Source organism: Streptomyces sp. NPDC038280, from assembly GCF_055600045.1.
On sequence record NZ_JBVJYZ010000001.1, the window covers coordinates 464,812 to 522,482 of the forward strand.

43 protein-coding genes and 3 pseudogenes (2 of these 46 only partly in view) are annotated in these 57,671 nt (G+C 71.1%); 19 read left to right on the top strand and 27 right to left on the bottom strand.

What is annotated here, in order from left to right; genetic code table 11:
- The 15 genes from eboE to ACZ7J0_RS02125 all read right to left on the bottom strand — a co-directional run.
- On the bottom strand, nucleotides 1-118 hold the beginning of the coding sequence (gene eboE / locus ACZ7J0_RS02055; protein WP_470883076.1) for a metabolite traffic protein EboE. Its footprint begins 1,076 nt before the window's first position; only the first 118 of its 1,194 coding nucleotides appear in the window; its start codon is at nucleotides 116-118; its stop codon lies off the left edge, out of view.
- Nucleotides 119-131: 13 nt separating this feature from the next.
- Complete coding sequence (locus ACZ7J0_RS02060) at nucleotides 132-1,013, bottom strand: TatD family hydrolase (RefSeq protein WP_470883078.1); 882 nt, start codon at nucleotides 1,011-1,013, stop codon at nucleotides 132-134.
- The gene (locus ACZ7J0_RS02065) at nucleotides 1,013-1,594 is read right to left on the bottom strand and encodes an EboA domain-containing protein (RefSeq protein WP_470883080.1); all 582 of its coding nucleotides are present in this window, start codon (nucleotides 1,592-1,594) and stop codon (nucleotides 1,013-1,015) included. The genes ACZ7J0_RS02060 and ACZ7J0_RS02065 overlap by 1 nt, the downstream gene beginning before the upstream one ends.
- On the bottom strand, nucleotides 1,588-2,508 hold the full coding sequence (locus ACZ7J0_RS02070; protein WP_470883082.1) for a sugar phosphate isomerase/epimerase family protein: 921 nt from the start codon (nucleotides 2,506-2,508) through the stop codon (nucleotides 1,588-1,590). The genes ACZ7J0_RS02065 and ACZ7J0_RS02070 overlap by 7 nt, the downstream gene beginning before the upstream one ends.
- The gene (locus ACZ7J0_RS02075) at nucleotides 2,505-3,473 is read right to left on the bottom strand and encodes an SCO3242 family prenyltransferase (protein ID WP_470884095.1); all 969 of its coding nucleotides are present in this window, start codon (nucleotides 3,471-3,473) and stop codon (nucleotides 2,505-2,507) included. Before ACZ7J0_RS02075 ends, ACZ7J0_RS02070 begins: the two co-directional genes overlap by 4 nt.
- 257 nt (nucleotides 3,474-3,730) lie before the next feature.
- Entirely contained in the window at nucleotides 3,731-4,849 is a 1,119-nt protein-coding gene (locus ACZ7J0_RS02080; RefSeq protein ID WP_470883084.1) for an inositol-3-phosphate synthase, read from the bottom strand.
- Between the two features lie 92 nt (nucleotides 4,850-4,941).
- Complete coding sequence (locus ACZ7J0_RS02085) at nucleotides 4,942-8,625, bottom strand: ThuA domain-containing protein (RefSeq protein WP_470883086.1); 3,684 nt, start codon at nucleotides 8,623-8,625, stop codon at nucleotides 4,942-4,944.
- A 347-nt stretch (nucleotides 8,626-8,972) separates the two neighbouring features.
- Nucleotides 8,973-9,977: a sugar phosphate isomerase/epimerase family protein gene (locus tag ACZ7J0_RS02090; RefSeq protein ID WP_470883088.1), complete on the bottom strand. Its 1,005-nt coding sequence runs from the start codon at nucleotides 9,975-9,977 to the stop codon at nucleotides 8,973-8,975.
- A 10-nt stretch (nucleotides 9,978-9,987) separates the two neighbouring features.
- Nucleotides 9,988-11,229, bottom strand: a complete 1,242-nt coding sequence (locus tag ACZ7J0_RS02095; protein ID WP_470883090.1) for a Gfo/Idh/MocA family protein — start codon at nucleotides 11,227-11,229, stop codon at nucleotides 9,988-9,990.
- A gap of 81 nt (nucleotides 11,230-11,310) precedes the next feature.
- Nucleotides 11,311-12,348 (bottom strand): substrate-binding domain-containing protein, encoded by a 1,038-nt coding sequence (locus ACZ7J0_RS02100; protein WP_470883092.1) that lies wholly within the window; start codon nucleotides 12,346-12,348, stop codon nucleotides 11,311-11,313.
- Between the two features lie 55 nt (nucleotides 12,349-12,403).
- A complete protein-coding gene (locus ACZ7J0_RS02105; RefSeq protein ID WP_470883094.1) occupies nucleotides 12,404-13,435 on the bottom strand; it encodes an ABC transporter permease in 1,032 nt (343 codons plus the stop codon).
- Nucleotides 13,432-14,922: a sugar ABC transporter ATP-binding protein gene (locus tag ACZ7J0_RS02110; protein ID WP_470883096.1), complete on the bottom strand. Its 1,491-nt coding sequence runs from the start codon at nucleotides 14,920-14,922 to the stop codon at nucleotides 13,432-13,434. The genes ACZ7J0_RS02105 and ACZ7J0_RS02110 overlap by 4 nt, the downstream gene beginning before the upstream one ends.
- Before the next feature lie 219 nt (nucleotides 14,923-15,141).
- Nucleotides 15,142-16,323, bottom strand: a complete 1,182-nt coding sequence (locus ACZ7J0_RS02115) for an ROK family transcriptional regulator (protein WP_470883098.1) — start codon at nucleotides 16,321-16,323, stop codon at nucleotides 15,142-15,144.
- Between the two features lie 170 nt (nucleotides 16,324-16,493).
- Nucleotides 16,494-17,171 (bottom strand): GntR family transcriptional regulator, encoded by a 678-nt coding sequence (locus ACZ7J0_RS02120; protein ID WP_470883100.1) that lies wholly within the window; start codon nucleotides 17,169-17,171, stop codon nucleotides 16,494-16,496.
- Nucleotides 17,172-17,299: 128 nt separating this feature from the next.
- Nucleotides 17,300-18,247 carry a beta-ketoacyl-ACP synthase III gene (locus tag ACZ7J0_RS02125; RefSeq protein ID WP_470883102.1) on the bottom strand — a complete coding sequence of 316 codons (948 nt, stop codon included), beginning with the start codon at nucleotides 18,245-18,247 and terminating at the stop codon, nucleotides 17,300-17,302.
- Nucleotides 18,248-18,531: 284 nt separating this feature from the next.
- Here ACZ7J0_RS02125 and ACZ7J0_RS02130 point away from each other — a divergent pair, with 284 nt between their 5' ends.
- Genes ACZ7J0_RS02130 through fdhD form a run of 5 tightly spaced genes read left to right on the top strand, consistent with a single transcriptional unit; the run spans nucleotide 18,532 to nucleotide 25,491 of the window.
- Entirely contained in the window at nucleotides 18,532-19,518 is a 987-nt protein-coding gene (locus tag ACZ7J0_RS02130; protein ID WP_470883104.1) for a 2-dehydropantoate 2-reductase, read from the top strand.
- Nucleotides 19,515-21,485, top strand: a complete 1,971-nt coding sequence (locus tag ACZ7J0_RS02135) for a molybdopterin oxidoreductase family protein (protein WP_470883106.1) — start codon at nucleotides 19,515-19,517, stop codon at nucleotides 21,483-21,485. The genes ACZ7J0_RS02130 and ACZ7J0_RS02135 overlap by 4 nt, the downstream gene beginning before the upstream one ends.
- Before the next feature lie 6 nt (nucleotides 21,486-21,491).
- The gene (locus tag ACZ7J0_RS02140) at nucleotides 21,492-23,780 is read left to right on the top strand and encodes an NADH-ubiquinone oxidoreductase-F iron-sulfur binding region domain-containing protein (protein WP_470883107.1); all 2,289 of its coding nucleotides are present in this window, start codon (nucleotides 21,492-21,494) and stop codon (nucleotides 23,778-23,780) included.
- A complete protein-coding gene (locus ACZ7J0_RS02145) occupies nucleotides 23,777-24,637 on the top strand; it encodes a 2Fe-2S iron-sulfur cluster-binding protein (RefSeq protein ID WP_470883109.1) in 861 nt (286 codons plus the stop codon). The genes ACZ7J0_RS02140 and ACZ7J0_RS02145 overlap by 4 nt, the downstream gene beginning before the upstream one ends.
- A gap of 5 nt (nucleotides 24,638-24,642) precedes the next feature.
- Nucleotides 24,643-25,491, top strand: coding sequence for a formate dehydrogenase accessory sulfurtransferase FdhD (fdhD, locus tag ACZ7J0_RS02150; RefSeq protein ID WP_470883111.1), 849 nt, complete (start codon nucleotides 24,643-24,645; stop codon nucleotides 25,489-25,491).
- Nucleotides 25,492-25,634: 143 nt separating this feature from the next.
- Here fdhD and ACZ7J0_RS02155 read toward each other — a convergent pair whose 3' ends face one another.
- From ACZ7J0_RS02155 to ACZ7J0_RS02165, 3 genes are all read right to left on the bottom strand, one after another.
- Entirely contained in the window at nucleotides 25,635-26,021 is a 387-nt protein-coding gene (locus tag ACZ7J0_RS02155; protein WP_470883113.1) for a (2Fe-2S) ferredoxin domain-containing protein, read from the bottom strand.
- Nucleotides 26,018-26,554, bottom strand: a complete 537-nt coding sequence (locus ACZ7J0_RS02160; protein ID WP_470883114.1) for an isochorismatase family protein — start codon at nucleotides 26,552-26,554, stop codon at nucleotides 26,018-26,020. Before ACZ7J0_RS02160 ends, ACZ7J0_RS02155 begins: the two co-directional genes overlap by 4 nt.
- Nucleotides 26,555-26,682: 128 nt before the next feature.
- Nucleotides 26,683-27,786 (bottom strand): bile acid:sodium symporter family protein, encoded by a 1,104-nt coding sequence (locus ACZ7J0_RS02165; protein WP_470883116.1) that lies wholly within the window; start codon nucleotides 27,784-27,786, stop codon nucleotides 26,683-26,685.
- Between the two features lie 206 nt (nucleotides 27,787-27,992).
- Between ACZ7J0_RS02165 and ACZ7J0_RS02170 the strand changes: the two genes are divergently transcribed.
- Nucleotides 27,993-28,883 (top strand): LysR substrate-binding domain-containing protein, encoded by an 891-nt coding sequence (locus ACZ7J0_RS02170; protein WP_470883118.1) that lies wholly within the window; start codon nucleotides 27,993-27,995, stop codon nucleotides 28,881-28,883.
- 2 nt (nucleotides 28,884-28,885) lie between these two features.
- On the opposite strand, the gene ACZ7J0_RS02175 is transcribed toward ACZ7J0_RS02170, so the two are convergent.
- On the bottom strand, nucleotides 28,886-32,500 hold the full coding sequence (locus ACZ7J0_RS02175) for an NACHT domain-containing protein (RefSeq protein ID WP_470883120.1): 3,615 nt from the start codon (nucleotides 32,498-32,500) through the stop codon (nucleotides 28,886-28,888).
- 448 nt (nucleotides 32,501-32,948) lie between these two features.
- Between ACZ7J0_RS02175 and ACZ7J0_RS02180 the strand changes: the two genes are divergently transcribed.
- The 9 genes from ACZ7J0_RS02180 (at nucleotide 32,949) to ACZ7J0_RS02220 (ending at nucleotide 43,120) form a co-directional block, all read left to right on the top strand.
- On the top strand, nucleotides 32,949-34,772 hold the full coding sequence (locus ACZ7J0_RS02180; protein WP_470883121.1) for an AMP-dependent synthetase/ligase: 1,824 nt from the start codon (nucleotides 32,949-32,951) through the stop codon (nucleotides 34,770-34,772).
- A 122-nt stretch (nucleotides 34,773-34,894) separates the two neighbouring features.
- A complete protein-coding gene (locus ACZ7J0_RS02185; RefSeq protein WP_470883123.1) occupies nucleotides 34,895-36,154 on the top strand; it encodes an ABC transporter substrate-binding protein in 1,260 nt (419 codons plus the stop codon).
- Nucleotides 36,155-36,166: 12 nt separating this feature from the next.
- Complete coding sequence (locus ACZ7J0_RS02190) at nucleotides 36,167-39,148, top strand: ABC transporter permease subunit (RefSeq protein ID WP_470883124.1); 2,982 nt, start codon at nucleotides 36,167-36,169, stop codon at nucleotides 39,146-39,148.
- Nucleotides 39,145-39,912, top strand: coding sequence for an ABC transporter ATP-binding protein (locus ACZ7J0_RS02195; RefSeq protein WP_470883126.1), 768 nt, complete (start codon nucleotides 39,145-39,147; stop codon nucleotides 39,910-39,912). The genes ACZ7J0_RS02190 and ACZ7J0_RS02195 overlap by 4 nt, the downstream gene beginning before the upstream one ends.
- A 160-nt stretch (nucleotides 39,913-40,072) precedes the next feature.
- A complete protein-coding gene (locus ACZ7J0_RS02200; protein ID WP_470883128.1) occupies nucleotides 40,073-40,900 on the top strand; it encodes an aldo/keto reductase in 828 nt (275 codons plus the stop codon).
- 189 nt (nucleotides 40,901-41,089) lie between these two features.
- Nucleotides 41,090-41,473 (top strand): hypothetical protein, encoded by a 384-nt coding sequence (locus ACZ7J0_RS02205; RefSeq protein WP_470883130.1) that lies wholly within the window; start codon nucleotides 41,090-41,092, stop codon nucleotides 41,471-41,473.
- 17 nt (nucleotides 41,474-41,490) lie between these two features.
- The gene (locus ACZ7J0_RS02210) at nucleotides 41,491-42,237 is read left to right on the top strand and encodes a transcriptional regulator (RefSeq protein ID WP_470883132.1); all 747 of its coding nucleotides are present in this window, start codon (nucleotides 41,491-41,493) and stop codon (nucleotides 42,235-42,237) included.
- Nucleotides 42,238-42,275: 38 nt separating this feature from the next.
- A complete protein-coding gene (locus ACZ7J0_RS02215; RefSeq protein WP_468703735.1) occupies nucleotides 42,276-42,668 on the top strand; it encodes a roadblock/LC7 domain-containing protein in 393 nt (130 codons plus the stop codon).
- A 77-nt stretch (nucleotides 42,669-42,745) separates the two neighbouring features.
- On the top strand, nucleotides 42,746-43,120 hold the full coding sequence (locus ACZ7J0_RS02220) for a hypothetical protein (protein ID WP_469121232.1): 375 nt from the start codon (nucleotides 42,746-42,748) through the stop codon (nucleotides 43,118-43,120).
- Nucleotides 43,121-43,245: 125 nt separating this feature from the next.
- On the opposite strand, the gene ACZ7J0_RS02225 is transcribed toward ACZ7J0_RS02220, so the two are convergent.
- Nucleotides 43,246-44,214 (bottom strand): NADP-dependent oxidoreductase, encoded by a 969-nt coding sequence (locus tag ACZ7J0_RS02225; protein ID WP_470883134.1) that lies wholly within the window; start codon nucleotides 44,212-44,214, stop codon nucleotides 43,246-43,248.
- 135 nt (nucleotides 44,215-44,349) lie between these two features.
- Between ACZ7J0_RS02225 and ACZ7J0_RS02230 the strand changes: the two genes are divergently transcribed.
- On the top strand, nucleotides 44,350-45,369 hold the full coding sequence (locus ACZ7J0_RS02230; RefSeq protein WP_470883136.1) for a GlxA family transcriptional regulator: 1,020 nt from the start codon (nucleotides 44,350-44,352) through the stop codon (nucleotides 45,367-45,369).
- Between the two features lie 41 nt (nucleotides 45,370-45,410).
- Here ACZ7J0_RS02230 and ACZ7J0_RS02235 read toward each other — a convergent pair whose 3' ends face one another.
- Together ACZ7J0_RS02235 and ACZ7J0_RS02240 are read right to left on the bottom strand one after the other, a co-directional pair.
- Entirely contained in the window at nucleotides 45,411-46,340 is a 930-nt protein-coding gene (locus ACZ7J0_RS02235) for a methyltransferase domain-containing protein (protein WP_470883138.1), read from the bottom strand.
- A gap of 71 nt (nucleotides 46,341-46,411) precedes the next feature.
- Entirely contained in the window at nucleotides 46,412-47,353 is a 942-nt protein-coding gene (locus tag ACZ7J0_RS02240; protein ID WP_470883140.1) for an AraC family transcriptional regulator, read from the bottom strand.
- Between the two features lie 96 nt (nucleotides 47,354-47,449).
- On the opposite strand from ACZ7J0_RS02240, the gene ACZ7J0_RS02245 reads away from it, so the two are divergent.
- Nucleotides 47,450-48,304 carry a Rossmann-fold NAD(P)-binding domain-containing protein gene (locus tag ACZ7J0_RS02245; protein WP_470883142.1) on the top strand — a complete coding sequence of 285 codons (855 nt, stop codon included), beginning with the start codon at nucleotides 47,450-47,452 and terminating at the stop codon, nucleotides 48,302-48,304.
- A 159-nt stretch (nucleotides 48,305-48,463) separates the two neighbouring features.
- Here the strand turns inward: ACZ7J0_RS02245 and ACZ7J0_RS02250 are convergent, their stop codons facing one another.
- Entirely contained in the window at nucleotides 48,464-48,766 is a 303-nt protein-coding gene (locus ACZ7J0_RS02250) for a 4a-hydroxytetrahydrobiopterin dehydratase (protein ID WP_469121226.1), read from the bottom strand.
- Nucleotides 48,767-48,906: 140 nt separating this feature from the next.
- Between ACZ7J0_RS02250 and ACZ7J0_RS02255 the strand changes: the two genes are divergently transcribed.
- Complete coding sequence (locus ACZ7J0_RS02255; protein WP_470883145.1) at nucleotides 48,907-49,716, top strand: helix-turn-helix domain-containing protein; 810 nt, start codon at nucleotides 48,907-48,909, stop codon at nucleotides 49,714-49,716.
- Here the strand turns inward: ACZ7J0_RS02255 and ACZ7J0_RS02260 are convergent.
- Nucleotides 49,706-50,127: pseudogene (locus tag ACZ7J0_RS02260) on the bottom strand (hypothetical protein). The gene ACZ7J0_RS02255 and the pseudogene ACZ7J0_RS02260 overlap by 11 nt on opposite strands.
- A gap of 244 nt (nucleotides 50,128-50,371) precedes the next feature.
- Nucleotides 50,372-50,582 (bottom strand): annotated as a pseudogene (locus ACZ7J0_RS02265) (site-specific integrase); the annotation flags it as partial.
- Between the two features lie 56 nt (nucleotides 50,583-50,638).
- Between ACZ7J0_RS02265 and ACZ7J0_RS02270 the strand changes: the two are divergent.
- A pseudogene (locus ACZ7J0_RS02270) lies at nucleotides 50,639-51,163 on the top strand (tyrosine-type recombinase/integrase); the annotation flags it as partial.
- Between the two features lie 98 nt (nucleotides 51,164-51,261).
- Here the strand turns inward: ACZ7J0_RS02270 and ACZ7J0_RS02275 are convergent.
- Both ACZ7J0_RS02275 and ACZ7J0_RS02280 read right to left on the bottom strand, forming a co-directional pair.
- Nucleotides 51,262-52,014 (bottom strand): hypothetical protein, encoded by a 753-nt coding sequence (locus ACZ7J0_RS02275; RefSeq protein ID WP_470883147.1) that lies wholly within the window; start codon nucleotides 52,012-52,014, stop codon nucleotides 51,262-51,264.
- Nucleotides 52,015-52,094: 80 nt separating this feature from the next.
- Nucleotides 52,095-57,671, bottom strand: partial view of a polymorphic toxin-type HINT domain-containing protein gene (locus ACZ7J0_RS02280; RefSeq protein ID WP_470883149.1) — the 3' portion only. Its footprint extends 1,446 nt past the window's final position; the window shows 5,577 of its 7,023 coding nt (coding positions 1,447-7,023); its start codon lies beyond the right edge, outside the window; it ends in the stop codon at nucleotides 52,095-52,097.

Genomic DNA, 57,671 nt, shown 5'->3' on the forward strand with positions numbered 1-57,671 from the left:
GGACCGGTTCGCAGTGATCGCGGAGCTGGGCGAGTACGCCGTCGAGCGTCTCGGCCGGGTGGACGTTGGTGCAGTACGCGAGGTGGACGGTCGAGCCGTCGGGGTGGCGGAAGCGCATGGACGGCCCCGCCTCATTCCCCGCCGCGAAGGATGGAGTTGCCCTCGTGCAGGGCGGCCGGGGCGTCGGGCACGCCGCCGGGTGAGCCCATGGGAGAAGGGAGTTCGAGCTGGAGGCGGCCGCTGAGGCCGTAGAAGGCGACGGGGTTGCGCCACAGGACCTTGTCGACGTCGTCGTCGGAGAAGCCCGCGGCGAGCATGGCGTCGGCGACCTTGCGGGTCTTGAGGGGGTCGCTCCTGCCCCAGTCGGCGGCGGAGTTCACCAGCATCCGTTCGGTGCCGTGGCTCCTGAGGAGGGCGACCATGCGGTCCTCGTCCATCTTGGTGTCGGGATAGATGGAGAAGCCGAGCCAGGCGCCGCTGTCGGCGGCCTCCTTGACGGTCGTCTCGTTGAGGTGGTCGAGGAGGACCCGTTCGGGGGCGAGGTCGGACTCTCGGACGACGTCGATGGTGCGCCGCAGCCCGGCGAGCTTGTCGCGGTGGGGGGTGTGGACGAGGGCGGGCAGGCCGTGGTCGGCGGCAAGCTGGAGCTGGGCGGCGAGGGCCGTGTCCTCGGCGGGGGTCATGGAGTCGTAGCCGATCTCGCCGACGGCGACGACGTTGTCCTTCACGAGATAGCGGGGCAGGGCGTCGAGGACCGGGGTGCACCGGGGGTCGTTGGCCTCCTTGGGGTTGAGGGCGAGGGTGCAGTGGTGGGAGATGCCGTACTGGGCGGCGCGGAAGGGTTCCCAGCCGAGGAGGGAGTCGAAGTAGTCGTAGAAACTGGCGGCCGAGGTGCGGGGCTGGCCGAGCCAGAAGGAGGGTTCGACGAGGGCGCGGACACCGGCCTCGTACATCGCCTGGTAGTCGTCCGTGGTACGCGAGGTCATATGGATATGGGGGTCGAAGATGCGCATCAGGACTCCTCCGTGGGGGCGGTGAGGGTGAGGACGCGATGGAGATCGGTGGGAACGGACCGGCCGGCGGCGGTGCGTTCGGCGGCGTAGTCGCCGAGCATCCTGGCCAGTTCGGCATCGCGGTGCGCGCGCTCGGGCAGGGCGGCCACCGCGTCGACGGGCACCCCGGTGAAGAGGCACTTGAGGACGGCGTGCCGCCAGGCGTGCGGGTCGAGGTGGGCGGCGGCGTAGGGGCCGACGGCCGCGGCGACCAGCCGGGTGTCGTTGGTGCGCAGGGCGTCCTCGACCAGAGGCACTGCGTCGGGGCCCGGGACGAGGGAGGGGAGGGCGAGCAGGACGGCGCGGCGTTCGGCGGCTGAACCCTGCCGATAGAGGCGGGTGAGGATGTCCGTGTCGGCGTGGGCGGCGTGGAGGATGAGCGCACGGACGGCATCGGCGTGTTCATGGCCGCAGTGGCGGCCCGCGGTGGCGAACCGGAGCTCCCACTCCGGGGCCTGAACCTTCGCCTCAGCGAGGGCCTGGTCGAGCCAGGCACGGGCGGCACCGCCGAGGGGCGGGGGCTGCGGGGCCCGCGTCAGCATGCGGGGGCTCCCTTCGAGCGGAGGAAGTCGAGGGACGCGGCGGCCAGTTCGGGGCCGGCGTGCGAGTGACGGGGAAGTTCGACGACGGTCAGGCCCGGGTAGCCGGCGGCGGTCAGTTCGGCGAGGGCCTCCAGGACGGGCGGGAAGTCGATCTCTCCGTCACCGAAGGGGAGGTGCTCGTGGACACCTCGGCGCATGTCCTCGATCTGGATGTGCCGCACCCAGGGGGCGGCGTCCCGTACGCAGACGGCGGGCGGGGAAGCCTCCAGGCACTGGCAGTGGCCGATGTCGAGGGTGAGGCCGAGCAGTCCGGGGGCGGGGTCGCCGAAGGTGCGGCGCAGCTGGTGGAAGTCGTCGAGGGTGGCGAGGAGGTGACCCGGTTCGGGTTCTATCGCGAGGGGGACGCCGGTGGCGGTGGCCGCGTCCAGTACGGGGCTCAGGGACTCCTCCAACCGCTTCCAGGCGGTGTCGGGGGACGTGCCGGGGGGTGTGACCCCGCTGAAGCAGTGGACGGCGTGCGCGCCCAGGTCGGCGGCGACCCGGACCGCGCGTACGAGGAGCCGGGTGCGGGCGGCGCGGCCGTCGGGATCCGGGTCGAGCAGGGACGGGCCGTGTTTGCGGCGGGGGTCCAGCACATAGCGGGCGCCGGTTTCGACGGTGACCCCGAGACCCAGCGCGTCCAGACGCCGGGCGACCCGGCCGGTCCGGGCGGACAGTTCGGGGCCGAGCGGGTCGAGATGCATGTGGTCGAGGGTGAGCCCGACGCCGTCGTAGCCGAGGTCGGCGAGGAGGGCGAGGGCGTCGTCGAGACGCAGATCGGTGAGCCCGTTGGTGCCATAGCCGAAGCGGATCGGAAGGGAGCCGGGGGCGGGGTGGGAGGAGGGGGAGGGGGAGGGGGGCGGGGCCGGGGTCATGTGGGGCTCACCTTTCGTGCGAGTGCTCGGGCGAGCGGGACGAGCCCCATGACGGCGAGCCCACTCCCGAGCGCGCCGCGGCCGGCGGCCAGGGTGGCCTGGAGCGGGATCATGGCGCGGATTCCGCCACCGACGGCGCGCTGGGTGAGCGCGGGGGAAGGGTTGAGCGCGGCGTGGAGCAGGGGCCTGGCGGCGGTCGAGGCGTAGGTGGCGGCCAGGGCCGCGGTGAGCAGTCGGGCGGGACGCCGGGGTGGTGCGGCGCTCGGTGGTGCGGCGCTCGGTGGTCGCGGGGTTGGCGATGAGGGCATCGAAGCGGTCCAGGACACCGCCACGGCCGTCCCCAGTGCGGCGAGTGGCGCGAGGGAAGAGCCGCCCTGGGTTTCGTGGCGTGACACCGATGTCACCGCGTAGGTGTGGGCGCCCATCAGGGCGGCCGGGAGGAGGGAGGAGCGCAGGCCCCGCGCGGGAGCGGTGGCGGTCGCGCCGAGGAGGAGGTCGAGCGCGCGGGCCGTTGCCATGGCCGCCGGGCCTGCCGAGGTGTGCTTGAGGTGGAGGTCGTAGGCCCAGACGGTGGCCGCGAGCGTCGTGGCGACCGCCAGCGGGGCCCTGCCCGCCTTCGCGGCGAAGGCGAGGCCCGCCGCAGTCAGGGCGGCCGATGCCGCGAGGGCGGCGGCGGGGGCGATGCGGCCCGAGGGGATCGGGCGGTGTGGCCGGTCGATGGTGTCCTCCTCGTGGTCCGCCCAGTCGTTGAGGGCCATGCCGGCCTCGTAGAGGCAGAGGGAGGAGCCGAGGGCGAGGAAGGTGCCCCGTCCGGCGCGTACGCCGGTGGAGGCCGCCCCCGCCAGTGCGTCGCCGGGAACGGTGAAGAGGGCGGAGACACGCAGGAGTTCCGCCCAGGCACGGGCCGCCGGCCGAAGCCCGGCGGGCACCGCGCGTCCGGCGAAGCCGCTGGGTCCGGCCGACAGCGCGCGCTCGCCGGGCCCAGTGGATCCAGCCTGCAGCGCACGGTGGTCGGACCCGTCCGGCCCAGAGGGCACCGCACCTTCGCCGGCCCCGGCCGCTCCACCCGACAGCACCCGTTCGTCAGACCCGGACCCGTTCGGCCCAGAGGACACCGCACCTTCGCCGGACCCGGTCACCCCACCCGACAGCACCCGTTCGCCGGACCCGGGCCCGGTCGGCCCAGAGGGCACCCGCCCCGACGGCCCGGGGGTCCCCGGCCTCAACGCCCCTCCCCCAGCCGCTCCGCGAAGGCGAGGAGCTGCCGGTACTGGTGCGCCAGCGCCGGAGAGCCGTCGCCGTCCGGGTCCTTGAAGTAGAAGCCGAGCTGCGGCAGCGGGCCGGACAGTCCCGCTTCGTGGGCTCGCGCCACCAGGCGCGCCAGGTCGAGCACGAGCGGGGCCGCGAGGGCCGAGTCGCAGCCCTGCCAGATCGTCTGGAGGACCATCCGCGAGCCGAGGAAGCCGTCGAAGGCGATGTGGTCCCAGGCCGTCTTCCAGTCACCGAGCGCGGGGACGTCGTCGATGTGGACCTCGCCCTCGGGCGTGGTTCCGAGTGCGTCGGCGAGGACGCGTTCCTTCCCGGCGTTCTTGGCGGCCGCCGCGGCCGGGTCGGCCAGCGCCGCTCCGTCCCCGCCGCCGAGGAGGTTGGTGCCCGACCATGCCCGTACGGACAGGGCGCGCTGCACGAACATCGGGGCGAGGACGGAGCGGAGCAGTGTTTGGCCCGTCTTGCCGTCCCGGCCGGCGTGGGGAAGTCCGCTTGCCCGGACGGCGTCGGAGAGGGACGGGTGGTGCATGCCGGTGGAGGGGGTGAAGTTGACGTACGGGGAGCCGGCGCGGAGAGCCGCGGCCGCGTAGAGGGAGCTGGCGGGCAGTCGTGTGTCGTGCGGTCCTGGTGCCGGTTCGGTGGAGGCGACGTTCACCACCACGACGCGGGCGAGTGCGTGACGGGCGGTGAAGGAGGTGATGTCGGCGGCGAAGGCGGTGATCAGTTCCTGGTCGTCCCGGCTGTCGCCGGGTTGTGGGCCGCCGGGGGCGATCTCGGCGTCGGCGGCTGCCAGTTCGGCGTGTACGGCTCGTGCCACGCCGTGCGGCAGGACGCCGCCGGCGGTCAGTTCCTCGGCCCTCTTCGGCAGCGGGCACGCCGCCGTGTCGTGTCCGCCGAAGACCAGGGACGACAGTGGGGGCAGGTCCGCGGAGGCGAAGGGTGGCGTCTCGGTGACCATGCCGGTCGGCGGATGCAGCCCCGCGGTGACGGCCGCGCATCCCGCGACGGCCGTGGTGGCGACGGAGCCCCTCGCTCCGATGAACCAGACTCCGACTCGTGTTCCAGTGGTCACGACGCTGCCTCCTGTGTGCGGTGGAGACGGCGGGCGGGGGGTACGGCGCCTCCCCGCCCGCCGCCGGCTTTTTCCCGGCCCGGGCGCGCCTCCTACGAGGGCAGCTCCTTGAGCTGGATGTTCCGGAAGGACACCTGGTCGTCGGCGCCGTGGTTCTGGATGCCGATGTGGCCGTCCTTCAGACTGCGGGCCGGGTCGGTGTTGGTGAAGTCGTTGATCTTGACTCCGTTGAGGAAGACCTGGAGCCGTTCTCCCTGGACCCGTATCTCGTAGCTGTTCCACTGGCCGGGCGGCCGCAGGACCTGGTCGCGGGCCTTGATGTTGGCGGACTTGAAGCCGTAGACGGCTCCGGTCGTGCGGTCCGGCGCGTCGGTGGCGTCGATCTGGATCTCGTAGCCCTTGTTCACCGCCGACCAGGGGTCGTCGGACGCGGGGAAGCCCACGAAGACGCCGGAGTTGTCGTCACCGGCCGTCTTCCAGTCGAGCTTGAGGGAGTACGAGGTCAGCTCCTTGGCCTGGTGCCAGAGCATTCCCATGCCGTCCTCGGAGCGCAGTTCGCCGTCGACGACGTTGAATCCGCCCGGCCCGGCCTGCTTCCATCCCTCGAGGGTGCGGCCGTTGAAGAGAGCGCGGTAGCCGGTCTGCGGGGCGCAGTTCGCGGCCACCTGTCCTGTGGCGTAGCGCAGGCCGCCGAGCAGGTGCTGCCGGAAGGCGGGCTCGGCGTACGACTCCTTGGTGTGGCCGCCTCCGGTGTAGAAGGACCGGCCGCCCTGGTAGCTCTGGCACCAGGCGATGGGGTGGTCGCCCTTCATCGTGCCGCCCTGGTAGGTGGTTTCGTCGAGGGTGGCGAGGACGCGCGCCTGGCCGCGCGGATTGGTGCGGTAGTTGTACCACTCGTCGGTCCGCTCCCAGGCCTCGTCGAGGTGGGCGGTGGCGGGGTGGGCATGGTCCTCGGCCCGGACGGTCGCCTGCTGGATCTGGGGGTGCGAGGAGAAGTACGCGCCGACGAGTCCGCCGTAGAACTCCCAGTCGTATTCGGTGTCGGCTGCGGCGTGCACGCCCATATAGCCGCCGCCGGTGGCGACGTAGTTCTCGAAGGCGGCCTGCTGTTCGGTGTTGAGTACGTCGCCGGTCGTGGAGAGGAAGACGACGGTGTCGTACCGGGCGAGGTTGGCGGTGGTGAACTGGCGGGGTTCCTCGGTCGCGTCGACGGTGATGTCGGTGGAGGCGCCGAGTTCCTTGAGGGCGGTGATGCCGGCGGGGATGGAGTCGTGCCGGAAGCCGGCGGTCCTGGAGAAGACGAGGACGCGCTTGGCGCCGCGGTTCGCGGCGGCGGCGCTCAGCTCGAAGTCGTCGACGTCGTAGAGGGCGCCGGTTCCGCCCTTGAAGACCAGGAAGAGCTGGGTGGTCTTCCTGGGGACGGACCTGAGCGGTACGTCGATGTTCTGAAAGGTTTCCCAGCCTCCGGTGACCGGGACGGGTGCGGATCCGAGGAGGGTGCCGGTCGGCGATCCGGTCCGTACTTCGAGGAAGCCGCCCGCGCCGCCGGAGGAGATCCGGGCGGTGAGTGTGGTGGAGCCGGTCAGGTTGTAGGGCGTGAAGGAGATCCAGTCGCCGTTGTCGATGTCGCCGACGGTCTTGCCGCCGTTGGCGGCGGTCTTGTCGTAGGTACGGATGCCGGACTGGGCGGAGAAGTGCTCGGCCTGCCGGTGGCGCGGCTGGAGCTGTGCCTGGTCGTGGCTGGTCAGCGCGGCCTGTCCGCCGCCTCCGCCGTCGGTGTACTCGGCGTCGAGGACTCCGAAGATGTTGGCGTTGGGATCGTGGCCGCCGTCGGCCGAGGTGGTGATGGTGCCGGTGCAGCCGTTGGCGGAGGTGACCGGGTGGCCGTGGCTGTCGTGGCCGAGGACGTAGGTCACCTTCACCTTGGCGCAGTCGATCGTCCCGTCCTCGGGGTCGGTGACGGTCACCTTGAAGGGGATGTCGTCGCCGAAGCTGAAGAGGGCGCCTTCGGCGGGCAGGTCGAGGGTCACCTTGGGTGCGGTGTTGCCGACGACGACATGGACGCTCGCGGAGCCGGTGCGGCCGGTGGGGTCCTTGGCGGTGACGGTCGCGGTGTAGGTGCCGTTGGTTCGGTAGGTGTGGGTGGGGTTGGGGTCCGTCGAGGTTGAGCCGTCGCCGAAGTCCCAGGTGTGGGTGAGGGCGTCACCGTCGGCGTCCGTGGTGCCGGCGGAGGAGAGGGCGACGCGCAGCGGGGCCTGGCCCGAGGTCTTGTTGGCGGCGGCCTCGGCGACCGGGGAGTGGCCGCCGGTGGCGTTCTCGATGCGGTAGAGCCCGGAGTTGTGGTCGCCGCCGAACCACGCGGTGCCGTAGTCGAGGACGTACAGCGCGCCGTCGGGTCCGAAGGCCATGTCCATGATCTGGGTCCCGGTCCAGGGGACGGGGTTGATGGACTGGACGGTGCCGTCGGAGCCGCTTTCGATGCGTTTGATCCAGCGCCGGCCGAACTCGCCGGCGAAGAAGTCGCCGTCGTAGGACTCGGGGAACTTCACCGGGGAGGTGGAGGCGGCGTCGTAGTGGTAGACCGGGCCGCCCATGGGGGACTCGGAGCCGCTGCCGAACTCGGGTACGGATCCGTCGTTGTAGGGGATCCAGGCGGGTTCGGCGGGTGGCAGGTCGACGAGGCCGGTGTTGTACGGCGAGTCGTTCTTCAGCGCCGCGCAGTCGAAGGTGGCGCCGGAGGCCTTGGTGGCGAAGTCGTAGTCGACGTAGGGGTCGTTCTTGCCGGTGCAGAAGGGCCAGCCGAAGTTGCCGGGCTTGGTCACCCGGGCGAATTCGACCTGGCCGGCCGGGCCGCGCTTGGGGTCGGCCGCGCCGGCGTCGGGGCCGTAGTCGCCGACGTAGAGCACACCGGTCTTCTTGTCGACCGTGAAGCGGAAGGGGTTGCGGAAGCCCATGGCGTAGATCTCGGGCCTGGTCTTGGCTGTGCCGGGGGCGAAGAGGTTGCCGGCGGGGACGGTGTAGGAGCCGTCGTCGGCGACTTTGATGCGCAGGACCTTGCCGCGCAGGTCGTTGGTGTTGCCGGAGGTGCGGCGGGCGTCGTAGGCGGGGTTGCGGCCGGGGCGCTCGTCGATGGGGGTGTAGCCGTCGGAGGCGAAGGGGTTGGAGTCGTCTCCGGTCGACAGGTAGAGGTTGCCCTGAGCGTCGAAGTCGATGTCGCCGCCGACGTGGCAGCAGATGCCGCGGGTGGCCGGAATGTCGATGACCTTCTTCTCGCTGGCGTTGTCGAGGGTGCCGTCGGCCTTCAGGACGAAGCGCGAGAGACGGTTGACACCGTCGTACGTGGCGAAGTCGGCGGCCGTGCCGTCGTTGGGGGCGTCGCCCGCGGGGGTGTTCAGCGGGGGCGCGTAGTAGAGGTAGAGGGCCTTGTTGCGGGCGAAGTCGGGGTCGAGCCCGATGCCCTGGAGGCCTTCCTCGTCGTGGGAGTAGACGGGGATGGTGCCGATGACCTTGGTGTTGCCGGCCGCGTCGGTGCGGCGGAGTTCTCCGTTGCGGGAGGTGTGGAGCACGCTGCGGTCGGGGAGCACGGCGAGCGACATGGGCTCGCCGACCTCTTCGCCTCCCTTGGCGAGGGTGACTTGCTGGAATTCCTCGGCTGTCGCCGTCTCGGTGTCGGCGGCCACGCCCTGCGGGGCGCCGAGGGCGAGCGAGGTGACGGCGAGCAGTGTGCCGGTGAGGAGTGCTAGTGATGTCCGGGCTGGGGGCCATGTTCTGTGCACGAATGTCCTCCGGAAAGGGCCGGTGCTCGTACTGGGGGGTCCCCCGGCCCGTCAGGGCGTAGGGGGAGGGTGTCCGGGGACCGGCGTGCGCCGTCACGCTGGTCTGCGCCTCGGTGTACAGGTGGCTTCGGGTCCTGCGGGTGTGCCTGGGTCGTGCGGGCCGTACGGGATGCCGATCGAGCTATGTCCTGTACACCTCAGGGACGGTAGCGGGGTTCGTCCTGTGCGGAAAGCCCTTGTGCGCGAGGTTGATTGAACTTTTCACCGCGGCAGGACAAAGCCGGGCGCGGGCAGGCCGGACCGACCCGGCGGCGATCCACCGCCGGGCTGCTGCCTGCGTCTTCGGGTCAGTCGGGGCTGCCGAAGGCCGCGTCGAAGGATGCCGAAGGAGGGTCGAAGTCGTACCGCTTCAGAGTGGAAAGCGCTTCCGGCGCGCCGGTCAGCCGGTCCATGCCGGCGTCCTCCCACTCCACGGAGACGGGCCCGTCGTAACCGATGGACCGCAGCATCCGGAAGACGTCCTCCCAGGGCACGTCGCCATGCCCGGCGGAGACGAAGTCCCAGCCGCGCCGCGGGTCGCCCCAGGGCAGGTGCGAGCCGAGGCGGCCGTTGCGGCCGTCGAGGCGCTTGCGCGCCTCCTTGCAGTCGACGTGGTAGATCCGGTCCCGGAAGTCGTAGAGGAAGCCCACCGGGTCGAGGTCCTGCCAGACGAAGTGGCTGGGGTCGAAGTTGAGCCCGAAGGCCGGCCGGCGGTCCACCGCCTCCAGGGCGCGCTGTGTGGTCCAGTAGTCGTAGGCGATCTCGCTCGGGTGCACCTCGTGCGCGAAGCGCACGCCCTCGGCGTCGAAGACGTCCAGGATCGGGTTCCACCGCTCCGCGAAGTCCTCGTACCCGCGCTCGATCATCCGCTCCGGCACCGGCGGGAACATCGCCACCAGATGCCAGATCGAGGAGCCGGTGAAACCGATGACGGTACGGACCCCGAAGGCGGCCGCGGCCCGCGCTGTGTCCGCGAGTTCGCGCGCCGCCCGGCGCCGGACGCCCTCGGCCTCACCGTCCCCCCAGATCCGCGCCGGCACGATGGCCCGGTGGCGCTCGTCGATGGGGTGGTCGCAGACGGCCTGGCCGACCAGATGGTTGGAGATCGCCCAGCACTTCAGCCCGTACTTGTCGAGGAGTGCGCGCCGCCGGTCCAGATAGGACGGGTCGGACAGCGCCTTGTCGACCTCGAAGTGGTCGCCCCAGCAGGCGAGTTCGAGCCCGTCGTAGCCGAAGTCGCGGGCGAGCCGGCAGACCTCCTCCAGAGGGAGGTCGGCCCACTGGCCGGTGAAGAGGGTGAAGGGACGTGGCACGGGTCTCCTCCTACGCGGTGACGGGGGCGTGCGGGACGGGGGTCTTCACGGCGCCGGCCTGCGGGACGGGGGTGTAGACGGAATTTCTCCGGGCGCTCTCCTCGACGGCCGCGAGGACGCGCTGCACCCGCAGTCCGTCGGCGAACGACGGTTCCGGCGCGGTGCCCGAGGCGATGGCGAGGACCAGGTCACGGGCCTGGTGGGCGAAGGTGTGCTCGTAACCGAGTGCGTGGCCCGGCGGCCACCACCCCTCCAGATACGGGTGGCCCGGTTCGGTCACCAGGATCCGCCGGAAGCCGGCGGAGGCGGCCGGCTCGGTGTGGTCGTGGAACGACAGCTCGTTGAGCCGCTCCAGGTCGAAGGCGAGGGAGCCGTGCTCGCCGTTGATCTCCAGCCGGAGCGCGTTCTTGCGGCCCGCGGCCATCCTGGTTGCTTCGAAGGAGGCGAGGGTGCCCGAGGCGAGGCGGCCGGTGAAGAGGGCCGCGTCGTCGACGGTGACCGAGCCGTAGCCGCCGCCCGCCGCCGCGGACAGCCCGGCAGAGGCCCCGGCGAGCAACGGCCGTTCGCGCACGAAGGTCTCGGTGAGCGCCGACACGCCCACCACCGGCTCGCCCGCCAGGTACTGCGCGAGGTCCACGGCGTGTGCGCCGAGGTCCCCGAGCGCTCCGGAGCCCGCGTGCTCCCGCTCCAGGCGCCAGGTCAGCGGGAAGGCCGGGTCGACCAGCCAGTCCTGGAGATAGGTGATCCGCACATGCCGCAGCGCGCCGAGCCGGCCTTCCGCGATGAGCCGGCGGGCGTACGTGATCGCGGGCACCCGGCGGTAGTTGAAGCCGACCATGGCCGCCTGGCCGCGCGCGGCGGCGCGCTCGGCCGCGGCGGCCATCGCCTCGGCCTCCTCGACCGTGTTGGCGAGCGGCTTCTCGCACAGCACGTGCTTGCCCGCGTCCAGCGCGGCGATGGCGATCTCCGCATGGCTGTCGCCGGGTGTGCAGATGTCGACGAGCCGCACGTCCTCCCGGGCGACGAGGTCGCGCCAGTCGGTCTCCGCCGCCGCCCAGCCGTGCCGGTCCGCCGCGGCGCGGACCGCCGCCGCGTCCCGCCCGGCGACGGCGGCGAGGACCGGCCGCACCGGCAGGTCGAAGACCCGGCCCACGGTGCGCCACCCCTGGGAGTGGGCGGCGCCCATGAACGCGTATCCGACCATGCCGACGCCGAGTGTCGGCGGGGCCTCCGCACTGTCCCTCTGCTCCATACGGATTCCTCCTCTTCGTGTGCGCCGCGGCCGCTCGGTGTGCGCCGTGGCGCCCTTGCGCGGTGGGGGCGGGCGGGCCGGTCAGCTGAAGCCGGTGGGCAGGTACTCGTCGACGTTGTCCTTGGTCACGACGGCGGAGTACAGGGTGATCGAGGCCGGGATCTCCAGCTCCGCCATGCCGCCCACGCCCTTCTTCTGGCCGAGCGCGCGCGCCAGGTCGATGGCGGACGCGGCCATCGTCGGCGGGTAGAGCACGGTGGCCTTGAGGACGCTGTTGTCGGCCTTGATGGCGTCCATGGCGGACTTCGCGCCGGCGCCGCCGACCATCAGGAAGTCCTTGCGGCCGGCCTGCTCGATGGCGCGCAGCGCGCCGACACCCTGGTCGTCGTCGTGGTTCCACAGCGCGTCGAACTGGCTCTGCGCCTGGAGCAGTTGGGCCATCTTGGCCTGGCCGGACTCGACGGTGAAGTCGGCGGCCTGGCGGGCCACTTTGGTGATGTTGGGGTAGTTCTTCAGGGCGTCGTCGAAGCCCTGGGTGCGCTGCTTGGTCAGCTCCAGGCTGTCCATGCCGGCGAGTTCGATCACCTTGGCGTTCGGCTTGTCCTTGAGCTTCTCGCCGATGTAACGGCCGGCGTTGAGGCCCATGCCGTAGTTGTCGCCGCCGATCCAGCAGCGGTAGGCCTGCGGGGAGGCGAAGACCCGGTCGAGGTTGATGACGGGGATGCCGGCCTTCATGGCCTGGAGGCCGACCTGGGTGAGCGCCTTGCCGTCGGCCGGCAGGATGACCAGGACGTCGACCTTCTTGTTGATCAGGGTTTGGATCTGGCCGATCTGGGCGGCGGTGTCATTGGAACCCTCGGTGATCTCCAGGGTCACCTCCGCGTACGTCTTCGCCCGTGCCTTGGCGTTCTCGTTGATGGCGTTGAGCCAGCCGTGGTCGGCCTGCGGGCCGGCGAAGCCGATGGTCACGGGGGTGCCGGGCTTGCCGTCGGCGGCCGGCGCGCTGCCTGCGGCCGGTGTCTTGTCCGCCGGCTCGTTGCTGGTGCAGGCGGTGAGGAGCGCTCCGGCGGAGACGGCGGCGGTGAGGGAGAACAGTCCTCTGCGGCTGGTTTCTGGCATGGCGGTGTGGCCCTTCGGGAGGAGTGCGGGCAGGGGCGGCGGGGGGCGGGGGGTGTCAGGCCTCGCCGTGGCGCGGGGTGCGGCGCTGGACCAGGACGGCGGCGACGATGATCGCGCCCTTGGCGATCTGCTGGACGTCGCTCTGCAGATTGTTGAGCGCGAAGATGTTGGTGATGGTGGTGAAGACGAGGACGCCGAGCACCGAGCCGACGATGGTGCCCCGGCCGCCGCTGAGGAGGGTGCCGCCGATGATCGCGGCGGCGATGGCGTCGAGTTCGTAGAGGTTTCCGTTGGTGTTCTGGCCGGAGCCGGACAGGATGACCAGCAGGAAGGCCGCGATGCCGCAGCACAGTCCGGACAGCAGATAGAGGTAGAGCCGCTGGCGGCGGACGTCGATACCGGCGAGACGCGCGGCTTCCGGGTTGCCGCCGACGGCGACCGTACGCCGTCCGAAGGTGGTGCGGTTCAGGAGCAGCCAGCCGACGGCGGTGACGGCGGCGAAGACCAGGACGAGCGGGGGGACACCGAGCAGATAGGCGTCGGGGACGCCGAGGTCGAGGACCGGTTCGACGGTGACGATCTGGGTGCGGCCGTCGGTGATCTGGAGGGCGAGGCCGCGCGCGGAGGCGAGCATGGCCAGGGTGGCGATGAAGGGGACCATCCCGCCGTACGCGATGAGCAGCCCGTTCACCAGGCCGCAGGCCAGGCCCACGACGACGGCGGTGAAGAGGATGCCGGCGAAGCCGTATTCCTGGGTGGCGACGGTGGTCGCCCATACGGAGGCGAGGGCGACGATCGCGCCGACGGACAGGTCGATCCCGCCGCTGGTGATGACGAAGGTCATGCCGACGGTGACGACACCGATGACCGACGCCTGGGTGAGGACCAGTTGCAGGTTGGAGGTGGCGAGGAACTCCGCGGGCCTGGTGAAGCCTCCGACCGCGATCAGCACGGCGAGGACGCCGAGCAGGGAGAGGTTGCGGACGTCGGCCCTCAGGCCGAGGGAGCGCCAACCCGCGTCCTTCTGCGCTGACTTGACGACCACGGTCGGCGCGTCCCGCTGCGCGCGAGAGGCAGGCTGCGTCATGACGTCGGGTTCCCTTCCATCACGAGGTCGAGTACGCGGTGCTCGTCCAGCTCCCCGGCGGGCGCCATGTGCACGACCTGGCCCTCTCTGAGCACGAGGACCCGGTCGGCGAGGCCCAGCACTTCGGGCACCTCGCTGGACACCAGCAGGACCGCGAGTCCGTCGTCGGCCAGCCCGCGGATCACGGCGTAGAGTTCGGCCCGGGCGCCGACGTCGACGCCCCTGGTCGGCTCGTCGAGGAGCAGGACCCGGCAGCCGCGCAGCAGCCAGCGGGCGAGCACGGCCTTCTGCTGATTGCCGCCGGAGAGGGTACGGATCCGGGCGTCGGGGTTGTCGGGCCGCAGCGAGAGCTCGCGGGTGGCCCGCCGGGCGGCGTCGCGTTCGGCCTTCCGGTCGATCCAGCCCGCACGGGCGAAGCGGGACATGGACGACACGGACACGTTGCGGGTGACGGACTCCAGCATCAGCAGGCCCTGCGCCTTGCGCTCCTCGGGCGCGAGCCCGAGTCCGGCGCGGACGGCGGAGCGGACGCTGCCGGGCCGCAGGACCTTCCCGTCGACGAGGACGCGTCCGGCGGTGGCCTTGCGGGCTCCGTAGATCGTCTCCAGGACCTCGGAGCGTCCCGAGCCGACGAGTCCGGCGAGGCCGACGATCTCGCCGGGGCGCAGCTCCAGGTCGAGCGGGGCGAACTCGCCGTCGCGGGTGAGCCCTTCGACGGTGAGGACGGGGGCCGCGAGGGGGGCTTCGCCAGGTCGGCCGGGAAAGACGTACTCGACATTCCGACCGGTCATCATGGCAACGATGTCGCGGGTCGGGGTCTCCTTGGCGGGAAGGCCGACGGCGACGGCCCGTCCGTCCTTGAGGACGGTCACCCGGTCGCCGATCCGGCGGATCTCCTCCAGGCGGTGGGAGATGTAGACGACGGCGACGCCGTCGGCGGTGAGGCCGTCGACGATGCGGAAGAGGTTGTCCACCTCGTCGGGGTCGAGGGCCGCGGAGGGCTCGTCCATGACGATCAGGCGCACGTCGTGGGAGAGCGCGCGGGCCATGGAGACGATCTGGCGCTGAGCGGCGGAGAGTTCCCCGACGAGCCCGGCGGGGTCGATCTCGGGGTGGCCGAGCCGCTTGAGCAGGGCGGAGGTGGACGCCCTCGCCGCCCGGCCGCGTACGACGAATCCGGCGGCGGTCGGCTCATGGCCGAGGTGGACGTTCTCCGCGACCGACAGGCCCTCCACCAGGTCGAGTTCCTGGTAGATGGTGGCGATGCCGAGCCGCATGGCGGCGATCGGCGACCTGAGCCGGACGGGTTCGCCACGCCAGGTGATGCGGCCGCCGTCGGGCTGATGGGCTCCGGCGAGGACCTTGATGAGGGTGGACTTGCCGGCCCCGTTCTGGCCGAGGAGGCAGTGGACCTCGCCCGCCTGGACCTCAAGGTCGACGCCGTCGAGGGCGCGTACACCGGGGAAGGACTTGGTGATGCCGGACATGGCGAGCAGGGGCGGTCCGGGGCGCGCGGGTGGTTCCGGATGTGCGGGTGGTTCGGGGCGCGCGGGTGGTTCGGGGCGCGCGGGTGGTCCCGGACGTGCGGGTGGTTCTGGTGCCATGGCGAATCCCCTCGGCGGGTGTGCGGCCGTGAGCGGGCAGGGTGGTGCCAGGTGCGGGGGGTTGTGCGTGGCGTGCGCCGCGCGGGGCGGCGTGGGAGAGGGTCAGGCCGGTGAGAAGAGGTGGTCGCTGATGAGCCGGCCCGCGCCGATCACACCGGCGGCGGGCCCCAACTCCCCGAGAACAATGGGGAGGTTGCCGGTGGCCAGCGGCAGGGACTGCCGGTAGACCTGGGTGCGGACACTGGCGAGCAGATTGTGGCCGAGGCCGGTGACCCCGCCGCCGATCACGACGAGGCCCGGGTTGAAGAAGCTGACGAGTCCGGCGATGACCTGGCCGACCCGGTTGCCGCCCTCGCGGATGAGATCGAGGGAGGTGGCGTCGCCGGCGGCCGCCGCGGCGGCGACATCGGCCGCGGTGAGCCGGCCGGCCCCGGCCAGGCGTGTGGCGAGTTCGTCGGAGCGCCCGCCGCGCGCCGCGTCCTCGGCGTCCCGGGCGAGCGCGGCCCCGCTGAAGTGGGCTTCCAGGCAGCCTTTGTTGCCGCAGGCGCAGGCGCGGCCGTCGGGTTCGACCTGGATGTGCCCGATGTCGCCGGCGCTGCCCGTCGTACCGCGGTAGACCTGTCCACCGACGACGATCCCGCAGCCGATACCGGTGCCGATCTTGACGCAGAGGAAGTCGCCCACGGAACGCGCGACGCCCGCGTGCTGCTCCCCCATCGCCATCAGGTTCACGTCGTTGTCGACCATGACGGGACAGCCCAGTTCCTGGCTGAGGGCCTCCCGGACCGGGAAGCCGTCCCAGCCGGGCATGATCGGCGGGGCGACCGGTATGCCCTCGGGGAAGCGGACCGGACCCGGGACGCCCACCCCGGCACCGTCGAACTCCTCCGCGAGACCGGAGGCGCGGAGCTTGTTGGCCATCGAGAGCGCCTGTTCGAAGATGGCGACCGGGCCCTCGCGTACGTCCATCGGATGGTTGAGGTGTCCCAGTACCTCCAACTCGGCGTTGGTGACGGCGACATCGATGGAGGTGGCTCCGATGTCGACGCCCAGGAAACGGAGTTCGGGCGCGAGCCGGATGTTGTGCGAGCGGCGCCCGCCGCGCGAGGCGGCGAGTCCGTCCGCGACGACCAGTCCGGTCTCCAGGAGCCGGTCGACCTCGACGGCGAGCTTGGAGCGCGAGAGGTCGACCTGATCACCCAGCTGCGCACGGGAGTTGGGGCCACCGTCGCGCAGCAACCTGAGCAGTCGCGCCTGGTGAGCGTTGGCGGGTCGAGCCGTCATGCGTCTCACGCGCCCTCCCCTGAGCCATGGTCCGTCGGGCTTTCGAGGGGAACGTAGCAGCGCTTTCCCGGAGTGGGAAGAAGTTGCGCAGCAATCCCTGCCAACTTTCTCCACACCCAGGACAAAGGCTGGTCCGGGCCTCCCCCTCCCCGTTTCCCGGGCGTCGCCCGTCAGCCCTTGTCGCGCTGGTGGTACGTCGTGCGGGTGTGCTCGGTGTGCGCCCGCATGACCTCGGTGGCACGCCGCTCGTCACGGGCGGCGATGGCGGAGATCAGCTCGCGGTGCTCCACCCAGGACTGCTCGCCGCGCTGCCGTGCGACGGGCGTGTAGTACCAGCGGACCCGGCGGTCCACCTGGGCCGCCAGCTCGGCCAGGACGACATTGCCGGCCAGCCGCATCACGGTGGCGTGGAACTCGGCGTTGGTCACCACGGCCAGGTCGACGTCGTCGTCCGCCACCGCCCGCTCACCCTTCGCGCAGAGCTCCTCGAGTACGTCGATCCCCTCGGTGCTGGAGTTCGCGGCGGCGAGCCGGGCGGCCTCGGCCTCCAGAAGAGTACGGACGGAGAGCAGCTGGTCCGCCTCCTCCTCGGTGGGCTCGTGGACGAACGCGCCCTGCGCCGGGCGGAGATCGACCCATCCCTCGGTGTTGAGCCGCTGCAGCGCTTCGCGCACGGGCTGACGGGACACTCCGAGATGGCCGGCGAGTTCGCTCTCCACCAGGTGCTGGCCGGGCCGCAGAGCGCGCGTGGTGATCAGTTCGAGCAGCGCCTCGTACACGCGCTCACGCAATGGCCCCGGTCGCTCCAGTTTCGGCACGGCACCTTGCGGCAGTCCTGCGGACAACATCGCGGTCCCCCTCCTGCTCCTCGGAGATGCCAATCAGGAATTGGCTATCGTCTACAGTCTACCGAGAGCAAGGGCGGCGTATACGTGCGCGAGCGGCCGGACCCCGGGGCCCGCGGCCTCCTGGTCCGCTAGGGCACCCGGACGACCTGCCCGGCGTACGAGAGGTTTCCGCCGAAGCCGAACAGCAGGGCGGGCGCTCCGGAGACGAGCTCTCCGCGCTCCACCAGCTTCGAGAGCGCGATCGGGATCGACGCGGCCGAGGTGTTGCCGGAGTCGATCACATCGCGCGCGATGATCGCGTTGATGGCGCCGATCTTCTGGGCGACGGGCTCGATAATCCGCAGATTGGCCTGGTGCAGCACCACGGCGGCGAGATCCTCGGGCGTGAGGCCGGCCCGCTCGCAGACCTTGCGCGCGATGGGCGGCAGCTGGGTGGTCGCCCAGCGGTAGACGCTCTGGCCCTCCTGCGCGAAGCGCGGCGGCGTGCCCTCGATGCGCACCGCGTGACCCATCTCGGGGACCGAACCCCACAGGACCGGCCCGATTCCCGGCTCCTCGTCGGGGCCGGTGGCCTCGACGACCGCGGCGCCCGCGCCGTCGCCGACGAGCACACAGGTGGAGCGGTCGGTCCAGTCGACGATGTCGGCCATCTTGTCGGCCCCGATGACCAGGACGCGGGCCGCGGAGCCCGCCCGTACGGCATGGTCGGCGGTGGCCAGCGCGTGGGTGAACCCGGCGCAGACGACGTTGAGGTCCATCGTCGCCGGCGAGGCCATCCCGAGCCGGGCGGCGACCCGGGCCGCGGTGTTCGGGGAACGGTCGATCGCGGTGGACGTGGCCACCAGGACGAGATCGACGTCGGCGGGCGTGAGCCCGGCCGAGGCGAGGGCCTTGGCGCCGGCATGCGCCGCGAGCTCGTCCACCGGCTCGTCCGGTCCCGCGATGTGCCGGGTCTTGATGCCGACGCGGCTGGTGATCCACTCGTCGCTCGTGTCGACCATGGCCGCCAGGTCCGTGTTGGTGAGCACCTTGGCGGGCTGGTAGTGCCCGAGCGCGGCGATACGAGTGCCCGTCATGCTCGGGACCCCCTTTGATCGGCTTTGACGTCGTGATGGCTTGTGACGCCATGAGCCCTCCAGTGTCGTCAGCGACTGATGGGTAACCGGGCGCGTAAACCACCAAGATTCCCGAGCACCTGTTGGAGACTCCGCGACATCTCCTGGCGGGCCGGGGCCCGCCACCGCTGCCAGGACCCTTGCCGGACCTTCTTCCATACTGTAGACAATATTTCGTCGACAAAGTGAGATCCCGCTCTCTGCCGGTCCCATGCGGTTCCCTCAACCGAACGGAGACCCCTCTCGTGAAGGTCGCAGTCCTCGGCGCCGGTGCGATCGGCGCCTATGTCGGAGCCGCGCTGGACCGCGCGGGCGCCGACGTCCACCTCATCGCCCGTGGACCGCATCTCGCGGCCATGAGGCAGCACGGCGTACGGGTCCTCAGCCCGCGCGGGGACTTCACCGCCCGGGTCCACGCCACCGACGACCCCGCCCACGTCGGGCCCGTCGACTATGTGTTCCTCGGCCTGAAGGCCAACTCGTACGCGGCGTGCGGGCCGCTGATCGCGCCCCTGCTCCACGGCACCACCGCGGTGGTCGCCGCGCAGAACGGAATCCCCTGGTGGTACTTCCACCGCCACGGCGGCCCCCACGACGGGCAGCGCGTGGAGAGCGTCGATCCCGGTGGGGCGGTCAGCGCCGTCCTGGCCCCCGAGCGGGCGATCGGCTGCGTCGTGTACGCCGCCACGGAACTGGAAGGGCCCGGTGTCGTCCGGCACGTGGAGGGCACGCGGTTCTCGGTCGGAGAGCCGGACCGGTCGCTTTCCGAGCGGTGCCTGCGCTTCGCCGGGGCCATGCGGGACGGCGGGCTCAAGTGTCCCGTCGAGCCCGACCTCCGCGAGGACATCTGGATCAAGCTCCTCGGCAACATCTCCTTCAACCCGATCAGCGCGCTCTCCCGGGCCACCATGCGGCAGATGTGTCTGCACGGCGGAACACGCCAGGTCATCGAGCTGATGATGAACGAGACCCTGCGCGTCGCCGAGGCCCTCGGCTGCCGGCCCGACATCTCCGTCGAACGCCGCCTCGCCGGCGCCGAACGCGTCGGCGACCACCGCACCTCCACCCTCCAGGACCTGGAGAAGGGCAAACCGCTGGAGCTGGACGTCCTGCTCTCCGCGGTCGTCGAGCTGGCCGAGGTCACCGACGTCCCCGTGCCGACCCTGCGCACGGTCCACGCCCTGTCCGACCTGCTCGCCGCACAGATCAGAGACGTGAGGACCGCAGCGTGAAGACGACGAACCGCTCCCGCGCAGCCGCCGACAGCGCGGGGACCACGAGGACCCCCGGCACACGAAGGACCCCGAAGACGTACGCGCGGCTCACCCACCCCCTCGTACGGGACGAGAAGGGCGGGCCGCTGCGGCAGGCCACCTGGGACGAGGCCCTCGACCGGGCCGCGGCGGGCTTCCGGGCCGCGCGGGGCGCGTTCGGGATGTTCTCCTGCGCCCGCGCAACCAACGAGATGAACTACGTGGCGCAGAAGTTCGCGCGGGTGGTGATGGGCACCAATGACGTCGACTCCTGCAACCGGACCTGCCACGCGCCGAGCGTCGCCGGGCTCTCCGCCGTCTTCGGATCCGGCGGCGGGACCTCCTCGTACGAGGAGATCGAGCACACCGACGTCATCCTGATGTGGGGCTCCAACGCCCGCTTCGCCCACCCCATCTTCTTCCAGCACGTGCTGAAGGGCATACGCGACGGCGCCCGCATGTACGCCGTCGACCCCCGCCGCACCTCGACCGCCGAATGGGCGGAGAGCTGGCTCGGGCTGAACGTCGGCACCGACATTCCGCTCGCCCACGCCGTCGGACGCGAGATCATCCACGCCGGGCTGTACAACCGGGCGTTCGTGGAGCGGGCCACCACGGGCTTCGAGGAGTACGCCGCCGAGGTCGAGCCGTGGACGCTGTCGCTCGCGTCCAAGGTGACGGGCGTGCCGGCGGCCGCGATCAGGGAACTGGCCCACGCCTACGCCCGCGCCGAGCGCGCCCAGCTGTGCTGGACCCTCGGCATCACCGAGCACCACAACGGCACCGACAACGTCCGCGCGCTCATCAATCTGGCGCTGCTGACCGGCCATGTGGGGCGGTACGGCTCCGGGGTGCAGCCGCTGCGGGGCCAGAACAACGTCCAGGGCGGCGGCGACATGGGGGCCATCCCCAACCGGCTTCCCGGCTTCCAGGACATCCTCGACGCGGACGTCCGGGAGAAGTTCGAGACGTTCTGGGGCGCCGCCATCCGGCCCCGGTACGGGCGCACGCTCACCGAGATGTTCGAGGCGATGGACTCGGGCGAGCTGCGGGCCGTGTACTGCGTCGGTGAGAACCCCGCCCAGTCGGAGGCGGACAGCGGGCAGGCGATGGAACGGCTCGCGAAGCTGGACTGCCTCGTCGTCCAGGACATCTTCCTGACCCGCACGGCCGAGTTCGCCGATGTGGTGCTGCCGGCGACCGCCGCGTGGTGCGAGACGGACGGCACCACCACCAACAGCGAGCGGCGGGTCCAGCGGGTGCGCAAGGCGCTCGAACCCCCGGGCGAGGCACGGGAGGACATCGACATCATCTGCGACCTCGCCGGGCGGCTCGGCCACGACTGGAAGTACGCGGACGCCGAGGCCGTCTGGAACGAGCTGCGGGCGCTCTCCCCCGACCACTGGGGCATGACGTACGACCGCCTCGAGGAGCACCAGGGCATCCAGTGGCCCTGCCCGGACACCGAGCGTCTCGAACCGACCTACCTGCACGGACGGTTGTGGGAGACGGACCCCGCCCGGCGCGGTCGGCTCGCGCCCTTCGGGATCGTCAGGCACGATCCGCCGGTCGACGCGACGGACGAGGAGTATCCGATCCGGCTGACGACCGGGCGGCGGCTCGACTCGTACAACACCGGTGTGCAGAGCGGGAGTTTCGCCTCTCCCCTGCGGCGCGGCGAGTACGTGGAGCTGTGCCCGGAGGACGCCGAGCGCTACGGCGTCGTGGTGGGCGAGGAGGTCCGCGTCTCCTCACGGCGGGGGTCGGTGCTGGCGCCGGTGTGGGTGGATCCGGCGCTGCGGCCGGGGCTGGCGTTCATGACGATGCACTTTCCGGACGAGGTGGACACCAATCAGCTGACGATCGAGGCGAACTGTCCGATCGCGGGGACGGCGGAGTTCAAGGCGTCGGCCATCCGTATCGACCGTGTCGGGACGAGGGGCTGAGGCGCGATGGATCTGCACTTCGGTGACAGCCGGCCGACCGACGACGAGCGGGCGGCGGTGGACGCGCTATTGGGGCTGCCCCCGTCGGCGTGGGAGACGGCCGCCGGCGACGGAGCCGTCCGCGAGGCGACGGATCTGCGGTGGGCGCGGGGCGGACGCGAGGCCCGCGAGCGGCGGGACCAGCTGTTGCCGGGGCTGCACGCGCTCAACGACCGGGTGGGCTGGATCAGTGAGGGCGGCCTGGACTACCTGTGCCGGCGCCTGACGGTCCCGCCGGCGGAGGCGTACGGGGTGGCGACCTTCTACTCCCTGTTCGCGGTGAAGCCCCGCCCGGCGAAGGTGCTCCACATCTGCACGGACCTCGCCTGCGCGGCGAGGGGCGCGGGCGACCTCACCCGCGCGCTGGAGACCCGCCTCGGCCCACCCGGCGAGCCCTCCGAAGGCACGGTCTGGCAACCGAGCCCCTGCCTGGGCCTGTGCGAACGGGCCCCGGCGGCGCTGCTGGTGAGGGCGGGGGCCGACGGGGGCCCGGGGGACGATACCGCTCGGGCGGACGGGGCCGGGGGCGGGGGCGCCGACGCTCTGGGGGACGCGGCACAGGTGGCCGGTGCGCCGTTGGCGGGGCCGGGGGCCGCGCTGAGCGGCGGGGCTCCGGCCGTTGCGGCGGAGCCGGAGGGGCATGAGCGGCATACGGGGACGGGTGCCGACGACGAGTCCGGCGCCGTGCGGGTGCCCGGCACCCGGACCAGCCCCGCCCCCGGGCCGGACGGGCGCGCGGTGTCCCACGCCCGACCCGCGTCCGGGCCGCGGGCCGGGGCCGCGGCCCCGCCCCCCGGCGAAGGCCCCGTGAGCGCCGCCGCCCCCGACGCCCCCACCGCCGACGGGCGCCGGGCCGGAGTCATGGAAGCCGCCGTCCAGAGCCGGGGCGCCCGGGTGAGTGCCGCCGCCGCGAATGGTGGGGGGCGGGCGGGCCGGGTTCGGCTCGCGCGGGTCGTCGCGCCGGCCCGGGTCGAGGAGTTGGTGGGGGTCGTCCGGGCGCCTGAGGACGCGGCCCCGGAGCCGGGGGCGCGGATGGCCGTGCCGCAGGCGGGCGAGGAGGGGCTGACGCTGCTCGGCCGGGTCGGGGTCGTCGATCCCTCCAGCCTGGACGACTACCGGGCGCACGGCGGATACGCCGCCCTGCGCCGGGCCTTCGCGATCGGCGCCGCCGGAGTGATCCGGGAGGTGACGGACTCCGGGCTCGTCGGACGTGGGGGCGCCGCCTTCCCCACCGGACGCAAGTGGCAGGCGACGGCCGCCCAGCCCGACCACCCCCGCTATGTCGTGTGCAACGCGGACGAGTCGGAACCGGGGACGTTCAAGGACCGGGTGGTCATGGAGGGTGACCCGTTCGCGCTGGTCGAGGCGATGACGATCGCGGGGTACGCGGTCGGGGCGCACCGCGGCTATCTCTACGTCCGGGGCGAGTACCCCCGCGCGCTGGAACGCCTGGAGCACGCCCTCGTCCAGGCCCGGGCCCGCGGTCTGCTCGGTGACGACATCCTCGGGCAGGGCTACGCCTTCGACATCGAGATCCGGCGCGGCGCGGGCGCGTACATCTGCGGCGAGGAGACCGCGCTGTTCAACTCCATCGAGGGCCACCGCGGAGAGCCGCGCTCCAAGCCGCCCTTCCCGGTGGAGAAGGGCCTCTTCGGCAAGCCGACCGCGGCCAACAACGTGGAGACCCTCGTCAATGTCCTGCCCATCCTGACCAGGGGCGCCGAGGCCTTCGCCGCGACGGAGACCAAACTCTTCTGCGTGTCCGGCAATGTGGCGCGCCCCGGTGTGTACGAACTGCCCTTCGGGGACACCCTGCGTGAGCTGCTCGCGCTGGCCGGCCCCCCGGACGGGCTGCGCGCCGTGCTCCTCGGCGGCGCCGCCGGCGGCTTCGTACGCCCCGACGAGCTGGACATCCCGCTCACCTTCGAGGGCACGCGCGCCGCCGGTACGACCCTCGGCTCCGGCGTGGTCCTCGCCTTGGACGACACCGCCGAACTGCCCCGTGTCCTGCTCCGCATCGCGGAGTTCTTCCGAGACGAGTCGTGCGGCCAGTGCGTGCCCTGCCGGGTCGGCACGGTCCGCCAGGAGGAGGCGCTGCACCGCATCCAGGACCGCAGGGGCGCGGCCGCCGCCGACGACATCGCCCTGCTGCGCGAGGTCGGCCGGACCATGCGCGACGCCTCGATCTGCGGTCTGGGGCAGACCGCGTGGAACGCCGTCGAGTCCGCCATCGACCGTCTGGGAGCCTTCGAATGACCTCCGTACCGCTCGGACCGCCGCGCCGGCTCCTCGAGTTCACCCTGGACGACACGCGGGTACGCGTCCCGGAGGGCGCCACGATCCTCGATGCGTGCCGGGAGGCGGGCAAGGACATCCCGACGCTCTGCCAGGGCGACACGCTCACCCCGAAGAACGCGTGCCGGGTGTGCGTGGTGGAGGTGGAGGGCGCCCGGACCCTCGCCCCGGCGTGCTCGCGCCGCGCGGAGGCCGGGATGACCGTCCGTACGGACACCGAACGGGCCCGCCACAGCCGCAGGATCGTCCTCGAACTGCTCGCCTCGTCCGTCGATCTGTCGACCACCCCGAAGGTCGCCGACTGGATCAAGGAGTACGAGGCGAAGCCCGAGCGCTTCGGCCCGGACGCGGCGCGTGTCGCCGAGGAGCCGAGGGTCGACAACGACCTGTACGTACGCGACTACGACAAGTGCATCCTCTGCTACAAGTGCGTCGACGCCTGCGGCGACCAGTGGCAGAACACCTTCGCCATCGCGGTGGCGGGCCGCGGCTTCGACGCGCGGATCGCCGTCGAACACGACGCCCCGCTCACCGACTCCGCGTGCGTGTACTGCGGAAACTGCATCGAGGTCTGCCCCACCGGGGCGCTGAGCTTCAAGAGCGAGTTCGACATGCGGGCCGAGGGCACCTGGGACGAGGCGGCGCAGACAGAGACGACCACGGTGTGCGCCTACTGCGGCGTCGGCTGCAACCTCACCCTGCACGTGCAGGACAATGAGATCGTCAAGGTCACCTCGCCGCACGACAACCCGGTGACCCACGGCAACCTCTGCATCAAGGGCCGTTTCGGCTTCCAACACGTACAGAATCGGGTGTAGCCACCATGGGACGGGTCACCGAGCGACGGCGCGTCATCCGGATCCGCGACGGGGCGGTCACCACTCGCCCCGACACGCTCGTCGCCGAGGAGCCGCTGGAGATCCGGCTGAACGGCAAACCCCTGGCGATCACCATGCGGACGCCGGGCGACGACTTCGCGCTCGCGGCGGGGTTCCTGGTCAGCGAGGGCGTCCTCGGTGCCGCCTCGGACGTGCGGAACATCGTCTACTGCGCCGGCGCCACGGTGGACGGATCGAACACGTACAACGTGGTCGATGTGCAGCTCGCGCCGGATGTCGTCGTCCCCGACATCACCCTGGAGCGGAACGTCTACACGACGTCGTCGTGCGGGCTGTGCGGCAAGGCCAGCCTCGACGCCGTACGCACCACCACGCGCTTCCCGATCGCCGACGCTCCCCCGGTCCGGGTCACGCCCGCGCTGCTCGCCGGCCTCCCCGACCGGCTGCGGGCGGCGCAGCGGGTCTTCGACCGGACCGGGGGTCTGCACGCGGCCGCGCTGTTCTCCGAGGCGGGCGAGCTGCTCGACATACGGGAGGACGTCGGCCGGCACAACGCCGTGGACAAGCTGGTCGGGCGGGCCCTGCGGGAGGATCTGCTGCCGCTGGACCGGGCGGTCCTGCTGGTGTCCGGCCGGGCGTCGTTCGAGCTCGCGCAGAAGGCGGTGATGGCGGGGATCCCGGTACTGGCGGCGGTGTCGGCTCCGTCGTCGCTGGCGGTCGACCTGGCCGCCGAGACGGGTCTGACGCTGGTCGGCTTTCTGCGCGGCCGGGACATGAACGTGTACGCGAGTGAGCACCGGATCGCGTTGGAGGCCGCACCCTCCAGGGCCTGACGGTACCCGCCCGCTCACGGGTGAGGGCCCCCACGCCCGTCGGGGCGTAGGTGGGGAGCGGGCCGGCCGGCGGGGAGCGCCCCCTGCGCCGGCCGGCGCCGCGCCCGGACGCGTGCGGGGCCGGTGGCCGGACCCGGCCCGCGCTACGGCCGGGGCGGGTCGATCATCTGGAGGCTGAGGGTGGCCGGGGGCTCGGCGATCCCGGGGCCGCCCGCCTCCGTCCACGCCAGGATGTCGTCGAGGACGTCGTCGTCGAGGGTGAAGCCGATCCAGGCGGCGCGGGCGCCGCGGCGGCGGCCCTCCGTGGAGGGCTGGACGACGACGACGTTCGCCTGGCCACAGGGGCCGAGGCAGTCGCTCGTACGGACCGCGAGCCGTCCGCCCGAGGCCGCGGCTGCCTGGCGGAGCCTGGCCAGCTGGCCGGCGTGGTCGGTGCCGGGGTGCTTACGGGCGTCGCCGCAGCAGCAGCCCCGGCAGACGACGAGCGAGCAGGGGCGCGCGGCCCCGGGGCGTATCCAGGTGCGGGTCATGCGGGGCGGCCCAGCGTGATCGCCGAGGCCGGTGCGACGGTTCCCAGGCGCGGGAAGTCGAGCGTCACGGACGCCTGGTGCTCCTCGGCGGTGAAGGCGGCCATCGCGTCCGCGGCGAAGACCAGGTCGTAGCCGAGGTCGGCCGCGGCCCTGGCGGTGGACTCCACGCCGAGGTTGGTGGCGATCCCCCCGAACACCAAGGTGGTGACGCCGCGTTCGGCGAGCAGTTCGTGCAGGCCCGTGTCCTGGAATCCGCCGATGGTGCGCTTGACGACCACGAGGTCGCCGTCGTGCGCGAGTTCGGGGACGAGCCCGCTGCCGGGCGGTTGTTTGCCGACGTTCGGCCGCTCCACCCGGACGAGGACGACGGGCGCACCGGCGTCGCGGAACCGTCCGGCCAGCCGGGTCGCGGTGGCGACGACGTCGTCCCCGCTGCGCGGGGCGAGCGGCAGGGCGACGATGCGCTCCATCAGGTCGACGAGGACGAGCGCGGTGTGGGCGGGATCGAGTACGGGCGGGGCGTCTACGGGCATGGCGCCACCCTATGGGCCCGCATGATCCACTGGCCCCGGCACGGCGGTGTGGCGTCAGTCGCAGGGGGCGTCGGGGTCGGCGATACGGCGCAAGAGGTCCAATGAGCGCGGCGCTCAGCTCCCGGCCGTCACCGCGCCCCGGACCACCGCACCGGAGCCGGACGACGACGGGGGAGCCCTTGACCGCCCGGAGTCGCCGGGCTCCTTGGAGTCCCTGGAGTCCCGGAATGCCCGGTGTCCTCGAATGCCCCGGTGTCTTCGGGGTCGCGGGAGCGGCGCTTGGCGATGATCGCGCACACCATCAGTTGCATCTGGTGGAACAGCATCAGCGGCAGTACGGCGAGCGCGGCCTGCCCCCCGAACAGCACGCTCGCCATCGGCAGGCCGGCCGCCAGGCTCTTCTTGGAGCCCGCGAACTGGATCGCGATCCTGTCCCCGCGGCCGAAGCCGAGGCGCTTGGAGCCGTACCAGGTCAGCGCCAGCATCACGGCGAGCAGCACCGCCTCGACGCCGAGCAGCGCGGCCAGCCGGCCCGGGGTCACCTGGTGCCAGATGCCCGCGACCATGCCCTGGCTGAACGCGGTGTAGACGACCAGGAGGATCGAGCCCCGGTCGACGTACCCGAGGACCTTCTTGTGCCGGACCAGGAACCCGCCGACCCAGCGCCTCAGCAGCTGGCCCGCCATGAACGGCACCAGCAGCTGGAGCACGATCCTCAGCAGCGAGTCGGCCGAGAACCCCCCGGCGCCGCCACCCAGGAGCAGCCCGGCCAGCAGCGGTGTCAGCACGATGCCCGCGAGGCTGGAGAAGGAGCCGGCGCAGATCGCCGCGGCGACATTGCCCCGTGCGAGGGAGGTGAAGGCGATCGACGACTGGATCGTCGACGGCACCAGGCAGAGGAACAGCAGACCGCTGTGGAGCTCGGGTGTCAGCACGGAGGGCACGAGTCCCCACGCGGCGAGCCCCAGCAGGGGGAACACCACGAAGGTGCAGACGAGGACGGTCAGATGAAGCCGCCAGTGCTTCAGCCCGTCCATGGCCTCGCGCGTCGACAGCCGGGCACCGTACAGGAAGAACAGCAGGGCGATCGCCCCGGTCGACGCCCCGCCGGCCACCTCGGCGGCCGCCCCGGAGGCGGGCACCAGTGCCGCGAGGACCACCGTGCCGAGGAGCGCGAGTATGTACGGATCGACGGGCAGCCAGGACGGCAGCGGGGACGTGCGGCGGCTCATGTGCGCGGGGGCTCCATCGGATTCGGTGCGTGGTGCGGTGTGCGGTGTGCCGTGGCGCGGTGGGCGCCGGTGCGGTGTGCGGTCGCCCGGGGTGCGACGTGCCGGAGTCGTGGCCTCCCCATCCTGCTCCTCTTCGCCGTGATCGGGAATCCCGTACGCAGCTCTGACTGTCATCACGTTTCGCGATAGCGGGCTACGGTGGAGAGGTGTACGACCCCACCCAGCTCCGTACCTTCCTCGCGGTCGCCCAGACCCTGAGCTTCACCCGGGCCGCGCGCCGGCTCGGGCTGCGCCAGTCCACGGTCAGCCAGCACGTGCGACGGCTCGAGGACGCGACGGGCCGTCCGCTCTTCAGCCGCGACACCCACAGCGTGGACCTCACCGAGGACGGCGAGGCGATGCTCGGCTTCGCGCGGACGATCCTGCAGGCCCACGAACGGGCGGCGGCCTTCTTCACGGGGACGCGGCTGCGCGGCCGGCTGCGGTTCGGCGCCTCCGAGGACTTCGTCGTCACCCGGCTCCCCGAGATCCTGGAGTCGTTCCGCCGCGACCACCCGGAGGTCGATCTGGAGCTGACCGTCGAACTCTCCGGCACGCTGCACGCCCAGCTCGAGGCCGGGCGGCTCGACCTGATCCTCGCCAAGCGCCGCTCCGGCGACCGCCACGGCGAACTGGTCTGGCAGTCCGCCCTCACCTGGATCGGCGCGCCCCGGCTGCGCCTGGACCCGGACCGACCTGTTCCGCTGATCGTCTTCCCGGCGCCCGGGATCACCCGTGCCCGCGCCCTGGAGGCCCTGGAGGCCGCGGGCCGGCCCTGGCGCGTCGCCTGTACGAGCGCCAGCCTCAGCGGCCTGATCGCCGCGGCCCGCGCGGGCCTGGGCGTGATGGCCCACACCCGGGGACTGATCCCACCGGGCCTCACTCCGGTCCCGGCGCGCTACGGCCTCCCGGAACTGGGCGACGTGGACTTCGTCGTCCGTCAGGGCCGGGACCGGGGCGGCTCCCCGGAGGCGGCGGAGGCCGCCGACGCGCTGGCCTCGGCGATCCTGGCGAGCGGCGACCGGCTGCACCGGCCGGCGGGCGCGGCGGGGGGCTGAGGTCAGTCCACGACGATGCCCCCCGCCAGCTCGACGACGTCCAGAACAGAGGCGTCGAGGCCGCAGTGTCGGGAGAAGCGGGCGCCCTTGAGACACGGGTTGACGGAGGTACGGGAGAGGATCTCACCGGAGGCGAAGTCGCGGACGGCGATCTCACCCGAGGCCGAGCAGGAGACCAGCCTGGTCCCGTCGGGCGACGCGGCCAGCGCCCTGACTCCGGTGGGGAGGGGCGCCTGCCAGGCCGGCTCGAAGCGGGAGTCCTCGACGAGCCGGTAGACCGCGATCCCATGGGGGGTTCCCAGGGCCGCCAGGCCGGGCACGGCACGGAACTCGAAGCACCTCACCTCGCCCGGATGCACCTCCGCCATGGCGGTCTCCGGGTCGAGGGCCACCGCCCGCATCGCGAACGCGTCGACGGCCAGCACGAAGCCACGGGTGTCGTTGATCAGCGCGGAGGAGGTTCCATGGGCGTCGCCGAGCGCCTCGTGGTGGAGTCCGAGGACGTTGCCCCGGACGAGGACCGTTGTCCTGTGCACCCACTGCGCGGTCTCCCCCGTCCAGGTCAGCACGGAGAGTGCGGACCGTTCGCTGTCGGCGGCGACGCACACGATGCCCGCCTCCGTCACACAGAAGGTGAGCATGTCGTCGTCCCGGGGCAGCACGACCGCCTCACCTCCGGGTCCTTCCACGCGCAGGACGCCGGCCTGTTTGTACACCTGACGCAGCTGTCCGCCGCGGCGGACGACGCCCAGGACGAGGTGGGGCAGTCGTTGGACGACTCTGCCCGGGACCACGTCGACGATCCTGCTTCCCTCCCCGTCCCTGACGACGACCTCGGTGGCGCCGACGGCTACGGGCGCGTGGGAGACCTGCCACCACTGCTGCTCGAAGGGGTCGGTGCCGAACCGGGTCGGCTCCGACGTCACCTGCCCGTCCGGCCAGTGGAGGAGCTCGTGCTCCGCCTGTGCCGTCAGCCCGCCGCCGGGGTGCCAGCACACCGCTTCGGGCGCGTTCCAGCCGCGCAGCACCGCGTCCCCCGACAGCGTCGCACCGGTGAGGTCGGCGCCTCTGAGGTCGATGTGCCTCAGACCGGCGTCGGTGAGCACGGCGTCGCGCAGATCGCAGCGGGCCAGCGAGACCCGCTTACCGTGGTCCAGCGGCCGGAATCCCGTCAGATCCACGCCGACCAGGCTCGTTCCCTCGAGCGGCCTGCCCGACTCCAGCACCAGATTCAGGCAGTTGCCGGCCAGGCCCCGCACTCCGCTGCCCCACCCGGCCGTCACCCGGGCGAGGGAGAGCAGATACTCGTCGAACCCGTCCGCCCCGCGCACCATCGCCGCCATGAACTCGAACACCACCGGCGCGTCGCCCAGGGCGCCGAATCCGCTCGCGAGGCGCCCTGGTGACTCCAGCACGAAGGACAACAGCGACGGCAGTGAACCGTCGGCCGCCCGCGCTGCGAAGTACCGGGACCAGGCGATCCGCACTCCGCTCTCGCCGCCCGTGCCCGGGATCATGCCGAGGAACTCGCCGCTCAGCAGACCCAGTTCACCGACGAACTTGAAGGCCGCCAGGAACTCGAGCAGCGACATGTGCGAGGGACCGTAGTCTCCCTCCGCGTTGCGCACCAGCATTCCCTGGTTGCGCATGTCCTGTTCCCAGTAGTCCAGGTCCTTCGCGGCCTCGACGGCTGATCCGAAGCAGGCTCGCAACCGGTCGGGGAAGTCCCGGTAGTTCAGGGTGAGCTGGTTCGACGACAACATTTCCCACGCCACTTCGCACAGGAAGAACAGCTTGTCCGCGCGCGAGGTGAACGTCCGCTCCGCACGTACGTCACGGTCCATCTTCCGCTGGATGGCGTAGAGGTAGATCCGCGCGAGATCGATCTCCGCGCCCTGTTCGATCTCCGGCAGCGCGTCCATCACCAGCTCGGACATCACCGGGCGCCGCATCAGGTCCCTGACGTCCGGATGGGCCATCACCGTGGCGACCTTGTCCGCGGTGAGGACATGGCCGAGCATCGCCTCGATCTGTTCGTCGTCGAACGGCACGAGTTCGACGATCTCGAACGTCGGGCCCTCCTTCTGGCCCACCGCGGTCGACACCCGCACCTTCGCGCCGAAGAGGTCGCGTGCCTCCTTCGCGTCGGGAAAGTGCTCGGTGCGGCTGCTGAGCAGGACCTTGGCGCCCGGCTCGACCGCGTTGGCCAGCTCCCAGAAGTTCGCGACGACGGTGTGGCGGTCGGCGCGGGCCGCCATCTCGTCGAAGCCGTCGAAGATGAGGAGCAGCCGACCCATGCGGTTGAGGACGCGGAAGACCTCGTAACTGCGCAGGTTGACGCGGTGCTTGTTGAAGAAGAACTCCGACAGCAGCGCGGAGACCTTGGTCTGCTTGGCGAAGTCACGCAGTTGGATCACCAGGGGGATGCGGGGGCGGGGCACCCCTCTGCGCTTCGCGTCGCGCCAGCCGCGGGCCATTTCGCCCGCCAGGTGCAGGGCGAACCACGACTTGCCCATGCCGAATTCGCCCAGCAGCGAGAGGTGCTTCTTCGCCGGCTCCTGGAGCCAGCCGGCGACGTAGTCGTCGAGACCGCCCTCCCGCCAGTCGTAGACGCTGGTGTCCAGGGGCTGCTGGGTGGTGGGATCGACCTCGTCCTTGCGGCAGGACAGGGGTACGTACCTCCTGTCGATGCCGCGCCGCGCGACCTCCGCCTCCACCCAGGCGATGTACGGCTCGAAGTCCGCCTCCAGCTCGATGAGTTCGTCGAAGGAGTAGCAGAACAACAGGTCGCCGCTCTCCGCCGCGCGGCGCCGCGCCGACTCGCTGATCCGCAGCCGGGCCAGCCCCCAACCCTCGGCCGCCCCCTCGGCGACCCTCAGCTCCTCCAGGACCCTCAGGTGGTGCGGGCCGAGCTCACCGTCGACGCACAGCATCACATTGCGGTCGAAGCGGCCGGGGCGGCGCTGCGGTACGTGGACGAGGAGGGCGACGCTGCCATCGTCGGTCTCCCAGGTGCGCCGCACGTCGTAGCCGACGGCGTCGAACCAGTCCCGTACGTCCCTCATCAGCCGTCCGGCGGGTTTGGCCACGGCCCGTCCGGGCTCGGTGAGGAGACGGTGGCGTTCCTCGTCGTCGCGCGTGCGGAGCACCTGCTCCAGCATGCCGGTGACGTCGTCGAGCTTGTTCTCGAGCCGGGCCTCGTGCGGGGCGCGGCTGCGGTCCACCAGGACCTGGAACGCTTCGGTGAACCCGTCGACGTGCTCCTCGAAGCCGTGGCCGAGGTGGCCAAACTCCCGTGTCTCGGCGTTGCGGGCGATCGCGTCGGCCGTCTCCTCGCGCAGTCGCGTCCAGTCACCGCCGTCGAACGAGCGCCGGAACGCTTCGAGGACGTAGGGGTCGCGGAAGAAGGCCAGTACCGGCGCCGGGCGTTCGTAGCAGTACTCGATGAGCGTGTACGCGTAGAGGCTGTCGAAGTCGCGGGGCGGTGACTTCGGGTCCAGGCGCACCGCCTTCAGGGCGCGGATGACCGCCTCCCTGCGCAGGGCCGCGTCCGAGGCCGGTTTCGCGACGACCTTGCCGACGATGCCGGCCGCCGTGGCGATGATCTCTGCAGGCACGTGTTCCCCCGCCCCCCGTGGACACCCGACGTGATGGACGATAGCGGTGAGTTTCGTCGTATGTCAGTCGCTTGACAGGGCGCGGGATCGGCGCGCGGTCGACATGCCGGACGCCCTTGGGCCGGATTGGGTCCGGCCCACCGGGGCCGGCCGGCGCGCCCCTCGCCGCCACTCCCCGGGCACCGAGGGCGTGGCGCACCCCCTCGCCGGGCGGCACGGCGGCCCCGCGTGATCGACCGGTACAGATTCGGAAGATTCCGTGGAGATTGCGGCCCCGCTTGCTTACTCCCGAGTCAGTAACGGGCCGCGAGCACGCCCTCGACCACCGGATTGTGGCGCCTGACCTGTGGCGTTGCCGAATGTCCAGACTTCATGAAGGCCCTCCCGCGCGCCCTGATGGTGGGGTACCGTCACCGGCGCTGTGCGGAGCGCCACAAGGAGCATGTCATTGCGGGAGTTCACAGTGCCGCCCATCGAGGCGGCGCCTCAGGTCGGCGGACTGGCGGACGCCGTGTTCGACCATGCCCAGAGCACTCCGGAGCGGGTCACCCTCGGGCGCAAGGACGCGGCGGGCCGGTGGCAGGACGTGACCGCACGGCAGTTCCGTGACGAGGTGCTGGCGCTCGCCAAGGGGCTGATCGCCCACGGCGTACGGTTCGGGGACCGGGTCGCCATCATGTCCCGTACGCGCTACGAGTGGACGCTCTTCGACTTCGCGCTGTGGAGCATCGGCGCCCAGTCCGTGCCGGTCTATCCGACGTCCGCCGCCGAGCAGGTCTTCTGGATGCTGTACGACGCCGAGGTCACGGCGTGTGTGGTCGAGCACGAGGACCACGCGATGACGATCGGTTCGGTGGTCGACCGGCTGCCGCGGCTGAACCGGCTCTGGCAGCTGGACGCGGGCGCGGTCGCCGAGCTGGTCGAGGCCGGGGCCGGGATCGACGAGGACGTGGTCCACCGGCACCGCCGTGCGGTCACTCCCGAGTCGGTGGCGACCGTGATCTACACGTCGGGGACGACGGGACGCCCCAAGGGGTGCGTGATCACCCACTCCAACCTCATGTTCGAGTCGGACATGCTGACCGGCCGCTGGGAGCCGGTGTTCCACACCAAAGCCGGCGACGAGCCGTCCACGCTGCTGTTCCTGCCGCTCGCCCATGTCTTCGGGCGGATGGTGGAGGTCGCGGCGATCCGCAGCGGGGTGAAGATCGGGCACCAGCCGGTGCTGGCGGCGAGCGAGCTGCTGCCGGACCTGGCGGCGTTCCGGCCGACGTTCATCCTGGCCGTGCCGTACATCTTCGAGAAGGTCTTCAACGCGGCCCGCCGCAAGGCCGAGGGAGCGGGCAGGACCGGCCCGTTCGACAAGGCCGTCGAGGTGGCGGTGAAGTACGCGGAGGCGCTGGAGCACAAGGCGTTCGGTCTCGGCCCCGGCCCCTCGGCGGGGCTGCGGATGCAGCATCAGTTCTTCGAGAAGGTCGTGTACGGCAAGGTGCGGGAGGCCATGGGCGGGCGGGTGCGGCACGCCATGTCCGGCGGCTCGGGCATGGACCGCCGACTGGGGCTGTTCTTCGAGGGCGCGGGTGTCACCGTGTACGAGGGGTACGGCCTGACGGAGTCGTCCGCGGCGGCGACCGCGAACCCTCCGGAGCGGACCAAGTACGGCACGGTCGGCCGGCCGATCCCGGGGACGACCGTGCACATCGCGGAGGACGGCGAGGTGTGGCTGCGCGGCGGCAACATCTTCTCGGGCTATCTCAACGACCCCGCCTCGACGTCCGCCGTGCTGAACGACGGCTGGCTGGCCACGGGCGACCTGGGGTCGCTCGACGACGAGGGCTATCTGACGATCACCGGGCGGAAGAAGGAGATCCTGGTGACGTCGGGCGGCAAGAGCGTGTCGCCCGCAGGTCTCGAGGAGCGCGTGCGGGCACATCCGCTGGTGGCGCAGTGCATCGTCGTGGGCAATGACCGCCCGTACATCGCGGCTCTGGTGACGGTCGACCAGGAGGCGGTGGACCACTGGCTGGCCATGCAGAACCGGCCGCCCATGCCGGCGGCCGACCTGGTGCGGGACCCCACCCTGGAGACGGAGATCCGGCGGGCGGTGGTGGCGGCGAACACACTGGTGTCGCAGACCGAGTCCATTCGCACCTTCCGGATACTCGCGCACCCGTTCAGTGAGGAGCACGGGCTGCTCACGCCGTCGCTGAAGCTGAAGCGGAAGGCGATCGAGAAGGCGTACGCGGTGGAGGTCGACGCGCTCTACCGGTGAGCCACGGTGTCCGGGTGTCGCACCCGAAGGATATCTGACGGCCCATCAATTCACCTGGCGTCAGTTATTGACGGTTCATCAGGTCACCCACAGAATTCGGTCACCCGACGGAGGGACCGACCGTGTTGCGACCGATCCGCACCATCGCCGCAGCCGCAGCGGCACTACTGCTCACCACCGCCTGCAACTCCGCTTCCACCGGAGGGACGTCACAGAAGGAGGGCGGTTCGGCAGCCCGGGGCGTGACCGCCGACTCCATCAAGGTCGGCGGCATCGTCTCCATGACCACCGCCAGCGGCTACTCCAAGAAGGACACCGACCTCGGCGCCAGGGCCCGCTACGACCGCGCCAACGCCGAGGGCGGCGTCAACGGACGCACCATCGAGTACCTGGGCGCCGAGGACGACGGTCAGGATCCGGCCAAGAACCTCGCCGCCGCGCGGAAATTGGTCCAGCAGGAAAAGGTCTTCGCGGTCTCCCCGATGAGCTCGGTCACCTTCACCGGCGCCGACTTCCTCGACCGGCAGAAGGTGCCGACGGTGGGATGGGGCACCCTGCCGTCCTTCTGCGGCCCACAGCACATCTACGGTTTCAACGGCTGCCTCGTCCCCATGCCGGGCGGAACCCTCAACCAGACGTGGCCGGAGGGGCTCGGGGCCGTCCTGGGCGGGGCGAAGGACAAGTCGGTCGCTCTGATCGCCGGGGACAACGACGCGGGCAAGTTCGGCATCCGCACCTTCAGCCGGGGCTTCGGGGCCGCCGGCTTCACCGTCTCGTACGCCAAGGCCGTCGTGCCCGCGACCTCGATGCCGAGCGACTGGTCCGCCTACACCAAGGAGATCCTCCGCTCCAACGGCGGCAAGGCGCCCGACGCGGTGGTCTCCGTCATGCAGACCCCGTACAACATCGGGCTGTTCACGGCCCTCAAGCGCGCCGGCTACAAGGGGGTCATCTCGGATCCGACCGACTACGACCCGGGGCTGCTCTCCAAGGACGCCACGAAGCAGGCGCTGGACGGGGTGCACGTGCTGTTGCAGTTCCAGCCGTTCGAGTCGGACACGCCCGCGATGAAGCAGTTCAAGGCGGACATCAGGAAGGCGGCGGGCGGCAAGGAGATCCCGCTGAACATGCACATGGTCACCGGGTACATGTCGGCGGACCTCTTCCTTTCGATCGCGGCCGAAGCAGGCAAGGACCTGACCGTCGACTCCTTCCAGAAGGCCGCTTCGCGCTTCTCCGACACGGGCACCCTGGTCGGCGACCGGGCCGAACCCAAGGGACAGAAGGAGAGCTTCGGCTGCGGGGCTCTGGTGCAACTGCGGGGCGGGCGGTACGAAGTGTCGTCGCCCTTCAGGTGCTATCCGCCGATCCCCTTCGGCTGAGGAGCCCCGGGCGTGGGTGACCTGCTGGGTTTCGTACTGAGCGGACTGGTGTCGGGCGCGCTGTACGCCCTGCTCGCGACGGGTCTCGTGCTGTCCTACTCGGCGTCGGGCCTGTTCAACTTCGCGCACGGCGCCACCGCCTATCTGTGCGCGCTGGCCTTCTACGAGCTGCACTCGGGCTTCGGCTGGCCCGCCGTGCCGACGGCGCTGCTGCTGGTGTGCGGGGTGGCGCCGGGCATCGGCTGGGGGCTCGACCGGCTGATGTTTCGCAAACTGGCCCGGGTCGGCGAGACCGCGCAGATCGTGGCGACGATCGGGCTGCTGGTCGCCCTGCCCGCGGCCGGACTGTGGACGGTGGAGCTGCTGGCGGACGCGGGCGCGCCGGTGCTGCCCGCCGAGAACCAGTTCGGGCTCCCGGGCGTGGGACCGAGCCCGGCGACGTCGTGGCAGCCGGTGGACGGGGTCGGCGTCGACTCCGACCAGCTCATCACCTGGATCGCCACGGCCGTCGTCGCCGTCGGGCTGTGGGTGCTGATGCGGCACACCCGGCTGGGGTTGCGGCTGCGGGCCGCCGTCGACAACCGCTCACTCGTCGAACTGCGGGGCATCAGCGCGGACCGGCTGTCGTCGATCGCCTGGATGCTCTCGTCCGGACTGGGGGGTCTCGCGGGCGTCCTGGCCACACCGCTGCTGGGCCTGTCGGCACACGATTTCACCCTGTTCCTCTTCGTCTCCGCGACGGCGGCGGTCCTCGGCCGGTTCGCGTCGGTGCCGCTGGCGTTCGCGGGCGGGCTGGCGCTGGGGGTGCTCCAGAACCTGGTCGCGGGGTACGCCACCTTCGCCGAGGGCATCACCGGCTTCCGTACGGCCGTGCCGTTTCTGATCCTGTTCGGCGGTCTCCTCGTCTTGGCCCGCCGGACGCGTGCGGCCGGCACGGCGGCCGTCGACGCGCCCCCGGTGGACTACCTGGCCGGCCGCTCCTGGGCACGCCGGTGGGGACCGTGGGCGGGCGGCGCGGTGCTGCTCGCGGTCGCCTTCTACACGGTCACCACCCCCTTCTGGAGCGGAATCCTGGCGCAGGGTCTCGCGATCGCCCTCGTCTTCATGTCCTTCACGGTCGTGACCGGGCTCGGCGCGATGGTCTCCCTCGCGCAGGCCACGTTCGTGACGGGGGCGGCGCTCGTCGCCGGGCTCCTGATGAGCCACGGCTGGCCGTTCGCCGCGGCCGCCGCCGTCGGCACCTGCGCGGCGGCGCTCCTCGGCGCGGTGGTGTCCCTGCCCGCGCTGCGGCTCGGCGGCCGCTCCCTGGCCCTTGCCACGCTGGCGCTGGCCTTCCTCGCCGACCAGGTCCTCTTCCAGTTCCGCGGGCTCCGCAACGGCGACACCGGCTGGGAGGTCCCCCGTCCCGTCGTCGGCCCGGTGGACCTCACCGACGACCGGGCCATGGGCGTGGCCCTGGTGGCGCTCTGCGCCGTGTCGGTCTGGCTGCTGCACCGGCTGCGCGAGTCGTCCTGGGGCCGCGCGATGCTGGCCGTACGGTCCGCCCCGGCCGCGGCGCTCGCCTCCGGCGTCTCGGTCGTCCGCACGAAACTGCTGCTGTTCACGGTCTCGGCGGGGCTGGCCGGCTTCGGTGGCGTGATGTACGCGTCGTACAACACCCGCGTCACGGCGACCGACTTCACCGCGATGACGGGGCTGGTGTGGCTGGCGGTGGCAGTCGCGGCGGGGGTCCGCAGGCCACAGTTCGCGGTGGTGGCGGGCCTGGTCTTCGCGCTCGTCCCGCACCTGATGGCGGACTACGTGACGGAGTCGGCGCACCTGCCCGTGATCCTCTTCGGCCTGGCGGGGCTTGCCCTAGCGAACGACCCGGACGGTTACTGCGCGGCGATCCCGATGCGATGGCACGCGCGCCGGGTGGCCGGGGCGGGAGTACGGGCGGGGGCGGGAGCGGAGGTGGGAGCGGAGGCCTTGGGCGGGCCGGCGCTTTCGGGCGACGGGGCTGCGGGGGACGACAGCGGTCCGGGGCGGGGGACGTCGGGTCTCACCGCCCCGACCCCGGAGGCGGACGCGGGAGCCGGCGGCCCGTCGCGGAAGGCGGCCCCGGCCACGCACGCCGACGCGGGCGGCAGGGCGGGTGTCCTGCCGCGGCCGGGTCGCGCGCCCTCAGGGCAGAGCGCCGACACGCCGCTGGGGCCGGCCCCTGAGAACAGCCTCCGGCCACGCGTCCCCGGGCCCACCGGCGCGGACGGCTCCGACGGCAGCCCTCCCCGCCGGACCACTCCCCTGGACACCCCCGCCCTGCGGCTCGACGGCGTCCATGCCGGGTACGGCGGCGCCCCCGTCCTCCGCGGGGTGGACCTCACCGTCCGGGCCGGGGAGATCGTCGCGCTGCTCGGACCCAACGGAGCCGGGAAGTCCACCACCTGCCGGGTGGCCGCCGGGCTGCTCGGCGCGGTGCGCGGGCGGGTGGTCGTCGGGGGGCGGGACGCCACGGCGCAGGACGCCGTGCGGCGGGCCCGCGGCGGTGTGCTGCTCGCCCCCGAGGGCCGAGGGATCTTCCCCGGGCTCACCATCGAGGAGAACCTGACGCTGCACCTGCCCGACCGGGGAGACCGGGACGCCGTGTACGAACGGTTCGGCGCTCTCGCCAACCGCCGTACGGTGCAGGCCGGTTCACTCTCCGGCGGCGAGCAGCAGCTCCTCGCGCTCGCCCCGCTGCTCCACCGTCCGCCCGCCGTGCTCGTGGCGGACGAGCCCTCGCTGGGTCTCGCCCCGCGCGTCGTCGACGAGGTGTTCCGGCTGCTCACGGAGCTCCGTACACAGGGCTCCGCGCTGCTCCTCGTCGAGGAGAAGGCAGCCGAGGTCCTCGGCGTCGCCGACACGGTGGCCTATCTCGCAGAGGGCCGGGTCGCGTGGTGCGGCCCCCGGGCCGAGGTGGAGGCGGACCGGCTCACCGAGGCGTATCTCGGGATATCGGAGAGGGTGCGCACATGACGTCTGCGGACACCACGGGGAAGGCCGGGGCCGGGACGGGCACCGGGTACGCGCTGGAGGCGGTCGGTGTCGGCGTCCGCTTCGGCGGGGTGCGCGCGCTGGACGGCGTACGGATCGGGGTGCGGCCGGGCGAGGTGTGCGGGCTCATCGGCCCCAACGGCGCCGGAAAGACGACCCTCTTCGATGTCCTGTCCGGCATCCGGAGGCCCGACCAGGGCCGCGTCGTCCTCCATGGCACGGACGTCACGCGCCGCTCCCCCGTGTGGCGGGCGCGGCACGGGATGCGCCGCACGTTCCAACGCCAGCAGCTCTTCGGCCAGTTGACGGTCGCCGACAATCTGGTGGTCGCCCAGGAGTGGCGCCGGGGCAGTACCTCCCGCCGCAGGGCGCGGGCGGCGGAGGTCCTGCGGGAGTGCGGCCTGGAAGCGCTGGCGGACTCGTACGCCGGAGCGCTCCCGGTCGGCCAGGCCCGGATGGTCGAACTGGCGCGCGCGCTCGCCGATCCACCCGGAGTGCTGCTGCTCGACGAGCCCGCCTCGGGCATGTCCGCCGGCGAGCGGGCCCAACTGGCCGCTGTGGTGCGGCACATGGCGGACGAGGAGAACTGCGCCGTCCTGCTCGTCGAGCACAATGTCGCGTTCGTGATGGAGCTGTGCGCGCGAGTCGTCGTCCTGGACCTGGGCGCCGTACTGGCGTCCGGCACGGCCGCCGAAGTGCGCGCGGACCCGAAGGTGCGCGACGCGTACCTCGGCACCCGGGGATGACGCCGCGGGCCGCCCAGTGACGGCACCTCGGACTCGTCATCATTTGTTCACATGCGTATCCCCGCGATCCGGGATGTTCCGGGCACGCGCGGGAATGCGTGCGTCCGCGTGATCGTTGACCATGGGAGTACCACCCGACCAAGCAAAGGATCGACCGCTCGTGAGCAAGGTCCCCTCCATCACCCTCAACAACGGCGGCTCGATGCCGCAGCTCGGCTACGGCGTCTGGCAGATCCCGGACGACGAAGCGGCGAAGGCGGTGGGCGCGGCCCTGGAGGCCGGCTACCGCTCCATCGACACCGCCGCGATCTACGAGAACGAGACGGGCACCGGCCGGGCCATCGCCACCTCGGGCATCGCACGTGACGAGCTCTTCGTCACGACCAAGCTCTGGAACAGCCAGCAGGGCTTCGACTCGACCCTGCGCGCCTTCGACGCCTCCCTGGACAAGCTCGGCCTCGACTATGTGGACCTGTATCTGATCCACTGGCCGGTCCCGTCCAAGGACGCCTACGTCGACACGTACAGGGCCTTCGAGAAGATCTACGCGGAGGGCCGCGCCAAGGCGATCGGTGTCTCCAACTTCCTTCCGCAGCACCTTGACCGGCTGGTCGCCGAGACCTCGGTGGAGCCGGCGGTCAACCAGATCGAGCTGCACCCGCAGCTCCAGCAGGCGGAGTCCCGCGCCGCCCACTCGCGGTACGGCATCGCCACCGAGGCCTGGTCGCCGCTCGGCCAGGGCCGCGGCCTGCTGGAGGTGCCGACGGTCGTCGCGGTCGCCCAGAAGCACGGCCGGACCCCCGCACAGGTGGTGCTCCGCTGGCATCTGCAGCTCGGCAATGTCGTGATTCCCAAGTCGGCGACGCCCTCCCGGATCCAGGAGAACATCGACATCTTCGACTTCCAGCTGGACGAGGACGACCTGAAGGCCTTCGCGGCCCTGGACGAGGGCAAGCGGCTGGGCCCGGACCCGGCGTACTTCTCCTAGAGCGGATCACCGGTCCGGTCCGCGGGCGGCGGTGGGCCACCACCGCGGCCCGTGGGACGCCGCCCTGGCCTGTTCCAGACACCGTGTTGGCATGTTCCACGGGAAAATTCCATAACCCTCACCTCCCTCCCACACGTTGAGTAACATCCCCGTCACACCCACACGGAAAGCCGGGGAGGGAACTTCCGCGTGCCCGGAATCGATGAATGCCTGCTGGAGGCCATGCGGTTACCCGGCGCTCTGGGCGCCGCGGTGGTCGACTGGACCAGCGGGCTCGCCCTCGGCACGGTCGGGGACTCTCCCCACAACGACCCCGAGGCCACGGCCGCCGAGACCGCCGAGCTGGCCCGGATGGCGACCGAACATCCCGCCTTCGCACCCGCCGCCGGCGACGGACCACCCGTCGAGGACGTCATCGTCACCAGCCGCACCGGCTACCACGTCCTGCGCTTCGTCGAGACGACCTTCGACAGCAGCGTCTTCCTGCACCTCTGGCTCGACCGTGAGCAGGGCAATCTCGCCCTCGCCCGAATACGCCTGCGCGACCTCGCGGAAAGGCTGACCCTCGGGTGACCGCCACCGTCTCCCCCATGCTCACACGGCTCGCCGCCGAGCGGGCCACAGGCGCTCTGCTGCGCGACCGGGGCACCCTCTATCTCGCCGACGGCGCGGTGGTGCACGCGGAAAGCCCCGCCGCCCCCGGCATCGACGTCCTGCTCACCACCACGGGGCGACTGCGCCCCGAGGGGTGGCAACGGGCCGTCGACCAGGCGGGCGCGCACGGCCGGGTCGGCCGGTTCCTCGTCGACAGCGGCCAGGTCGCGGACGGCGAGCTGGAGATCTGCCACCTCGGCGCCCTGCACGACGCCGCCTATTTCGCGCTCGCCCCCAGCAGCGGACCCACCCGCTTCCGCTACGGCGTGGCCCACTGGATCGGCACCGTCCGTCCGGTCCCCGCGGACGTGGTGGAGCGCGAGACGCTGCGCAGACGAGAGCTGCTCGACCGCATCTGGCCGCACCCCGCGAACGACACCGCACCCGTCGTACGGACCTCGTGGCCTCCCGGCACCCAGGTGACCCCGCGCCAGCGTGCCGTCCTCGGGATGGCGGACGGCGTCCGCACCCCGCCGGACATCGCCCGGCTGCTGGGCCGCCCGGCCTTCCACACCCTGATCGACATTCGCAGACTGGCCGCGGCCGGACTCATCGAGACCTCCCCCATCCCCGCCTCGCCCGCCCTCGCACCCGTCCCCGCCCGGATCTCGGCCGAGTGCGCCGCCACCGACGCGGACACGGCCCTGCTGCGCCGACTGCGCGACGCCTTGGAGGCCCTGTGATCCGCGTCCGGCGGCAGCGCGCCGAGAGGAGACAACTGATGTCCGCGGAAGCCGAAGTCATCGAGGAACTGCGCCGGTTGAGAGCCCGGGTGCCGCAGCTCACGGGCGCCCTCGCGGCCAGCGCCGACGGTCTCGTACTGGCCCAGGAGAGCGCGTCCGCCGAGGCCGAGGGCATCGCCGCGCTCACCGCGGCCGCGCTCGGAGTGTCCCTGCGGCTGACGGACGCCACGGGGCAGGGGGACTTCCGCGAGCTGCTGATCCGTGGCGAGAACGGCTACATCGCCACCTACGCGGCGGGCTCCGCGGCCGTCCTGACCCTTCTCGCGGAACCACGGATCAACGTGGGCCGGCTGCACCTGGAGGCCCGCAGGTCCAGTGCGCGCATCGGCGACATGGTCGACAGCGCGCTCGAACGTCTCGACACCCCCTGACCACCGCCGCACAGCGCATACCGCACACACCGCACACACCTCGAAGAGCCAGAACCCAGAAGAGGAACGGAACTGCCATGGCCAAGACCGAAGTCGCACTCAAGGAAGCAATCACGTCGATCGAGGGAGCGCTCGGTGCCGCACTCGTCGACTACACCAGCGGCATGGCGCTGGGCACGGTCGGCGGCGGCAAGGAACTCGACCTGAACGTCGCCGCCGCGGGCAACACCGATGTCGTGCGGGCCAAGCTGCGCACCATGGAACACCTCGGGCTCAAGGACGAGATCGAGGACATCCTCATCACCCTCGGCAGCCAGTACCACCTGATCCGGCTGCTGAAGGCCCGCAACAACAACGGTCTCTTCCTCTACCTGGCGCTGGACAGCGCTCGGGCCAACCTGGCGATGGCCCGCCACCAGCTGAAGCAGATCGAGGCGCAGCTGGAGGTCTGAGCCCCGGCGGTGGGCGGCGTCCCCACCCCTCGGCCCGACCGGGCCGCGGGGGCGGCGCGGACGCCGTCCCACCCACGGCCGGGGGCCCACCTCCCCCGTCACCCCGTCTTCGCGTCTGCCGGATCTCAGACCGTGAGGACGATCTTGCCGCGCGTACGGCCCGACTCGCTCCACTCATGGGCCTTGGCCGCGTCCTCCAGCGGGAAGACCGTGTCGACCTGGACCCGGAGCCGGCCCTCGTCCACCAGGGCCGTCAGCGCCTGGAGCGCCGCGTAGTCGGGCTCGACCAGCGTGAACCCGGTGCGCACCCCGCGCCGCTCGGCCTCCTCCGCGGCCGGAACGGCCGTCGGGTCCGCGAGCGAGACCAGCGTCCCGCCCTCCCGCAGGACGCCCAGCGAGCGGATGCCGTAGTCGCCGCCGACCGTGTCGATGACGGTGTCGACGTCCCGCACGACCTCGGTGAAATCGGTCGTGGTGTAGTCGATCAGCTCGTCGGCGCCCAGGTCCCGCAGGAAGTCGTGCCTGGCCGCGCTCGCCGTGCCGATGACATGGGCGCCGTGCGCCTTGGCGATCTGGACCGCGAGGTGGCCGACCCCGCCCGCCGCGGCGTGGATCAGGACACGGTGCCCCGCCCGCAGCCGGGCCGTCCCGACGAGGGACTGCCAGGCGGTGAGCCCGGCGAGCGGCAGCGCCGCCGCGTGGACGTGGTCCAGCCCGGCCGGCTTGCGTACGAAGTGCCTGGCGGGCCCCGTGACGTACTCGCCGTACCCGCCCGCCTGCCGCGGGAAGTCCGGCATGCCGAGCACCTCGTCGCCCGGCTGGTACAGCGTGACCCCGAGGCCGACGGCCTCCACCACCCCGGAGACGTCGTAGCCGAGCACGGGCGTCTCGCCCCACAGGCCGAAGCCGCCGGAGGCGCGTGACTTCCAGTCGACCGGGTTGACGCCGGCCGCGTGGACCCGGACGAGGATCTCGGTCGGGCCGGGCACGGGGCGGTCCAGACGGACCTCGGTGAGGACCTCCGGTCCGCCCCAGGCGGCCGCGCTGATGGCGCGCATCGTGCCGTCGGAGCCGGAGGCGGTGGTGTCGTTCATGAGGAGGTGGATCCCTTCGTGTGGAGCGTGATGGGCGCCGCCGCGGCTCGGCCGGGGGGCGGTACCGCTCTACCTTCCGCTCCGGGGCCCTCGCCTGGTACTGGCCGGATGGCCATGATGTGACAGAATCTGGCCATGCAGGATTCGACCTGGCCAGGTGGCCCCCACCGTGTGGTCGTGCTCGCGCTCGACGGAGTGCTCTCCTTCGAGCTGGGCATCCCCGCCCGCATCCTCGGCTGCGCCCACGCGGCCGACGGCACGCCCCTCTACGACGTACGGGTCTGCTCCCCGGACGGCGCTCCCGTCCGCACCGACGCCGGTTTCTCGATCGCCGTCGAGCACGGTCCCGAGGCGCTGGAGGAGGCCGACACCGTCGTCGTACCGCCCGCCTACCATCTGCGGCAGCACGCCGAGGCAGGCGTGATGGCGCCGGAGCTGAAGGGCGCCCTGGCCCGCATCCGGCCCGGGGCGCGCATCGTCTCGATCTGCACCGGGGCGTACGCACTCGCCGCGGCCGGGCTCCTCGACGGCCGGGCCGCGACCACCCACTGGGTCGAGGCGGACCACTTCCAGAAGCTGTTCCCCCGCGTGCGGGTCGACGCGGATGTGCTTTTCGTCGACGACGGCGACGTCCTGACCTCGGCGGGCGCCGCCGCCGGGGTGGACCTCTGCCTGCACCTGGTGCGGCGCGACCACGGCAGCGCCACCGCCAACCAGGTCGCCCGCCTCTGTGTCGTGGCGCCGTGGCGGGACGGCGGACAGTCGCAGTTCATCGAGCGGCCGGTCCCCGAGCCGTCGGCCTCGACCACCGCGCCGACCCGCGCCTGGGCACTGGAGCGCCTGGAGCAGCCGCTCACCCTGGCGGAGCTCGCCGGTCACGCGCGCATGAGCGTCCGCACCTTCACCCGCCGCTTCCGCGACGAGTCCGGCCTCACTCCCGGCCAGTGGCTCACGGCCCAACGCCTGGAACTGGCGAAGCAGTTGCTGGAGACGAGCGATCTGCCGGTGGACCACATCGCGGACCGCGCGGGCTTCGGCAGCGGCAACTCGCTGCGCCAGCACATGCGCAGCCTGGTCGGGGTCTCCCCCGCGGCCTACCGGCGCACGTTCCACACGGAGGCGCCGCCGGTGCACGCCCGCAGCGGCCCGGGGTGATCCCTCGCACCGGGTGCGAGGGATCGGCCGGGATGCCCCGGTCAGCCCCGGCGGCCCGTGTGGACCGTTCGGACGGACAGCTGGAAGACGTCCGTACGGCGGTGCAGCCCCTGCGGGTCCGCGGGGTCGAGCAGCCGGTCGAGGGCCTCTTGGTCGTCGGCCGCGAGCTGCCCCTCCAGAGCGCCCCGCTGATGGGCGAACGCGGCGACCACCTGCTCCCGTACGGCGTCGGACACCGGCGCCGGAAGGTCGAGCAGGAACGACCGGGTGCCGCTCGGCGTGAGACCGGCGGCTGTCAGCAGCCCGCGCCAGTCGTCGACCTCGTCCTTCGTGCCGGGCAGCGCTGCCCGCATCCGGCCGAACCAGTCGCTGTTCACCGCGTCGATCCGGGCCTCCAGTCCGGGGCGGCCGATGCCGGTGTTCCAGGGCAGATGGCGGGCCGGCAGCCCGCCCTCGACCAGGGCCATCACGCCTCCCGGCCGCAGCAGCCGCGCCAGGGAGGCGAGCGCCGCACGCTGGTCACCGACGTGGTGCAGGGAGTTCCCCGCCCAGATCAGGTCCGCCTCTCCCAATAGGGCGACATCCTCGGGGAGTTGGGCGATGAGAGTGGAGACTCGGGAGCCGAGCCCGCGCGCCTCGGCGCGGGCCCGGGCGCGTGCCAGGAGCTCCGGGGCCGGGTCCACGGCGACCACCTCGGCCGCCGGGAACGCCTCGGCGAGGAGAGAGGTCAGGACCCCCGGTCCGCTGCCGATGTCGAGGATCCGGCGCACGCCGTGGGAGGGCGCCAGCTCGCCGAGCCAGGCCGCCGCCTGCACGTACAGCGGGCTCTGGATCTCGGCCTGGCACTCCAGGAGCGTGGCCATCTCGCTCCAGTCGACGTGGGCGCTGTCGGCGTGCCCACCGGGGTGGCCCCCGTGGTGGCCGCTGGGCTGACCGCTCTGAGCGGTGTCATGGGTGTGGTGACGACTCATGCGGCCAGCGTCCGCCGGATCGGCTCAGGACGCGAGAATTGTTGCCGCTTCGGCAAACGGACGGGGCTGTCTCAGTCGCGCCGCCTGCCCGTGCGGTGCTCCTGCGGGCTGACCCCCCGGACCCGCTTGAACGCCGCGCTCAGCGCGAACGAGCCGCTGTAGCCCACCTTCCGCGCCACCGACTCGACCGTCGCGTCCGTCTCGCGCAACAGGTCGGCGGCGAGCGCGAGGCGCCAGCCGGTGAGATACGCCATCGGCGTCTCCCCCACGAGATCGGCGAAGCGCCGCGCGAGCCCCGCCCGGGACACCCCGCACTTGGCGGCCAGCGAGGCGACCGTCCAGGGGTGGGCGGGGTCGTCCTGCAGCAGCCGCAGCGCCTGGCCGACGACCGGGTCTCCCATGGCCCGGTACCAGGCGGGCGCCTCGGCGCCGGGCCGCGAGAACCAGGCCCGCAGCACGGCGATCAGCAGCAGGTCCAGGACCCGGTCGAGGACCACGCTCTGCCCCGGCTCGTCCCGGGAGATCTCCTCGTCGAGAACCGGCATGAGCGGACTCTTCCAGACCTCGGCCGGGAGGTGCAGCAGGGGCGGCAGCGCGTCGAGCAGCCGGCGGCTCACCTCACCGTCCATCTGGTACGTGCCGATGAGCATGGTCGTCGAACCGTCGGCCGCGTTGCCCCAGGTGCGTACGCCCAGCCGCATGGCCTGCGACAGCGGCTCGCCCCTCAGCGTCGTACAGACACCGCCGGGGCCGATGACGGCGTACGGCGGGCCGTCCGGGGTGTCGGCGACGGTGTACGACTCCGGGCCGCGGGCGATCGCGACGTCGCCGGGGCGCACGAGCACCGGGGCACCCGTGTCGGGCACGATCCATGCCTCGCCCTCCGTCACACACATCAGGCAGAGCGGCGCTTGGTCCTCGATCCGTACCGACCACGGGGGTTCCATCACCATCCGCAGCAGAAAGGCCCCCCTGGCCCGCGGTCCGTCGAGCAGTCCGGCGAGTGCGTCCATGGGACCGAAGCCTAAGGGCGCGGCCGTAGACGCACACGCATGGGACTGAGCTTGTGCAGCATGGGAAGAGCGGGCCGGCCCCGCCAGTCTTGGGACATGACGACGAACCAGAACATGACGGCCCAGCCCACGACCGCCCGCACCGCCCGGACCGTGCTGGTGACCAGCGGCTCGGGCAAGACGGGCCGGCGCGTGGTGGAGCGGCTCCAGGCCTACGGCCATGACGTGCGGTCCGGCTCCCGCAAGGGCGCGACGCACTTCGACTGGGAGGCCCCCGAGACGTGGGCCCTCGCGCTGCGGGGCGCGGACAGCGCCTATGTCGCGTACTACCCGGATCTGGCGGCGCCGGGCGCGGTCGAGGCCATGCGCGGCTTCGGCCGGCTGGCCGCCGAGAACGGCATACGGCGCCTGGTGCTGCTGTCCGGGCGCGGCGAACCGGATGCGGCGCACGCGGAGGAGGCGCTGCGCGCCGCCGCGGTCGGCGTCGAACTCACCGTCGTGCGGGCGGCGTTCTTCGCTCAGAACTTCAACGAGGGCGCGATCGCGGAGGGGGTTCACGCCGGCGAGATCGCCTTCCCGGCGGGCGCCACCGCCGAACCGTTCATCGACGCCGACGACCTCGCCGATGTCATCGTCGCGACGCTGCTGGAGGACGGCCACGCCGGCCGCACGTACGAGGTGACCGGGCCGCGACTGCTGACGTTCGCCGAGGTGGCGGCCGAGATCACCCGGGCGACGGGCCACGAGGTGCGGTACGTGCCGGTGAGCGTGGAGGAGTACGCGGCCATGCTGGAGCAGTACGGGCTGCCGCTGCCGGAGGCGCGGTGGCTTGCGGATCTGTTCGGCACGCTGCTCGACGGCCACAACGCCTGGGTGACGAACGGTGTGGAGAAGGTGCTGGGCCGGGCGCCGAAGGACTTCGCGTCCTTCGCCGCCGCGGCCTGGCGGTAGCGGGGCCGGTGGGCGCGTCTCCCGGCGAGCGAGCCGAGGGGACGCGCCGCTGTCGAAAGGGAGCGCGCGCGGAGGCCGCGCGGGACGAGCGGCCGAACACGGGGACCGTCGACAGCGGCTTCAGCGTCCCGGAAGCGAGCCGAGCCCTGAAGGGGCGCGCTACTCCGCTCCGTGCCCCGAGGCGATCGCGTCCACCCGCTGGGCCAGGGCGAAGTCCCGCTCGGTGATGCCTCCCACATCGTGGCTGTTCACGGCGAGCGCGACGGTGTTGTAGCCGAGGGTCAGGTCGGAGTGGTGGTTCAGCTCCTCCTGGATCTGGGCCACATGGACGACCAGGGCGGTGGCCGCGAAGTGGGTACCGAGGCGGTACGTACGCCCGATGCGGTCCCCGTCCAGGCTCCAGCCGGGCAGTTCGCGCAGCCGGTCCTCGATCTCCTTCTGCGACAGCGGCTCTGTGGGCATGGCCGGGCTCCCTCCGGTCGGTGCGGGCGGTGACGGCAGCGATGTCAGTGACCGTGACGATACGGTCTCCGGCCCGGAGCCCCCAGGTCAACACATGGGTGTCACCCGGCCGGTTCACGTCCCTGGGTTACGGTCTCGCCATGACAACGGTGCTGAGCGGTACAGGAGTAGGGCCACTGTTGCGCGGCTGGCGCGAGCGCCGGCGGCTGAGCCAGTTGGAGCTGGCCCTGCGCGCCGACTCCTCCGCCCGCCACATCTCGTTCGTGGAGACGGGGCGGTCCCGGCCGAGCGAGGAGATGATCCTGCGGCTGGCCGAGCATCTGGAGGTTCCGGTCCGGGACCGGAACGAGCTGCTTCTCGCGGCCGGTTACGCGCCCCGGTTCACCGAGTCGTCGCTGGACGACCCGGCACTCGAGACCCTGCGCGAGGGGATCGAGACCCTGCTCCAGGGGTACGAGCCCTATCCGGCGCTCGTCGTGGACGGTTCGTACACCGTCGTCGCGGCGAACCGGGGCATCGCGATGCTCATGGCGGGACTGCCGGACCATCTGCTCGCTCCTCCGATGAACGCCATGCGGATCACGCTCCACCCGGAGGGGCTCGCGCCGCGCATCCGCAATCTGCGCGAGTGGCGCGGGCACCTGCTGGCGCAGATGGAACGCCAGATCGGCCTCGCCCGCTCAGAGCCGCTGCGGACGCTGTACGAGGAGGTCGCCGCCTACTCCCTGCCGGATCCGTCCGGCGAGCCGGGCGACCGGGAGGACCCGGTCCCGCACCCCGGCTTCGCGCTGCCGCTGCGGATCGAGCACGACGGGCGGGTGCTGTCGTTCGTCTCGTCCATCTCGACGTTCAACACGCCGATGGACGTGACGGTCGCCGAGCTGGCCATCGAGACGTTCCTCCCGGCCGACCCGGCGACGGCCGCCCATCTGCGGTCGCTCACGCCGTAGCGGCGCCCGCGCGCAGCGCGGACCACTGGAGAGCGGCGAAAGCGGCGACGGTGCCGGCCTGCGTCGGGATCCACAGGAGACCGGCGGCGGTCGGGTGAGCCAGGCGACGAGGGCGACGACACTGAGCGCGGCCCAGATCAGGTTCGCGTCCACCACCAGCCTCACGGCGACCGCGGAGGGCCGCGCGCGGCCGGCGAGCCACCCGACCCCGACGGCGAACACCACGAGGAACACCCCGAGTTCGAGCAACAGCGCCGCGTCGACCCCGAGGAACTCCCCGAGCACCCCGGACCAGGCCGCGTACGCCAACCCGTTGGCACCGGTGACGACGGCGTCGAGGGCGAGGAAGCGCCGCAGCATCGACTGCGGCTCGGTGGTACGGGAGATGCCGGCGAGCAGGGCCTGGGACATGGCGGATCAGCCTCCATCAGAGGGCGGGAGCGGGCGTTGTGGCTGGTCATGAGCCCGGAGCTCGAGCGGAGTGCGCCGCCCGAGTTCCGGTGAACCCCACGATGCCGGGCCGGGAGGGAAGCGTCGATTACGCCGGAGGTCATGGCGGGAGACCCTGCCTGCACCGAGTTCCCCCGGGTCAAGGGCTGACCTTCGGAAGGTCGTAGCAGGCAGGGAGCCATACAGGGAGCCATACCACTGCGGCTCAGGCCCCCGCTTGGCACTCCCGGCGGCTGTCCGAACTGACGATGTGTTCCATGGCTTCGGCGCCGGCCGTGATGACCGGGCGGAGCTGCTTGCGGTAGACGCGTTCCGTGTTGCGGTGCCACTGGGGCCGACCACTCGGGCGATGACGTCAGCGGGATGCCGTGGTCGGACATCAGGGACACGAAGCTCGTCCGCAGTTCCCGGGTCGTTCAGCCCTTAGGATCCTCGGTCCCTTGCTTCCTTGAGTAGGGACCGGAGCGACTTCGGCGTCGGCACCGCCGCCATCCGCCGCACCAGCGCAGGCGGGCTCACCACACTGCCCACCAGACCCGGGCCTCCGAACGCCGCATCGCCTGCCCGCCCGTTGCCTCCACTCGTTAAAGCTTCACCGCGAGCAGCAACAGCGAGAGCGGGAGGCCGTAGGCACCTCGTGGCAGCGCAGCGGGCACGTGTTCACACTCCGCAGGTCAAGCCGATCGACCCAACCAACCTCAGCCGTGCCTTCGCCACGCTCCTCCGCAAGGCCGGCCTCCGGCGCATCCGCTTCCACGACCTCCGCCACTCAACCGCCACCCTGCTCCTGGAATAAGGCATCGACCTCGTCGTCATCAAGGAACTCCTCGGCCACGCCCACGTCGGCGTCACCGCCACCATCTACGCCCACGTCCGGCTCTGCCTCCAGCGAGATGCCATCGACACCCTCAGCACTGCACTCAGCGATCCAACGACCACCGAGACGGCCAACAGTGACGGCGACGAACCGACCCCCTCCTCGACCCAAATCCGCTGACGTTGCCGTCAACTATTGCCGTCATACACCTCTGTAGCCCCGCGGAGACGCCTCCACCGGGGCTTCAGATTTGCTCTCAGACATGACCCGGAGGGTGATCAAGCTGTCGCACGACGCATGACTTCGGAAGAGATGTCAATGCAGATGGAATCGACATCGGCCGGCGATCCACCTTGAATCCTTTCCAAGATGAACGAATTGATCGAGGAAGTCTGCACTTCAGGCAGGGCCGGCGAAATCCACCGCAACCATTCCCCAATCATCCGAACCCGGAATTCCATCATGACCGAACGCCGCGCAGCATCGTCATTACCTGCCGCCAAGAAGACAAGCTTCAGTGCAGCTGCGAGGCGACTCAGGGGAATGTTGTGCGCAGAAAGAATGAGCCCAAGCTCATCAGTCGAATCCAGACTCGATGGATCCGATACGCGAAAGGACGGAAGGGGGTAATTCCGGCAAGCGGTAAGGGTCAACTCTTGCATTCCCGGATCGAGCACGACATCGACCCTGGATGCATTACCTGGATCGTCAACAGAGACTAGCATTCGCCGATTCCCCGGAACGCCGAAGCCATACCTAAAGCTTGAGACTCCCAGCACGTCGCCGACGCAGACCACGCCGTCATCCAAGCGCAGAGAGCCATCGAAAATCACGACGCCCTCAACTGGACTCGCCCCACTCCACAGCCCCACGCGCACTAGGCCAACTTGGGCGCGCGCAGCGAGGTGAAGGTGCCTTTCGCCGGCGATGAGCGTCGAACCCTGCAAGGCCACCACATCGTCAGGAATCTCAGCAGAACCAACACGAATCACAGGGTGATTCAAGGAAATATCTGCGCTTCCCACCAACACTTAAGCACTCCCTATCTACTACCCAGGCAACGGTGCGCGCCGGGCCTCCAATTCAGGAAGCCCGGCGCGGTACTCTCAATTTACCGCGTATGCCCCGGCAAGAGTTCGGCTAGCTTCTCTCTCGCGCTCGAGTACCCCGGTAGGCCCGCGAACGATGGATCATGATAACCATGCTCTCTCAACATCCTCTGGGCCTTCTGTACGGCGACTGACTGCAAGTCGCTGCAGTTCCCACAATGCGGGAACAGGTTTCGGGGGAGAGTGGCCGGCCCAATTCCTGTGGACGGCTGGTGATCTCCGATCATCGTCGGGGTCGTCCCGCCGCATGTGTGGCAGGCCCTGCCTTGCATCGCGGCGCTCTGAGCAGGCGTTACAACCGGGCCAGTAGCAGGGACTGAGCCATCGGCGTATGGACCAACCTGAAGAGTGTCCGCCTCCGCCCGGGTCAACCTCACATTGCAGTTGTGAACCAGTACCGGGGTGGCCCCCGCCAGCACATAGTACGCGTGGATGTCCTCGACCGTGAGGTCGTGCGTACGCTGGAACTTGGTGTAGTGGCGGAGTGCGGTGATCTGAACGTGTGTTCCCGCGCTGGTGCGGAGCCACTGGCCGACTTCGAGGTCGCCGGCCTTGACCCACTTGCGCAGGGTCGGCACCCAGAAGGGGTGGGTGTCCGTCGCCACGATGCTCGACAGGGCACCGTTGACTGTCACCGTGATTTCGGTGAAGTCCTTATCGTCCTCGGTCCGGATGGTTTCGAGGACTTTCTTCTCGTGATTCTTGCCCGTAGCCGTATCGGTCGTTACTACTACGTCTCCGGCCTCTACGTCTTCTATTTTCTTATGGGAGCCGTCGGCCATGAGGACTTCGGTGCCGGGCAAGAAGGAGTGACACTTGCCGAACCACTTGGCGGCTCCCTTGCCGGCTCCCTTGGCCCCTCCTCCTACGCCGGTGAAAAGGAGCCCCAAGGTATCCACGAGGGCCTCACCGTCCTCGTAGCCCGGTGAGCTCGTGTCAAATCCTGCTTGCTCTGCCAGTCCGTCGTACAGGCCTTGTGCGGATGTTCCTGTTAGCGACAGCGTCGGTGTAGCAATGTCGACCATGGCGACAAGAGCCCGCCCTGCGCCGGCGAGGGTATTCTTGCTCCACTCGAGCTTGCGGCGATTGAGGTACATCACTGAACCCCAGTTGACGCCTCCGTTTTGGTACCAGCGCTTGCCGCCGCTCTCCTCCGTCCAGCTGCTCCACTTCCATCCGGTCCCCTTGTACTGCCAGGACTCGTGGTGGTTGACGCTTGCGCCACTCTTGGAGTCACTCGGTACACACGTGCTGGAGTTTCCACCGCAGAGCCCATCCGGACGCAGACCCGTGGGATCGGACGAGGTGGCAGGGCTGTTATTGGCGTAGTTGTAGCCGTTGAGTGACTGGTGCTGGTCCAGGGAGAGCAGCGGGTCCACGCTGACGAACTGACCGAGGCCCGGGTCGTACTCCCGTGCCCCGATGTGGGTGAGGCCCGTCGTTGTGTCCGCCGGCTTGCCGAGGAAGGCCTTGTCGTCCGGCCAGGCCGTGGGCTTCGTGCCGCGGGGGGCGCCGAAGGGGGTGGAGTAGCGCTTGGTGATGGCCAGGGTTGGGGAGTCGAGTGCCAGGCTGCTTGTGCCGTGGTGGTCTCCGGCGAGGAAGCTCAACTTCGTGCCGGAGGCGCCCAGTGTGGCGGTGCGAACGGCGATCATCTGGCCCGCGGCCGCGTAGTAGCGCACGCCGGAAAGCGTCTGGGTCGTGCCCTTCTTGGTGAGGCGGACCTCGTTGCCGCCGAGGTAGAGGACGGTGTCGCCGTCGCCGGTGGCGCGGCGGATCAGCAATTGACCGCCTGCGTCGTAGAGGTAGTCGCTGCTGAGCGCGGGCTTGGTGCCGGCGGCTGGTTCCGTCGTGCCGACGAGCTTGCCCTCGGTGTTCCATTCGAGGGTCTGCTGCGCCTGGGTCCCGGGCCGGCTCGTGGTGTTGCCGGTGGTGTCGTAGGCGTAGTTCTTGGTCGTCGCTCCGGCGACGGTCTTGGCGAGGGTGTGCGGCTGGCCGGTGGCGCTGCCGTAGGTATAGGTGGTGGTGATGTTGCCGGCGGCGCGGTTCTGCGTCTCGGTCTGGCGCTGTCCGGCGGCGGTGTAGGTGTAGCTGGTCCAGTAGGGAGCGGCGCCGTCCAGGTTGGCTGTGGTGCGGCCGGTGGTGGCGCAGTCGGCGGTCTTCGGTGTCCAGGCTTCGGTGACGCGGCGGTGGCCGTCGTAGCTGAAGCACTGGTAGTCGGCCTCGGAGGTGCCGCCGAGTGTCGCCTTGTCGAAGATGGAAGTGACGTTTCCGGCCGCGTCGCGGTTGAAGGTCAGGTCCTGGGCCATGTAGCCGTGGACGTCGTCCGTGACGGTGGAGCCGGTGAGGCGGCGGGTGCCGTCCTCGTAGTTGTAGGTGAGGTAGGCCTTGTTTCCGGTGTTGCTGGTGCCGATGCTGAGCTGGCGCAGGTCACCCGTCGGGGAGTACGCGGCTGCCTGGAGGTAGCCGGTGGTACCCAGTGAGGACGTCAGCTGGCCCTGGCCGCCGTATTTGTAGCTGACAAGCTCGAGCGGCAGGCCGCCGACCGCTGGGCTTTCGTCGTACTTAACGGTGCCGTCGAGGTTGTAGGCGGTTGCGAAGTCGAGGGTTTGCGGGACGCCGGCGGTGACAAGTGGATCGGTGCTCGGCAGGGTCAGCTGGCTGCCGATAGCCCGGTACAAGGGGTCGTAGCTGGTGACCTTCTTGGTGTAGGACTTGCCGGTCACGCCGCCGTCGTAGCGGACGGACGTGTCCCCTTGGCCCTTGGCCAGGGTGTCGAAGGTCCAGGCGGCGAGCTTGGTGGTATCGGTCTTTGTAGTGCCGTCCCACATGCCGGTCTTGCGGCCGAGGGTGTCGTACTCGTAGGTCAGTGCCTTGTTCCGGCTGTCCTTGGAGGTGACGACCTGGTCCAGCGTGTTGTAGGTGCTGGTGGACTTGCCCTTGTCGGGGTCGGTCGCGGTCACCTGACGGCCGAACAGGTCGTAGGTGTACGTCCATGTCGCGCCGTCCGGTCCCAGGACCGTCTGCTGCTGCCCCGCGGGGGTGTAGGTGTATTTCGTGGTGGTGTAGTCGGTGCCCGTGGGAGTGGGGCGCGGGTACTCGCGGCGCTCGGTCGTCTGGCCCAGGGCGTTGGTGATCACCGCTGTCGCCTGTCCGCCCGCCGGTGCGGACGCGGTCACCGTGTCGCCGGTGTAGACGGTTTCGGTGGTCCAGCGGGAGACGTTCCTGACCTTCGTTTCCGCTTTGACCGCGCGGCCGGCGCCGTCGTAGGTCGTGTCGACCTGCATTGGTGCCGCGCCCCCGTCCGTCTGGACGGGGTTACCCGCGGGGGCGTTCACGGCGTCCCAGATGTCGCTGAGGGCGGAGACGGCGAGGCCGCGCTCGTCATAGAGCGTCTCGGCGATCAGCCGGCCTCCCTCGGGTGAGGGCGACTGCGTCTGCCGCGGGCGCAGCAGGGAGTCGTACAGCGCATAGCTGGTGTTGTAGCCGCTGGCATCGCCCTTCAGCGTCCCGGTGGACACCCAGGACATGGCCGACGCGGTGACGCTGTAGTCGAAGACGTAATTGGGGGTCTTGCCCAGGTCCTTCGATCTGTTGGGCAGCCACGTCTTGGTGACGCGGCCCAGTGCGTCGTACTCGGACTCAGTGATCTTGCCATTGGGGTCGGTCGACTTGATCGCGGCCCCGGTGGCGAAGTCCACGAGCGCTTCGGCCGCGTGACCCTTGGCGTTGGTGACGGTGTTCCCGGTGAGCGGTCCCGTCGACGCGGGGGTGTAGGTGGTGGTCAGGGTCACCGTGTCGTTGGTGTCCTTGACCGTGAGCGGACGGCCGAGCGCGTCGAAGGTGGTGGTGACCATCTTCTGCCACACCGGCTCGTTGTCGGTGCTGTACGACTTCGCACGGCCGGTCCACTGCGGCTCGCCCTTGGTCGGCTTCTGGACAGCAGTCCAGGTGATCGTGTCGTACGCGGTGGCGGTGTCCGAGATGACCTCGCCGGGAGCGCCGGACGTGGCAGGAAGGTCGAGGTCGGTGTCCAGCACCGCACAGGGCTGGGCGACCGTACGCGTACGAGCGACGAGGGAGTTGATGCCTACCGAGTCGTTGCGGGCGTACCAGGTGCGGGTGCACTTCTCGTCGCCCTCGACCGCAGTATCGCCCTTGTCCTCGACACGGAAGGGCATGCCGTAGTCGTCGTACTCCGTAACCGTGGAGCGCATCCGGTCAGGGATCGGGGCGATGGTGGTGATGCTGGTCCGGGCGTGCGTCGCGCCGGTCCTGATGTAGTACGCCTCCGTATCGGCGTACGACTTGTGCTGCGTCGACGTGCGCTTGGACCAGGGGTCGTTGACGGTGCCCTCGACCTCGGCACCCGCGGCGCCGTTGTAGGTGACCGTTTCCCGGGCGAAGCCCGCATACTGGTCGGCGTCGGTGATGGCGGGCGCCTTGATGCCCGTCACGCTCGCGGTCTTGCGCAGATCCTTGTCCGGCGTCCTGCCGTCGGCTCCAAGGACGCGGTCACCGTTCATACCGCGCATGTACACGGACACGCTCTTCGACTGGGTCCTGCCGTCGATGCCGTGCCCGGTGATGTGGGTGACCTTGCCGAAGCCGCGCCAGCTCGACCAGGTGCGTTCCTTCTCCTTGGTGAACGGGTCGTCGTTATAGTGCCACGCGCCGCCACCCGAGTAGGTGTACGTGTCCTGGACCCCTTCTGAGCCCGCCTTGGGGTCCGTGGTGGAGACAGCTTGGACAGGGTACTTCTGGAACCAGTCCAGCCGCGCGACTTCCTCGCCGTTCGGGGACCAGTAGACCGGGTAGCAGCGCTTGGTGTTCTTGTCCACCGCCGGCATCGTCTGGCCTGGGGCGCAGTCGGCCGCGTAGTAACTGACGATGGTCGCCGAGCCCGTCTCCGACGTGACCGTGTAGAGACGCGGTTTGTGGAAGGGCAGGACGTCGTCGGTGTCGCTGTCGACCCGGTTCGCCAGGAACGTATGAGTGAAGGTGACCGGGTCCAGCGAGATCGCGGTGGCGCGCTTGCCCGTGTGCCGGATTTCCGAGAGCCACAGCGACTGGTCGGTGGAGTCGCCGGTGTCGCCCGGATCGAGATACTGCTGCTTCAGTGCCCAGGACTCCACGGCGGCGAAGGCGGGCGTCGTGGCGGCGGCGTCCCACGCGTAGGTGGTGATGCCGGTGATCCGCTTGCGGTTGAAGAAGGACGGGCCGGTGTTGCCCGTGCACTTGGCGTCCTTCTTGCAGATCGCGTCGAAGGGGACGTCGGGCCAGTTGTCGCGGGTGTCCTCGGTCAGCGAGTCACACCCCGTGCCGGAGGCTACGCATCGCTCCGCGACGGAGAAGACGACCTTGTTGGAGGCTGCCGGGGTGCCGCTGAAGAGGGCTCCGGCGCGCTGCCCGTAGCGGATTTCCCGAAGGATGCCACCTCGGGTGTACGGGGTGCCGTTGTCGTCATCGCCGAGCTTGTCGTAGTAGTTGATTCCGGCGTCGTACCAGTACGTCATGGCGTTGCCGTGGGTGTCGACGACGTAGTCGAGGTTCCACCGCCAGGCCTGCGTCTTCGCGCGGGA

Bases quoted from the DNA above. Each gene is read 5' to 3' on its own strand.
- ACZ7J0_RS02060 (WP_470883078.1), bottom strand. From the start codon at position 1,013: ATGCGCATCTTCGACCCCCATATCCATATGACCTCGCGTACCACGGAC.
- ACZ7J0_RS02065 (WP_470883080.1), bottom strand. From the start codon at position 1,594: ATGCTGACGCGGGCCCCGCAGCCCCCGCCCCTCGGCGGTGCCGCCCGT.
- ACZ7J0_RS02070 (WP_470883082.1), bottom strand. From the start codon at position 2,508: ATGACCCCGGCCCCGCCCCCCTCCCCCTCCCCCTCCTCCCACCCCGCC.
- ACZ7J0_RS02095 (WP_470883090.1), bottom strand. From the start codon at position 11,229: ATGGAGCAGAGGGACAGTGCGGAGGCCCCGCCGACACTCGGCGTCGGC.
- ACZ7J0_RS02100 (WP_470883092.1), bottom strand. From the start codon at position 12,348: ATGCCAGAAACCAGCCGCAGAGGACTGTTCTCCCTCACCGCCGCCGTC.
- ACZ7J0_RS02105 (WP_470883094.1), bottom strand. From the start codon at position 13,435: ATGACGCAGCCTGCCTCTCGCGCGCAGCGGGACGCGCCGACCGTGGTC.
- ACZ7J0_RS02110 (WP_470883096.1), bottom strand. From the start codon at position 14,922: ATGTCCGGCATCACCAAGTCCTTCCCCGGTGTACGCGCCCTCGACGGC.
- ACZ7J0_RS02115 (WP_470883098.1), bottom strand. From the start codon at position 16,323: ATGACGGCTCGACCCGCCAACGCTCACCAGGCGCGACTGCTCAGGTTG.
- ACZ7J0_RS02120 (WP_470883100.1), bottom strand. From the start codon at position 17,171: ATGTTGTCCGCAGGACTGCCGCAAGGTGCCGTGCCGAAACTGGAGCGA.
- ACZ7J0_RS02125 (WP_470883102.1), bottom strand. From the start codon at position 18,247: ATGACGGGCACTCGTATCGCCGCGCTCGGGCACTACCAGCCCGCCAAG.
- ACZ7J0_RS02140 (WP_470883107.1), top strand. From the start codon at position 21,492: ATGGATCTGCACTTCGGTGACAGCCGGCCGACCGACGACGAGCGGGCG.
- ACZ7J0_RS02145 (WP_470883109.1), top strand. From the start codon at position 23,777: ATGACCTCCGTACCGCTCGGACCGCCGCGCCGGCTCCTCGAGTTCACC.
- fdhD (WP_470883111.1), top strand. From the start codon at position 24,643: ATGGGACGGGTCACCGAGCGACGGCGCGTCATCCGGATCCGCGACGGG.
- ACZ7J0_RS02155 (WP_470883113.1), bottom strand. From the start codon at position 26,021: ATGACCCGCACCTGGATACGCCCCGGGGCCGCGCGCCCCTGCTCGCTC.
- ACZ7J0_RS02160 (WP_470883114.1), bottom strand. From the start codon at position 26,554: ATGCCCGTAGACGCCCCGCCCGTACTCGATCCCGCCCACACCGCGCTC.
- ACZ7J0_RS02165 (WP_470883116.1), bottom strand. From the start codon at position 27,786: ATGAGCCGCCGCACGTCCCCGCTGCCGTCCTGGCTGCCCGTCGATCCG.
- ACZ7J0_RS02195 (WP_470883126.1), top strand. From the start codon at position 39,145: ATGACGTCTGCGGACACCACGGGGAAGGCCGGGGCCGGGACGGGCACC.
- ACZ7J0_RS02210 (WP_470883132.1), top strand. From the start codon at position 41,491: ATGCTCACACGGCTCGCCGCCGAGCGGGCCACAGGCGCTCTGCTGCGC.
- ACZ7J0_RS02215 (WP_468703735.1), top strand. From the start codon at position 42,276: ATGTCCGCGGAAGCCGAAGTCATCGAGGAACTGCGCCGGTTGAGAGCC.
- ACZ7J0_RS02220 (WP_469121232.1), top strand. From the start codon at position 42,746: ATGGCCAAGACCGAAGTCGCACTCAAGGAAGCAATCACGTCGATCGAG.
- ACZ7J0_RS02225 (WP_470883134.1), bottom strand. From the start codon at position 44,214: ATGAACGACACCACCGCCTCCGGCTCCGACGGCACGATGCGCGCCATC.
- ACZ7J0_RS02230 (WP_470883136.1), top strand. From the start codon at position 44,350: ATGCAGGATTCGACCTGGCCAGGTGGCCCCCACCGTGTGGTCGTGCTC.
- ACZ7J0_RS02235 (WP_470883138.1), bottom strand. From the start codon at position 46,340: ATGAGTCGTCACCACACCCATGACACCGCTCAGAGCGGTCAGCCCAGC.
- ACZ7J0_RS02240 (WP_470883140.1), bottom strand. From the start codon at position 47,353: ATGGACGCACTCGCCGGACTGCTCGACGGACCGCGGGCCAGGGGGGCC.
- ACZ7J0_RS02245 (WP_470883142.1), top strand. From the start codon at position 47,450: ATGACGACGAACCAGAACATGACGGCCCAGCCCACGACCGCCCGCACC.
- ACZ7J0_RS02250 (WP_469121226.1), bottom strand. From the start codon at position 48,766: ATGCCCACAGAGCCGCTGTCGCAGAAGGAGATCGAGGACCGGCTGCGC.
- ACZ7J0_RS02255 (WP_470883145.1), top strand. From the start codon at position 48,907: ATGACAACGGTGCTGAGCGGTACAGGAGTAGGGCCACTGTTGCGCGGC.